At 54.7% G+C, this 57671-nt stretch carries 49 protein-coding genes and 6 tRNA genes (1 of these 55 running past the window's edge); 33 read left to right on the forward strand and 22 right to left on the reverse strand.

Annotation, left to right across the window (positions count from 1 at the left end):
* Window positions 1–124: 124 nt before the first annotated feature.
* A complete protein-coding gene (locus PO881_RS13570) occupies window positions 125–1777 on the reverse strand; it encodes a thiamine pyrophosphate-binding protein (RefSeq protein WP_280171933.1) in 1653 nt (550 codons plus the stop codon).
* A 213-nt stretch (window positions 1778–1990) separates the two neighbouring features.
* Between PO881_RS13570 and mgrA the strand changes: the two genes are divergently transcribed.
* Window positions 1991–2980 (forward strand): L-glyceraldehyde 3-phosphate reductase, encoded by a 990-nt coding sequence (mgrA, locus tag PO881_RS13575; RefSeq protein WP_277973924.1) that lies wholly within the window; start codon window positions 1991–1993, stop codon window positions 2978–2980.
* Between the two features lie 159 nt (window positions 2981–3139).
* Window positions 3140–3496 carry a DUF2502 domain-containing protein gene (locus PO881_RS13580; protein WP_101763592.1) on the forward strand — a complete coding sequence of 119 codons (357 nt, stop codon included), beginning with the start codon at window positions 3140–3142 and terminating at the stop codon, window positions 3494–3496.
* Window positions 3497–3541: 45 nt separating this feature from the next.
* Here PO881_RS13580 and PO881_RS13585 read toward each other — a convergent pair whose 3' ends face one another.
* Complete coding sequence (locus tag PO881_RS13585; protein ID WP_192411431.1) at window positions 3542–4783, reverse strand: Nramp family divalent metal transporter; 1242 nt, start codon at window positions 4781–4783, stop codon at window positions 3542–3544.
* A 369-nt stretch (window positions 4784–5152) separates the two neighbouring features.
* On the opposite strand from PO881_RS13585, the gene PO881_RS13590 reads away from it, so the two are divergent.
* The 4 genes from PO881_RS13590 (at window position 5153) to PO881_RS13605 (ending at window position 9814) form a co-directional block, all read left to right on the forward strand.
* On the forward strand, window positions 5153–6343 hold the full coding sequence (locus PO881_RS13590) for a NupC/NupG family nucleoside CNT transporter (protein ID WP_101763591.1): 1191 nt from the start codon (window positions 5153–5155) through the stop codon (window positions 6341–6343).
* A 192-nt stretch (window positions 6344–6535) separates the two neighbouring features.
* Complete coding sequence (locus tag PO881_RS13595) at window positions 6536–7624, forward strand: LLM class flavin-dependent oxidoreductase (protein WP_192411430.1); 1089 nt, start codon at window positions 6536–6538, stop codon at window positions 7622–7624.
* Between the two features lie 5 nt (window positions 7625–7629).
* On the forward strand, window positions 7630–8220 hold the full coding sequence (locus tag PO881_RS13600; protein WP_192411429.1) for a cysteine dioxygenase: 591 nt from the start codon (window positions 7630–7632) through the stop codon (window positions 8218–8220).
* The gene (locus tag PO881_RS13605; RefSeq protein ID WP_280171934.1) at window positions 8213–9814 is read left to right on the forward strand and encodes a rhodanese homology domain-containing protein; all 1602 of its coding nucleotides are present in this window, start codon (window positions 8213–8215) and stop codon (window positions 9812–9814) included. The genes PO881_RS13600 and PO881_RS13605 overlap by 8 nt, the downstream gene beginning before the upstream one ends.
* 140 nt (window positions 9815–9954) lie before the next feature.
* Here the strand turns inward: PO881_RS13605 and PO881_RS13610 are convergent.
* Window positions 9955–10030: transfer RNA gene (locus tag PO881_RS13610), tRNA-Ala, on the reverse strand.
* A 42-nt stretch (window positions 10031–10072) separates the two neighbouring features.
* Window positions 10073–10148, reverse strand: a tRNA-Ala gene (locus tag PO881_RS13615).
* 362 nt (window positions 10149–10510) lie between these two features.
* Here PO881_RS13615 and PO881_RS13620 point away from each other — a divergent pair.
* Together PO881_RS13620 and PO881_RS13625 are read left to right on the forward strand one after the other, a co-directional pair.
* The gene (locus PO881_RS13620; RefSeq protein WP_222184561.1) at window positions 10511–11299 is read left to right on the forward strand and encodes a formate/nitrite transporter family protein; all 789 of its coding nucleotides are present in this window, start codon (window positions 10511–10513) and stop codon (window positions 11297–11299) included.
* Between the two features lie 111 nt (window positions 11300–11410).
* Window positions 11411–11764: a YfeC-like transcriptional regulator gene (locus tag PO881_RS13625; protein ID WP_192411427.1), complete on the forward strand. Its 354-nt coding sequence runs from the start codon at window positions 11411–11413 to the stop codon at window positions 11762–11764.
* Window positions 11765–11799: 35 nt separating this feature from the next.
* Here PO881_RS13625 and gltX read toward each other — a convergent pair whose 3' ends face one another.
* Window positions 11800–13221, reverse strand: coding sequence for a glutamate--tRNA ligase (gene gltX, locus PO881_RS13630; RefSeq protein WP_101763585.1), 1422 nt, complete (start codon window positions 13219–13221; stop codon window positions 11800–11802).
* Between the two features lie 273 nt (window positions 13222–13494).
* On the opposite strand from gltX, the gene PO881_RS13635 reads away from it, so the two are divergent.
* From PO881_RS13635 to PO881_RS13655, 5 genes are all read left to right on the forward strand, one after another.
* A tRNA-Val gene (locus PO881_RS13635) sits at window positions 13495–13570 on the forward strand.
* Window positions 13571–13619: 49 nt separating this feature from the next.
* Window positions 13620–13695, forward strand: a tRNA-Val gene (locus PO881_RS13640).
* 41 nt (window positions 13696–13736) lie between these two features.
* Window positions 13737–13812, forward strand: a tRNA-Val gene (locus tag PO881_RS13645).
* A 4-nt stretch (window positions 13813–13816) separates the two neighbouring features.
* A tRNA-Lys gene (locus PO881_RS13650) sits at window positions 13817–13892 on the forward strand.
* 161 nt (window positions 13893–14053) lie between these two features.
* The gene (locus PO881_RS13655; protein WP_101763584.1) at window positions 14054–14383 is read left to right on the forward strand and encodes a FlxA-like family protein; all 330 of its coding nucleotides are present in this window, start codon (window positions 14054–14056) and stop codon (window positions 14381–14383) included.
* Here PO881_RS13655 and PO881_RS13660 read toward each other — a convergent pair.
* Window positions 14380–15300: a LysR family transcriptional regulator gene (locus tag PO881_RS13660; RefSeq protein ID WP_101763583.1), complete on the reverse strand. Its 921-nt coding sequence runs from the start codon at window positions 15298–15300 to the stop codon at window positions 14380–14382. The genes PO881_RS13655 and PO881_RS13660 overlap by 4 nt on opposite strands.
* A gap of 102 nt (window positions 15301–15402) precedes the next feature.
* Between PO881_RS13660 and PO881_RS13665 the strand changes: the two genes are divergently transcribed.
* Window positions 15403–16404, forward strand: a complete 1002-nt coding sequence (locus tag PO881_RS13665; protein WP_101763582.1) for a bile acid:sodium symporter family protein — start codon at window positions 15403–15405, stop codon at window positions 16402–16404.
* Window positions 16405–16435: 31 nt separating this feature from the next.
* Here the strand turns inward: PO881_RS13665 and PO881_RS13670 are convergent, their stop codons facing one another.
* The 3 genes from PO881_RS13670 to zipA all read right to left on the reverse strand — a co-directional run bounded on the left by PO881_RS13670 (window position 16436) and on the right by zipA (window position 19720).
* The gene (locus tag PO881_RS13670) at window positions 16436–16654 is read right to left on the reverse strand and encodes a DUF3820 family protein (protein WP_101763581.1); all 219 of its coding nucleotides are present in this window, start codon (window positions 16652–16654) and stop codon (window positions 16436–16438) included.
* A gap of 1 nt (window position 16655) precedes the next feature.
* Window positions 16656–18674, reverse strand: a complete 2019-nt coding sequence (gene ligA, locus PO881_RS13675; RefSeq protein WP_192411424.1) for an NAD-dependent DNA ligase LigA — start codon at window positions 18672–18674, stop codon at window positions 16656–16658.
* A 68-nt stretch (window positions 18675–18742) separates the two neighbouring features.
* The gene (zipA, locus tag PO881_RS13680) at window positions 18743–19720 is read right to left on the reverse strand and encodes a cell division protein ZipA (protein ID WP_137386242.1); all 978 of its coding nucleotides are present in this window, start codon (window positions 19718–19720) and stop codon (window positions 18743–18745) included.
* 217 nt (window positions 19721–19937) lie between these two features.
* Here zipA and cysZ point away from each other — a divergent pair, with 217 nt between their 5' ends.
* The 5 genes from cysZ to crr all read left to right on the forward strand — a co-directional run bounded on the left by cysZ (window position 19938) and on the right by crr (window position 24884).
* Window positions 19938–20696, forward strand: coding sequence for a sulfate transporter CysZ (gene cysZ / locus PO881_RS13685; protein WP_101763578.1), 759 nt, complete (start codon window positions 19938–19940; stop codon window positions 20694–20696).
* A gap of 140 nt (window positions 20697–20836) precedes the next feature.
* On the forward strand, window positions 20837–21808 hold the full coding sequence (gene cysK, locus PO881_RS13690) for a cysteine synthase A (protein ID WP_101763577.1): 972 nt from the start codon (window positions 20837–20839) through the stop codon (window positions 21806–21808).
* Window positions 21809–22196: 388 nt separating this feature from the next.
* Complete coding sequence (ptsH, locus tag PO881_RS13695; protein WP_137386243.1) at window positions 22197–22454, forward strand: phosphocarrier protein Hpr; 258 nt, start codon at window positions 22197–22199, stop codon at window positions 22452–22454.
* 157 nt (window positions 22455–22611) lie between these two features.
* Entirely contained in the window at window positions 22612–24339 is a 1728-nt protein-coding gene (ptsI, locus tag PO881_RS13700; protein ID WP_110866519.1) for a phosphoenolpyruvate-protein phosphotransferase PtsI, read from the forward strand.
* 41 nt (window positions 24340–24380) lie between these two features.
* Window positions 24381–24884 carry a PTS glucose transporter subunit IIA gene (gene crr, locus PO881_RS13705; RefSeq protein ID WP_008107804.1) on the forward strand — a complete coding sequence of 168 codons (504 nt, stop codon included), beginning with the start codon at window positions 24381–24383 and terminating at the stop codon, window positions 24882–24884.
* A gap of 224 nt (window positions 24885–25108) precedes the next feature.
* On the opposite strand, the gene PO881_RS13710 is transcribed toward crr, so the two are convergent.
* The 11 genes from PO881_RS13710 to PO881_RS13760 all read right to left on the reverse strand — a co-directional run bounded on the left by PO881_RS13710 (window position 25109) and on the right by PO881_RS13760 (window position 34915).
* A complete protein-coding gene (locus PO881_RS13710) occupies window positions 25109–26470 on the reverse strand; it encodes an ATP-binding protein (protein WP_280171935.1) in 1362 nt (453 codons plus the stop codon).
* Window positions 26467–27147, reverse strand: a complete 681-nt coding sequence (locus PO881_RS13715; RefSeq protein WP_008107810.1) for a response regulator transcription factor — start codon at window positions 27145–27147, stop codon at window positions 26467–26469. The genes PO881_RS13710 and PO881_RS13715 overlap by 4 nt, the downstream gene beginning before the upstream one ends.
* Before the next feature lie 176 nt (window positions 27148–27323).
* Complete coding sequence (cysM, locus tag PO881_RS13720) at window positions 27324–28205, reverse strand: cysteine synthase CysM (protein WP_110866517.1); 882 nt, start codon at window positions 28203–28205, stop codon at window positions 27324–27326.
* A 72-nt stretch (window positions 28206–28277) separates the two neighbouring features.
* Window positions 28278–29366 (reverse strand): sulfate/thiosulfate ABC transporter ATP-binding protein CysA, encoded by a 1089-nt coding sequence (gene cysA, locus PO881_RS13725; RefSeq protein WP_280171936.1) that lies wholly within the window; start codon window positions 29364–29366, stop codon window positions 28278–28280.
* Complete coding sequence (gene cysW / locus PO881_RS13730) at window positions 29356–30228, reverse strand: sulfate/thiosulfate ABC transporter permease CysW (protein WP_101763571.1); 873 nt, start codon at window positions 30226–30228, stop codon at window positions 29356–29358. Before cysW ends, cysA begins: the two co-directional genes overlap by 11 nt.
* Window positions 30228–31061 carry a sulfate/thiosulfate ABC transporter permease CysT gene (gene cysT, locus PO881_RS13735; protein WP_064739484.1) on the reverse strand — a complete coding sequence of 278 codons (834 nt, stop codon included), beginning with the start codon at window positions 31059–31061 and terminating at the stop codon, window positions 30228–30230. The genes cysW and cysT overlap by 1 nt, the downstream gene beginning before the upstream one ends.
* On the reverse strand, window positions 31061–32077 hold the full coding sequence (locus PO881_RS13740) for a sulfate ABC transporter substrate-binding protein (RefSeq protein WP_137386246.1): 1017 nt from the start codon (window positions 32075–32077) through the stop codon (window positions 31061–31063). The genes cysT and PO881_RS13740 overlap by 1 nt, the downstream gene beginning before the upstream one ends.
* Window positions 32078–32346: 269 nt before the next feature.
* Window positions 32347–33243 carry a Dyp-type peroxidase gene (locus tag PO881_RS13745; protein ID WP_280171937.1) on the reverse strand — a complete coding sequence of 299 codons (897 nt, stop codon included), beginning with the start codon at window positions 33241–33243 and terminating at the stop codon, window positions 32347–32349.
* A gap of 101 nt (window positions 33244–33344) precedes the next feature.
* Window positions 33345–33965 carry an RpoE-regulated lipoprotein gene (locus PO881_RS13750; protein WP_101763568.1) on the reverse strand — a complete coding sequence of 207 codons (621 nt, stop codon included), beginning with the start codon at window positions 33963–33965 and terminating at the stop codon, window positions 33345–33347.
* Between the two features lie 63 nt (window positions 33966–34028).
* Window positions 34029–34481 carry a DUF2919 domain-containing protein gene (locus PO881_RS13755; RefSeq protein ID WP_280171938.1) on the reverse strand — a complete coding sequence of 151 codons (453 nt, stop codon included), beginning with the start codon at window positions 34479–34481 and terminating at the stop codon, window positions 34029–34031.
* Between the two features lie 8 nt (window positions 34482–34489).
* Window positions 34490–34915 carry a GNAT family acetyltransferase gene (locus PO881_RS13760; protein WP_061717913.1) on the reverse strand — a complete coding sequence of 142 codons (426 nt, stop codon included), beginning with the start codon at window positions 34913–34915 and terminating at the stop codon, window positions 34490–34492.
* Window positions 34916–35126: 211 nt separating this feature from the next.
* Here PO881_RS13760 and amiA point away from each other — a divergent pair, with 211 nt between their 5' ends.
* The 6 genes from amiA to PO881_RS13790 all read left to right on the forward strand — a co-directional run bounded on the left by amiA (window position 35127) and on the right by PO881_RS13790 (window position 44547).
* Window positions 35127–35984 (forward strand): N-acetylmuramoyl-L-alanine amidase AmiA, encoded by an 858-nt coding sequence (gene amiA, locus PO881_RS13765; RefSeq protein ID WP_280171939.1) that lies wholly within the window; start codon window positions 35127–35129, stop codon window positions 35982–35984.
* Window positions 35985–36032: 48 nt separating this feature from the next.
* Window positions 36033–36956, forward strand: coding sequence for an oxygen-dependent coproporphyrinogen oxidase (hemF, locus tag PO881_RS13770; protein ID WP_280171940.1), 924 nt, complete (start codon window positions 36033–36035; stop codon window positions 36954–36956).
* Between the two features lie 205 nt (window positions 36957–37161).
* Complete coding sequence (vgrG, locus tag PO881_RS13775) at window positions 37162–39867, forward strand: type VI secretion system tip protein VgrG (RefSeq protein ID WP_280171941.1); 2706 nt, start codon at window positions 37162–37164, stop codon at window positions 39865–39867.
* 1 nt (window position 39868) lies between these two features.
* The gene (locus PO881_RS13780; protein WP_280171942.1) at window positions 39869–42274 is read left to right on the forward strand and encodes a phospholipase D-like domain-containing protein; all 2406 of its coding nucleotides are present in this window, start codon (window positions 39869–39871) and stop codon (window positions 42272–42274) included.
* Window positions 42271–43452 carry a T6SS immunity protein Tli4 family protein gene (locus tag PO881_RS13785; protein ID WP_101763563.1) on the forward strand — a complete coding sequence of 394 codons (1182 nt, stop codon included), beginning with the start codon at window positions 42271–42273 and terminating at the stop codon, window positions 43450–43452. Before PO881_RS13780 ends, PO881_RS13785 begins: the two co-directional genes overlap by 4 nt.
* Before the next feature lie 24 nt (window positions 43453–43476).
* Window positions 43477–44547, forward strand: coding sequence for a hypothetical protein (locus PO881_RS13790; protein ID WP_280171943.1), 1071 nt, complete (start codon window positions 43477–43479; stop codon window positions 44545–44547).
* A 31-nt stretch (window positions 44548–44578) separates the two neighbouring features.
* On the opposite strand, the gene maeB is transcribed toward PO881_RS13790, so the two are convergent.
* Window positions 44579–46858: an NADP-dependent oxaloacetate-decarboxylating malate dehydrogenase gene (gene maeB, locus PO881_RS13795; RefSeq protein ID WP_280171944.1), complete on the reverse strand. Its 2280-nt coding sequence runs from the start codon at window positions 46856–46858 to the stop codon at window positions 44579–44581.
* A 341-nt stretch (window positions 46859–47199) separates the two neighbouring features.
* Here maeB and tal point away from each other — a divergent pair, with 341 nt between their 5' ends.
* From tal to ampH, 3 genes are all read left to right on the forward strand, one after another.
* Complete coding sequence (tal, locus tag PO881_RS13800; protein WP_101763551.1) at window positions 47200–48150, forward strand: transaldolase; 951 nt, start codon at window positions 47200–47202, stop codon at window positions 48148–48150.
* A 69-nt stretch (window positions 48151–48219) separates the two neighbouring features.
* On the forward strand, window positions 48220–50229 hold the full coding sequence (tkt, locus tag PO881_RS13805; RefSeq protein WP_192411416.1) for a transketolase: 2010 nt from the start codon (window positions 48220–48222) through the stop codon (window positions 50227–50229).
* A gap of 146 nt (window positions 50230–50375) precedes the next feature.
* Window positions 50376–51545: a D-alanyl-D-alanine-carboxypeptidase/endopeptidase AmpH gene (gene ampH / locus PO881_RS13810; protein WP_192411415.1), complete on the forward strand. Its 1170-nt coding sequence runs from the start codon at window positions 50376–50378 to the stop codon at window positions 51543–51545.
* A 92-nt stretch (window positions 51546–51637) separates the two neighbouring features.
* On the opposite strand, the gene PO881_RS13815 is transcribed toward ampH, so the two are convergent.
* A complete protein-coding gene (locus PO881_RS13815) occupies window positions 51638–52711 on the reverse strand; it encodes a DUF1176 domain-containing protein (RefSeq protein ID WP_277973940.1) in 1074 nt (357 codons plus the stop codon).
* A 488-nt stretch (window positions 52712–53199) separates the two neighbouring features.
* Here PO881_RS13815 and PO881_RS13820 point away from each other — a divergent pair, with 488 nt between their 5' ends.
* The 5 genes in view from PO881_RS13820 to PO881_RS13840 are tightly spaced (at most 16 nt apart) and all read left to right on the forward strand, a layout consistent with a single transcriptional unit that may run on beyond the window.
* Window positions 53200–54030 (forward strand): DeoR/GlpR family DNA-binding transcription regulator, encoded by an 831-nt coding sequence (locus PO881_RS13820; protein WP_101763547.1) that lies wholly within the window; start codon window positions 53200–53202, stop codon window positions 54028–54030.
* Between the two features lie 12 nt (window positions 54031–54042).
* Window positions 54043–55026, forward strand: coding sequence for a substrate-binding domain-containing protein (locus PO881_RS13825; protein WP_110866506.1), 984 nt, complete (start codon window positions 54043–54045; stop codon window positions 55024–55026).
* Between the two features lie 2 nt (window positions 55027–55028).
* On the forward strand, window positions 55029–56534 hold the full coding sequence (locus PO881_RS13830; RefSeq protein ID WP_110866694.1) for a sugar ABC transporter ATP-binding protein: 1506 nt from the start codon (window positions 55029–55031) through the stop codon (window positions 56532–56534).
* Complete coding sequence (locus PO881_RS13835; RefSeq protein ID WP_277973941.1) at window positions 56527–57516, forward strand: ABC transporter permease; 990 nt, start codon at window positions 56527–56529, stop codon at window positions 57514–57516. Before PO881_RS13830 ends, PO881_RS13835 begins: the two co-directional genes overlap by 8 nt.
* 16 nt (window positions 57517–57532) lie before the next feature.
* Window positions 57533–57671: the 5' portion of an ABC transporter permease gene (locus PO881_RS13840; protein ID WP_110866505.1), read on the forward strand. The gene runs 911 nt beyond the window's last position; the window shows 139 of its 1050 coding nt (coding positions 1–139); its start codon is at window positions 57533–57535; its stop codon lies beyond the right edge, outside the window.

Consider the following 57671-nt stretch of genomic DNA (forward strand, 5'->3'; position numbering starts at 1 on the left):
GGACACTATAAAAGCCTGCCAATAAAACAACAACGCCCACCTGCACGATGGGCGTAATCCATTCAAAGATGCTGCACAGCCTACCGATCACCTGCCCGACTTCCCAGCGGCAACTTTCCGAAATTTAGCCACTATTACGCTGATGCAGTGCGGCGGTGACTTTACGTAGCAGCGGCGGCAAGTCCTGTTTGTCCATCACCACTTCCACCAGCGACAGACGTCGATTCCGCATCAATTGTTCCATCACCGCGTCGAGTTGCACCGTTTCGCTGACGCGCCAGCTTTGCGCCGCACAGTGCTGGCTCAGCGCCTGCGGTAGCGCGGTCCAGTTCCATTGCGCGATATCATTGTAACGTTGCTCAGCACCGTGAATCGCGCGCTCAACGGTATAACCATCGTTATTAATCAAGAAGATAATCGGCTGCTGGCCGTCGCGTAGCATCGAACCTAACTCCTGAATCGTCAGCTGCGCAGAGCCATCGCCAATGATCAGGATGACCCGCCGATCTGGCTGCGCGGTTTGCGCACCAAAAGTGGCGGGTAAAGTATAGCCAATCGATCCCCACAGCGGTTGCACCAACAGTTGTGCATCCTGCGGTAAACGCAGCGCCGCCGCGCCAAAGGCCGCAGTGCCTTGATCGGCAAGGATAATATCACCGGGTTGCAGGAAGCGCTGCATGGCCTGCCAGAATGCCTGCTGACTGATTACCGCCGCAGCAATTTGCTCACCTTCCTCGCACTCAAGCGCATCTGCCAGCCGCCAGTGCGCGCAGTGACGCTGATAAATCGGCGTCAGCGCCGCCAGCGCCTGCTGCATGCTCAACGGCGCAAACACCTCGCCAGCGACCGTGGCCTGAAACGGCTGCAGATCGATCACGCGCTCGGCGGGCAGATTTTGTGTGAAGCCGGTGGTTAAGGTGTCGGTAAACCGCACGCCGACGCACAGCGTAACGTCGGTATCTTCGATGGCCTGACGCACCGCATCGCTGCTGCCTTGCGCGGCGTACGTACCGACGAAGCCCGGCTGCTGCTCGTTCAGCACGCCCTTGCCCATCAACAAGGTGGCGGCAGGAATCGCACGCAGCTGGCGCAACGCCTCAAGCTGCGGCTGCAACTGCCAGCGTGAGGCCAGGAAATCGGCCAACAGCGCCACGCGTTGCGCCGGTGCCAGCAAGCGTTCTGCCGCATCGGCAAAGGCCACGGCAACCTGCTGATGGTTATCTGCGGCTGTATTTTTTTCCTCTGGTAGCGAAATCTCAGCCGCCGCCACATCCACCGCCAGCAATAAATAGCCGGGGCGATGTTGCGTTAGCGCCTCGCTGATAACGCGATCAATCTCAGCCACTGCGTTTTCCGCCGTCAGCACCGCCGATGCCACACTTACTTCCTGCGCCATACGCAGGAAGTGACCAAAATCGCCGTCGCCCAGCGAATGGTGCACACAATCGCCCTGCTGTTGCGCCTGACTGGCGGGCGCGCCAACGATATGAATCACCGGCACATATTCGGCATAGCTGCCGGCGATGCCGTTGATAGCGCTGAGCTCGCCGACGCCAAAGGTGGTCAGCAGTGCCGCCGCACCGTTGCAGCGCCCGTAACCATCCGCCGCATACGCCGCATTCAGTTCATTGGCACAGCCAACCCAGGCAATATCGGGATGCGCAATCACGCTGTCGAGAAATTGCAGGTTGTAATCGCCGGGCACGCCGAACAGATGACGGATGCCAGCTTGCTGTAATCGGTGCAGTAAATAATCGCCAACGTTCGGGTTTTTCATCGACAGCTCCTCGTTAAGGGGATAATCAGGAGTATTAGCGATGTGGCTGAATTGGCGAGATATTCATCATCGTGGCGTGGTGATTTGTGGCAAGCATTCGTTACGACGACAGATAATTCTGTAAGTTGCGATCTTCGGCGCGTTTCGCCTTAGTGTAAACGCATACACTGATATGCTGATGTCACTTTCTCCCCTATGAGACAGGAACGCTGCATGAGTGCTTTTCCCCATCCCGAACGTTATCAACAGATGCAATACCGCCGCAGTGGCCGTAGCGGCCTGAAGTTACCAGCGATTTCACTGGGTTTGTGGCATAACTTTGGCGACAGTACCCGCGTCGATAACAGCCGTGAACTGCTGCGCCATGCCTTTGATCGCGGCATTACCCATTTCGATCTCGCCAATAATTACGGCCCGCCGCCGGGATCGGCGGAATCCAACTTTGGTCGCATTCTGCGCGAGGATTTTCAGGGGCTGCGTGACGAGCTGGTGATTTCAACTAAAGCCGGTTACACCATGTGGGACGGCCCATACGGCGATTGGGGTTCGCGCAAGTATCTGATTTCCAGTCTCGATCAAAGCCTGAAGCGCATGGGATTGGAGTACGTTGATATCTTCTATCATCACCGCCCCGATCCCGAAACGCCGCTGGAAGAGACCATGCGTGCGCTGGATCAGGTGGTGCGTCAGGGCAAAGCGCTGTATGCCGCCATCTCCAACTATCCGGCAGACAAAGCCGCCGAAGCGATTGCGATTCTGCGCGATCTCGGCACGCCTTGCCTGATCCACCAGCCGCGTTATTCGATGTTTGAACGTACGCCTGAGCAGGGTTTACTGGATGTGCTGGGCGACAACGGCGTTGGTTGCATCGCCTTCTCGCCGCTGGCGGGAGGCGTGTTAACCGACCGCTATTTGCAGGGTATTCCACAAGACTCGCGCATCGCCAGCGGCAGTAAGTTCCTGAATGAAAACCAGCTGACGCAAGAGAAGATGGAAAAAGTGCGTCAGCTGCAGGCGATTGCCCAACAGCGCGGCCAGAAGCTGGCGCAGATGGCGCTGAGCTGGGTGCTGCGCGATGCGCGTGTTACCTCGGTGCTGATTGGCGCCAGTAAAACCACGCAAATTGATGATGCGGTTGAGATGTTGAGCCAGCCGGAACTAAGCCAGGATGAGATCGACGCTATCCACAATATCTTAGTGTAAACGTTTACCCGCCCGGCATTGGTCGGGCGTTTTCCGCAGCAGAAAATTCTCATTTCAGATTTCCCTCAGCGTTTTCAGACGGATTCTCAAGGCTTCCCTGGTCCGATGTGGCAAACTAGCGCAACGGTGGCAGTTATAAGCTACTGAAAAGGAGAAGTTATGAAACGTGCCATTTTGTTTGCCGCCTTGCTGGCAACCTTATCCCCATTGGCTATCAGCACAGCACAAGCCGACAGCGCCACCATCAATTTGGGTCCGGGCGTTACGCTGCATCTCGGCGATCGCGATCGTCACGGTAATTACTGGGACGGGGGGCGCTGGCGCGAGCCGCGCTGGTGGAACGATCGTTATCAGTACAACGATCATCGCTGGTGGCGTCACGAAGAGTGGAAACGTCATCGCGCCTATGAACGTGAGCGCGAACGCCGCTGGCATGAGCGTGAACGTCGTGAACATCACCGCCACGATCATCGCCATGATGATCGTCGAGGTCACCACGATCACCATCATCACTAAACATAAAATCCCGCACAATGGCGGGATTTTTCTTTTCTCTGGCAGTTACCAACCGAGCGCTTCGCCGACCAGCAAATAGAGATTGAGGGCGATCACCAGCATCACAATCAGCCGCCCGGCATTTTGCATCAGGCGTGAGTTCACCATCTCATCGCCCATCAATTCGCGGTTGCCGGTAAAGGAGAGCAGCGGAATCAGCGCCAGCGCGATACCGAAACTCAACAGCACCTGACTCATTACCAGAATGCGCGTGGGATCCCAGCCCGCCCAAATTACTATAAAAGAGGGCAACATGGTGATAGTGCGGCGGAACCACAGCGGAATGTGGAAACGGATAAAGCCCTGCATCACCACTTGTCCCGCCAGCGTGCCAACCACGGTTGAGGAGAGACCAGCAGCCACCAGACTCAAACCGAACACAATCGCTGCCGCTTCACCCAACAGCGGTTGCAGCGTTAAGTATGCCTGATCGAGATCGACGATGCTGGAGTGACCGCTAAAGTGAAATGCCGCAGCGGCGGTGGCCATCATCGCCAGATTCACAAAGCCAGCGATGGTCATGGCGATAGCCACATCCAGCTTGGTTGAACTGTAACGTTGCGCCTTGCTGCCTTTATTGCCGTGCTGCGTCAGCGCCGAGTGCAGATAAATCACGTGCGGCATAATGGTGGCGCCTAACACACCAGCAGCGAGGAATACCGCATCCGATGTTGGCAGCGATGGCAGCGCCATGCCAACCACCAGCTCACTCACTTTAGGCTGGGAGAAAAACAGCTCCACAATATAAGCCGCCGCTACAAACAGCAGCAGACCGCCAATCACCAGTTCCAGCGGCTTCTGCCCGCGACTTTGCAGCATCAGAATCAGGTAGGTCGCGATACCGGTTAACACCGCACCCTGCAGCAGGGAAATGCCAAGTAATAGCTTGAAGCCGAGCGCCGCGCCGATAAATTCAGCGAGATCGGTGGCCATGGCGATGATTTCCGCCTGCACCCAATAGAACCACACCGCAGGGCGCGGGAAGCGATCGCGGATGTGTTCTGCAAGATTTTTGCCGGTAGCAATGCCCAGCTTGGCGGACATCAGCTGGATCAGCATCGCCATGACGTTGGCCCACACCACCACCCATAACAGCTTGTAGCCGTAGGCGGCGCCGGCCTGAATGTTGGTCGCGAAGTTGCCGGGATCGATGTAGCCAATCGCCGCAATAAAGGCGGGGCCCAGCAGCGCGAGTTTGATCTTTCTGGCTCCGCGAGCGGCGCGCTCGGCGGTGCGGCTTTCTAGCATAGTTTTACCCTGTCCTAATGCTTGTTGACCTGTCCAGATTAAGGGTCATTCAAGGCAGATGAAATTTGGTTATAGTTATTGTAGTAATAGATGGTGCTATAAAGTATAGCCATTGCTATATATTGCGGTAAAGTCAGTTCTTGCTAAAAACAAGTGCAACGCAAAAGACTCTACTCTTGGGTTATTTTATAGACAATGTTTTTGTGGATATTTCTTGTGATGAATTTGTAATAGGGTTGTGAGCGGTCAGACTTATCTGAGAAAAAACGCGATAGCGAATACTTATAATGTGGTTTTGATCTCGTTTTTAAGTAACGCGTTACATAGAATACGCAACAAAATACAACCCTCCTCAAATTTGGAGCCGACATGTCCCATGTTTTGCATTTTCTTTTAGCACTAGTGGTGGTAGCGGTGCTGGCCTTGCTGGTCAGCCACGATCGTAAAAGCATCCGTCTTCGTTATATCGTTCAACTTCTGGTAATCGAAATTCTGCTGGCCTGGTTCTTCCTGAACTCCTCCATCGGTCTCGGCTTTGTGCAGGGCTTCGCAGGATTCTTTGATCATCTGCTCAAATATGCCGCCGAAGGCACCAACTTCGTGTTTGGCAATATGAGCGAAAAAGGTCTCGCTTTCTTCTTCCTCAACGTGCTTTGCCCCATCATTTTCATCTCTGCGTTAATCGGTATTTTGCAGCATTTCCGCATCTTGCCGTGGGTGATTCGCGGCATTGGTACCGTGCTGTCCAAAGTAAACGGTATGGGCAAACTGGAATCCTTTAACGCCGTGAGCTCTCTGATTTTGGGACAGTCAGAAAACTTCATCGCTTACAAAGATATCCTTGGCAAAATGTCACAGCGCCGTATGTACACCATGGCAGCGACTGCCATGTCGACGGTTTCGATGTCAATTGTCGGCGCCTACATGACCATGCTGCAGCCAAAATATGTGGTGGCCGCGCTGGTATTGAACATGTTCAGCACCTTTATTGTGCTGTCGCTGATTAACCCGTACCGCGTGGATAGCGAAGAAGATCTGCAATTGCAGGACCTGCATAAAGGCCAGAGCTTCTTCGAAATGCTGGGCGAATACATCCTCGCCGGTTTTAAAGTTGCGATGATTGTTGCCGCAATGCTGATTGGTTTTATCGCCTTGATCACCGGTCTGAACGCGCTGTTCGACCTGATTTTCGGCATCAGCTTCCAGGGCGTGCTGGGCTATGTGTTCTATCCATTTGCGTGGGTGATGGGTGTTCCTTCACACGAAGCGCTGCAAGTAGGCAGCATCATGGCAACCAAACTGGTTTCCAACGAATTCGTGGCAATGATGGATCTGCAGAAAATCGCCGGTCAGCTGTCGCCACACTCGGAAGGTATTCTTTCTGTGTTCCTGGTCTCCTTTGCTAACTTCTCCTCTATCGGGATTGTGGCGGGCGCGATTAAAGGTCTGCACGAAGAGCAAGGTAACGTGGTTTCACGCTTCGGCCTGAAACTGCTGTACGGTTCAACGCTGGTGAGCGTGCTGTCAGCCGCTATCGCTGGTCTGGTGTTGGCCTTCTGATATACGGGGCGAGCTGCGGCTCGCCCTTCTGTTCTTAATTATTTCCATCAGTTCTAATCCGCGTCGCTTCCGCTTTTCCCCCGCTATCACCCGCTTCACTGTTAAACGCAAAACCTTTGCAAAATATTGAATTTCCGTTCACACCGCCTGCGCCCGTAGTTTTTCTCCATGACGTCACTTCAGGAGAACCGCATGAGCATTCAATTCCTAGGCATGATAGGCCACCGCCTCGCTTCCGAAATCATTCCGGCTAGCGGCCCGCTGTTCGATAAAGAGTACATTGCGCGTTTTGCGCGGGCGCATGAAGACGCCGGTTTTGATCGCATTCTGGTGGGCTATTGGTCGGATCAGCCGGATGGTTTTCTGGTCACCGCGCACGCGGCGGCGCACACCTCGACGCTGAAATTTTTGCTGGCGCATCGTCCCGGCTTTGTCTCGCCGACGCTAGCGGCGCGCAAACTGGCTTCGCTTGATCACCTCACCGACGGTCGCTTAGCGGTGCACATCATCAGCGGCGGCAGCGATGCCGAGCAGCGCCGCGACGGTGACTTCCTCAATAAAGCCGAGCGCTATGCGCGTAGCGATGAGTTCCTCACCGTATTGAAGCAGAGTCTCGAATCCGCGCAGCCGTACGATCATCAAGGCCGGTTTTATCAGGCCGAGCAGGCGTTCTCAGCCATCAAACCGCTGCAGAATAAACTGCCCATCTATTTTGGCGGATCGTCGCAGGAGGCGATTGATGTTGCAGCACGCCATGCCGATGTGTTTGCGCTGTGGGGCGAGCCGCTGAAAGGCGCGGAAGAGACGGTACGCAACTTGCGTGCCGCTGCCGCCAGACAGGGCCGGGAAATTAACTTCAACATTTCGTTCCGGCCGATTCTTGGCACAACTGAAAAAGAAGCCTGGGAACGTGCGGAGCACATCCGCGCCACGGCCGAAAAACAGCTTAACGAAAGTGGCTTTGCCTTTGGTAAGGCGAAGCCGCAGAGCGTTGGCGCGCAGCGTTTACTCGCCGCCGCCAATGAAGGCGATCGTCTGGATAAAGTGCTGTGGACCGGCGTCGCAAAACTGGTTCAGGGCGGCTACAACTCCACTGCGCTGGTGGGAACGCCGGAGCAAGTTTCCGATGCACTGCTGGAATATTATCGCCTTGGCATTCATAGCGTGCTGATTCGCGGCTTCGATCCGCTTAACGATGCGGTGGAATATGGTCGCGAGCTGATTCCGCTGACGCGCGAGAAAGTCGATGCGCTCTCAGCCGCCGATAAAAGGAGCGCCTGAAGCTTATGAGCCAGTATCAGCACCAGCGCCTGCGTGATTTTGTCACCAATCTTGCCAACTTGCTGGATGCACAGCCGGAGGAGGCCACGGTGTTGCAGCGTGGCAGCACGTGGCTTGGCGAGTTGATTCGCCACGACGACTGGCTGGACGACGCCTTTACCCAACCTCATCCCGAACACTATCAACAATATTTGTTGTATGCCGATGCGCAGCAACGCTTTTCGGTGGTGAGTTTCGTCTGGGGGCCAGGCCAGCAAACGCCGATTCACGACCATCGCGTATGGGGATTGATTGGCATGCTGCGCGGCGCAGAAATTTCTCAATCCTGGCAGCCGGGGCCAAACGGATTGCAGCCGGAAGGCGCGCCAGTCCGACTCGATCCCGGCCGCGTTGAAGCGGTGTCGCCGACGGTAGGCGATATTCATCGCGTCAGCAACGCCTATGACGACCGCGTCTCCATCAGCATTCACGTTTATGGCGCCAATATTGGCGCGGTCAAACGCGCGGTCTACCGCGAAGACGGCAGTGAAAAAACGTTTATCTCCGGTTACAGCAACCGTTACTTACCGAACATTTGGGACCTTTCACATGACTAAACCGGTTTTCCCTTTACGCCAGGCGGCGGAAATTATTGAGGCCCTGCGTCAGCAGCAGGAAGTGGCGATTGTCGATGTGCGCGATGAAGCGCTGTTTGCCACCGCGCATCCGTTGTTTGCGGTGAATATTCCACTGTCAAAACTGGAGCTTGAGCTGCTGGACCGCATTCCGCAGCGCACCACCGCGATCACGCTGTATGACGGTAACGAAGGCCTGGCGCAAACCGCTGCCGAACGGATTGCCGCGCTGGGTTACAGCAATGTCGCGCTGCTGGCAGATGATTTGGCCGGCTGGCAAGCGGCAGGCGGCGAACTGTTTATCGACGTGAATTCACCCAGCAAAGCGTTTGGCGAGCTGGTTGAGCATCACAATCACACACCTTCTTTATCTGCGGACGAGGTGCATCAGTTGATTAACAGCGATGCTAACGTGGTGGTGCTCGATGCGCGTCGTTTCGATGAATATCAAACCATGAGTATTCCAGGCGCCACCAGCGTGCCGGGCGGTGAACTGGTGCTGCGCGTACGTGACATCGCGCCATCGCCGGAGACCACGGTGATAGTGAACTGCGCCGGCCGCACGCGCAGTATCATTGGTACGCAATCGCTGGTGAACGCCGGGATTCGCAATCCGGTGTTCGCACTGCGTAATGGTACCATCGGCTGGACGCTGGCCGGGCATGCGCTGGATAAAGGCCAGTCGCGCCGCTACGGCGAGGCCAGCGAAACCGCACAGCATCAGGCGGCGAACAATGCGCGCATCATCGCCGATCGCGCCGGTGTGGAACGTATCCCACTCGCCACGCTGAAACGCTGGCAGCAGGAGACGCGCACCACTTATCTGTTTGATGTGCGTGATGCCGACGAATACGCCGCCGGGCATCTGCCTGGTAGCCGCCATGTGCCGGGAGGTCAACTGGTGCAGGAGACCGATCATTACGCCAGCGTGCGCGGTGCGCGCATTGTGCTAATTGATGATGACGGCGTGCGCGCCAATATGACCGCATCCTGGCTGGCGCAGCTTGGCTGGCAGGTTTCGGTGCTGGAGGGGCTGCAGGCCAGTGATTTCAGTGAACGCGGTAACTGGAAAGCGCAGGTGCCGCCCGTCGCTCAACCCGAATTCATCTCACCGCAGCAGTTAGCGGAATGGCTGCAGGAAGGACAAACGCAGATACTGGATTTCACCACGCGCGCGAACCATCTCAACAGCCATATTCCGGGCGCGGCCTGGTTGCTGCGCTCTACCCTGCAGCAGCAAGGCAAAGCGTTGTTGCCGGAGGCACGTCGCTATGTTCTGACCTGCGGCAGCAGCCTGCTAGCGGGTTATGCGGTGCAACAAGTGGCTGAGCTGACCGGCAAACCGGTGTTTGTGCTGGAGGGCGGTAACGCTGCCTGGCGCGAAGCGGGTTTGCCGACGGAGCAAGGAGAGCAGCAACTGTTGTCCCCGGCCATTGATCGCTATCGCCGCCCATATGAAGGCACCGATATTGAAGCGGGCGTGATGCAGGCGTATCTGGACTGGGAATACGGTTTAGTGGCGCAGCTGGATCGCGATGGCACGCACGGTTTCCGGGTGCTGCAATGGCAGCCGTAGGCTGTTACGGCCTGAGGATAATTTGCATGGTGAGTGATGAGGTCGCCAAAATGGCGGCCCTTCAAACGACAAAATCGCAGTTTACTGCGTCGCGTTTAAGAAGGTGATTTTTTTGAATGTGTTCAGAAAGAACAGAGATTTGGTGGAGATAAGCGGGATCGAACCGCTGACCTCTTGCATGCCATGCAAGCGCTCTCCCAGCTGAGCTATACCCCCACATCTGGAAATCATTTTTCGGTCAAACCGTTGGGAGCGGTTTGGTGGAGATAAGCGGGATCGAACCGCTGACCTCTTGCATGCCATGCAAGCGCTCTCCCAGCTGAGCTATACCCCCGAACCGAAAAACTGCCGAGTAAACTCGACGGACGGGATAATATGAAACCGCCCCTTGAGTGTCAACGTCAAATTTTCGTTCTGTGTTTGATCGCTGAAAAAGGCGTCAACCCCGCGTCAGCATGGTTTTTTTTTCAACACGCCATCCCGCTGCGCGACTATTTATATGCACCATCCGGCAATGCTTCCCCACTCCAACCTCAACCCTGCGTTAACTTTAGGTTAAAGATGTTAGAAGCAGTCTTGTTTTCGTTAAAAGTGCGTGTAAAACTTAGCGCGCTAATTAACCGGTCATCCTACCAGGGTGTTCTCTCAATGACCGGCCAGCAACGTCCCCATTAATCCATAAAAGAAAAGTGAACTATGTCGCTGCATACACCTAAAGAGATCGCCCAACTGGCGATTCAAGCTGGCGTGGCTAAAAGCCGCCTGCCTATCTCCACCTTGTTGATTCTTGGCTTTATGGCCGGTGCGTTTATCGCCACTGGCTTCCTGCTCGATCTGCATGTCATTAACCAACTGCCTGCTGAATGGGGTTCATTCGGCGTGCTGCTCGGCGCTGCGGTGTTCCCGGTCGGGTTGATCATGACGGTACTGGCGGGCGGCGAGCTGCTGACCGGCAATATGATGACGATGCCCATCGCCTGGTTCGCTCGTCGCATCAGTGGCTTCAGCGTTCTGCGTAACTGGTTTTGGGTTACCCTCGCCAATTTCATTGGCAGCGTTGCGGTTGCATGGTTCTTTGGTCACATGCTGGGCATGACCGAAGGCGATTACCTGAAAAAAACCGTGGCGATTGCGCACGCAAAAGTGAATGCCGATTTCCTGCACGCCTTTATTTCCGGCGTGGGCTGCAACTGGCTGGTGTGTCTGGCGGTGTGGCTCGCCTTCGCCAGTAAAGATGTGGTAGGTAAAATTTTCGGTATGTGGTTCCCGGTGATGGCGTTCGTGGCGATTGGCTTCCAGCACGTCGTCGCAAACATGTTTATTGTTCCGGCAGCAATTTTTGCCGGGCAGATGAGCTGGGCGGAATTTGCGCCAAACGTGATCGCGGTGTTCCTCGGTAACGGCGTGGGCGGTGCAATTTTTGTTGGCCTCACCTATTTCATCGCTTTCCGTCCGGAACAAGCCGCAGTGAGCCAGGCGCAATAACCTAATTTTGCCTTTTGTTGGAGAGCAGAAGGCATTTTCTGTTCAGGTTACTTTTCCCCGTTACGTTTTGTTGTAATATGTAGAACTAATGTATTTAACAGGGACAGCATCGTGAAAAAGGAATGGCTTACCCCCGAGGAGCTCGCGCAGGAAACGGGCTACAGTCGGCAAACGGTGAATAAATGGATCAAGCGTGAAAACTGGACAACCACGCCAAAGCCCGGTGTTCAGGGCGGTAAAGCGCGATTGATCCATATAGATGAGCGCGTAAAGAGCTTTGTTCAATCCACCCGCCACGCGAACGAACCGGCGGCTAATTACGGTGCACAACAAAATACGTTACCTGCGTTATTAATAAATTCTGTCCAGCAAATGACGGCAGCGGAGCAAGAGCAATTTGCGGCGTTGTTGTTGCGGGAGGGAATTCGAGGCGTAATGGAACGTCTGGGGATTCAGGAAGAATAAATAAGCCGGAAGCAGATGCTTCCGGCTTTTTCATATTATGCGTTTGCTTCGCGCTCCGCGATGAAAGCCAGCGCTTTTTCGATTCGCGCAACGCTGCGGCTGCGACCAATTGCTTCCACCGTCACATCCAGCGCCGGTGACTGACCAGAACCGGTCACCGCTACACGCAGTGGCATACCGACTTTACCCATCCCCAGCTCCAGCTCATCTGCCGCAGACTGAATTGCATGATGCACATTCTCTGCGTTCCAGTTGCTGTCGCTGATTGCAGCCAGTTTGTCGCGCACCACTTCCAGCGGCTGACGCGCGACCGGACGCAGATGCTTCTTCGCCGCGTCAGCATCAAAGGCTTCAAACTCTTCATAGAAGTAACGGCAAGATGCCGCGATCTCTACCAGGGTTTTGCAACGCTCGCCCAACAAGGTAACCAGCTTTGCCAGCTCCGGACCGGTGCGGGTATCAATCTTCTGCTGCTCAATATGCCATTGCAGCTGCGTAGCAACGTACTCCGGCGGCAGCGTATTAATGTAGTGATGATTCAGCCACTGCAGTTTTTCAGTATTGAAAGCACTGGCCGACTTACTCACGGCATCCAGAGTGAACAGCTCTGCCATTTCCGGCACGCTGAAAATCTCCTGATCGCCATGTGACCAGCCAAGACGTACCAGATAGTTGAGCAGCGCTTCCGGCAAATAACCGTCATCACGATACTGCATCACGCCAACAGCGCCATGACGCTTGGACAACTTCTTACTGTCATCGCCGAGGATCATTGATACGTGCGCGTAGGTTGGCACTTCTGCACCGATCGCTTTCAGGATATTGATCTGGCGTGGCGTGTTGTTGATATGGTCTTCACCACGAATCACGTGAGTGATGCCCATATCCCAGTCATCCACCACCACACAGAAGTTATAGGTGGGTGAACCGTCGGTACGACGAATGATCAGGTCATCCAGTTCCTGGTTGCTGAATTCAATCGGGCCACGAATCTGATCGTCAAAGATGACAGAACCGTCCTGCGGGTTGCGGAAGCGCACCACGCACGGCTCATCAGCGGCGTGATGTTCATGGCTGTCGCGGCAGCGACCGTCATAACGCGGTTTTTCGCCTTTTTCCATCTGCTCTTCACGCAGCGCATCGAGACGTTCTTTGCTGCAGTAGCATTTATAGGCCGTGCCCGCTTCCAGCATGTCGTCGATCACCGCGTTGTAGCGATCAAAACGCTTGGTCTGATAATACGGACCTTCATCCCAGTTAAGGCTCAGCCAGTTCATACCATCCATAATGGCTTCAATGGCTTCCGGTGTGGAACGCTCCAGATCGGTATCTTCGATACGCAGAACGAATTCGCCTTTGTTATGGCGAGCATAAAGCCAGGAGTAAAGAGCAGTACGAGCACCGCCTACGTGCAGATAGCCCGTTGGGCTGGGTGCGAAGCGAGTTTTGATTTTCATTCAGCATTGCCTTAAATGCGCAGGTTTCATTGTCTGGATGACAAAAAAACGGGTTAACGCGAAAAAACAGTGCGCACATTCTAGCAGGTGAGGCTGATTCCTCAATGATTGTCGCGGTGGCATCCCGGTTTGCTGTGCGCTTTTCTGCTAATAAAACCAGCACATTGGCGAAAAGCGCCCCACGATGATTATTTTTAAAGCGAACGCACATTTAAGTTTTAAAAACCGTTGACTCACTTTGAAGGATCCCTATAATGCGACTCCACACAGCGGGGGTGATTAGCTCAGTTGGTAGAGCATCTCCCTTACAAGGAGGGGGTCGGCGGTTCGAGCCCGTCATCACCCACCACTCTTTAGAAGGTTTAAAGATGGCCCGCAGTGAACAAGAGATAAGATATGGGTGATTAGCTCAGTTGGTAGAGCATCTCCCTTACAAGGAGGGGGTCGGCGGTTCGAGCCCGTCATCACCCACCATATCTTAGTCAGATGACACTCTTGTTAAGCAGTACCGAAGTGGGTGATTAGCTCAGTTGGTAGAGCATCTCCCTTACAAGGAGGGGGTCGGCGGTTCGAGCCCGTCATCACCCACCACTTCGGGTCGTTAGCTCAGTTGGTAGAGCAGTTGACTTTTAATCAATTGGTCGCAGGTTCGAATCCTGCACGACCCACCAATGTAAAAAGGCGCCCTAAAGGCGCCTTTTTGCTATGCGTTAAATCTGTGGTTAATGCGACAAATCCCAACAAAACCTTTTCGCAAGTTTAACACTCCCTGCCCTCAAGCCTCCTTATACTCTGACCGATAACGATAATGGTCTATTGCAAGGAGAAAACCATGTCTATATCCAGCGTAGGTAGTGTCAGTACCGCAAGTAGCGGCGGCGGTTCCACCTCAGAAATCGCCAGCCTCTATAAACAGATTCAATCCATTACTAAGCAGCTGAAAGATCTTTCCAGCGACGATACGCTCACCGATGAGCAAAAGTCTGAACAGGAGCAGATGCTGCAATCACAGATTCAAATGATTGAAGCGCAAATCGCGCAGATTGAGCAGCAGCAAGCTGAGAAAGCGCAACAGAAACAGGAAGCACAGCAACCTGCGGCCACCAAAGCTGATGGTATTAACCGCCCAACTGATACCAATCAAATCAACGTGTACGTTTAAAACGCCGGCTTTAGCATGCGTTGTTGCGTCAGCAGGGCTGCCTGCTGGCGCACTTCCTGCCAGATCGCTTCTGCGGCGGGTGTCAGCGAGCGGTTTTTGCGCTTTATCAGCATCAGGCTGCGATTAATTTCCGGATAAAGACGCCGCACCGTGAGTTTGCGTCCTGACGGCAGCGGCAAGGCCAGCGCAGGCAGAATACTGATGCCAATTCCCGCTTCCACCATCGGATAAAGCGTAGCGGGATGACCGATTTCCTGCACCACATGCACACTCAACGCCAGCTGTTGCAGCGCGGCATCAACTAACACGCGACTGCCAGAAGCATAATCCTGCAGCACCATATTGCGTCCCGCCAGCATCGACCATTGCGCCTGTTCAATTTGCGCCAGCTCGTCATCTTCATGACACAGCAGTAAAAAAGGCTCCTGCAAAATCTCTTCGCTGTCGAAATCAGTGTCGTTGAGCGGGCCAATTACAATGCCAAAATCAACCTCCGCATTGCGTACGCTTTGCAGCACCCATTGCTGTACGCGGTCATGCAGGATGACGCGGATATCCGGATAGCGCTGCTGGCTGCTGGCCAGGCACTGCGGCATCAGATGGGCAGAAGGCGTTTGGCTGGCGGCAACACGCACCGTGCCGCTGCGCTGTTCGCCATAGCTGCGCACATCCAACACGGTGGTATTGAGGTCGTCCAGCAGACGATTAAGCCGTGTGGCCAGCTGCTGCCCCGCCTCGGTCAGCATTACTTCCCGCGTAGTGCGATCGAGTAAGCGCACGCCCATTTCCGCTTCCAGCTCTTTAATGCTATGGCTGACCGCCGATTGACTTAAACCAATCGCTTGGCCGGCCAGACTGAAGCTGCCGTGATGCGCCACCGCGACAAAGGTACGCAACTGACGTAAGGTGTAATTCATCGATATCGCTCATAGATTGATGCAATAAATCAATTTTATTTCTAAACCCAGCAGGCGCACAATCAGCACCATCATTTTTTTAAATTTAACCGGATTTTAACAATGGGATTTTTACGCCTCGATCCGATGATGATTAAACTCATCATTACCGTGCTGCTGGCCAGCTTTATTCCTGCCAAAGGCGTCTTTGTCGATATCTTCGAATATCTGACCACCGCCGCCATCGCCCTGCTGTTCTTTATGCATGGCGCCAAACTGTCGCGCGAGAAGATCATTGCCGGCAGCAGCCACTGGCGTTTGCACTTGTGGATTATGTGCAGCACCTTTGTAATTTTCCCGATTATTGGTTTGCTGATTGTCTGGTGGCATCCGGTTAACGTCAGCCCGGAGATTTACACCGGCTTTATCTATCTGTGTATTCTGCCAGCGACCGTGCAATCCTCAATCGCCTTCACCTCAATGGCGGGCGGCAACGTCGCCGCTGCGGTCTGTGCAGCTTCAGCCTCCAGCCTGCTCGGCGTATTTGTCTCGCCGCTGCTGGTGAATCTGGTGATGAATGTGCATAGCGAAATGCCGGGCAACGGTCTGGAGCAGATTGGCAAAATTATGCTGCAACTGCTGGTGCCGTTTGTTTTAGGACATCTGTCGCGTCGCTGGATTGGCGCGTGGGTCGAGAAGCATCGCAGCCTGATTGGTAAAACCGACCAAACCTCGATTCTGCTGGTGGTTTACTCCGCCTTCAGTGAAGCGGTGGTGAACGGCATTTGGCATCGCGTGGGCGTGGATACCTTGCTATGGATTCTGGTTGGCAGCGTGCTGGTGCTGTTTATCGCACTGGCGATTAACCTGGCGGCATCGCGCCTGTTTGGCTTCAGCCGTGCGGACGAGATTGTGGTGCTGTTCTGTGGCTCGAAAAAGAGTCTGGCGAACGGTGTCCCGATGGCCAACATCCTGTTCCCGGCCAGTTCCGTGGGGATAATCGTGCTGCCGCTGATGATTTTCCATCAGGTGCAGTTAATGGTGTGTTCTTTCATTGCCCAGCGCTACAAAGCCGGCAATGAAAAACGGCTGGCGCAGCAGCAAGTAGAAGCGCAGAAGTCCTAAATATTACGGCCCGCAAAAGCGGGCCGTTTTGTTATTCATTGCGCTTGAGCGGTTTGATTAAACCTTCCAGCCCTTCGATCTTGATGGTCAGCGTCAGCTGCATCAATTCGCCTAACTTACCGGCCGGGAATTCATCTTTGCGAGCGAACCACAGCAAATACTCCTCCGGCACATCAATCAGCGCTCTGCCCTTGTACTTGCCGAACGGCATCACGGTATTGGCGATTTCAACCAGTTGCTGTTTATCCACATTACGCTCCGAGCAGGCGAATCATTTCCGCTTCGTCGATCACCGGAATGCCGAGCTCCTGCGCTTTCGCCAGCTTGGAACCGGCCGCTTCCCCCGCAATCAGCAAATCGGTTTTCTTCGACACGCTACCGCTCACTTTAGCGCCCAACGCTACCAGACGCTCTTTGGCATCATCGCGATTCATCTGCGACAGAGAGCCGGTCAGTACCACGGTTTTACCGGCAAATGGACTATCAATTTCTTCGACATTGACCACTTCAACCTGCGGCCAGTGCACGCCAATCTCTTCAGTAAGATCGCGAATAACGGCGCGGTTGCTCTCTTCATCCATAAAGTTACGCACATGCGTCGCCACCACTTTGCCGACATCTTGTACTTCAATCAGCGCATCGAGATCGGCGTTCATCACCTTTTCCAGCTCGCCAAAGTGATTGGCAAGGTTGGCGGCAGTGGCTTCGCCCACTTCGCGAATACCCAGCGCATAGAGGAAACGTGCCAGCGTGGTGGATTTGGCCTTTTCCAGCGCATCAACCACATTCTGAGCCGATTTAGGGCCCATGCGATCGAGTCCGGTTAGCTTACCGGCAGTAAGGCGGAACAGATCGGCTGGCGTTAAGACGTACTCTTTCTCCACCAACTGATCGATGATCTTATCGCCCATGCCATCGACATCCATCGCACGACGCGAAACGAAGTGTTTAAGCGCTTCTTTACGCTGCGCGCCACAAATCAGGCCGCCGGTGCAGCGCGTCACGACTTCACCTTCCACGCGTTCAACGTCTGAACCGCACACCGGGCAATGACCTGGGAAGACGATTTCACGCGTCTCTGCCGGGCGCTCCGATTCCACCACGTTGACCACTTGCGGAATCACGTCACCAGCGCGGCGAATCACCACCTTGTCGCCAATGCGCAAACCCAGTCGGGCAATTTCATCAGCGTTGTGCAGCGTGGCATTACTTACCACAACGCCCGCAACCTGAACCGGCTCCAGACGCGCGACGGGCGTAATCGCGCCGGTGCGGCCCACCTGGAATTCGACATCGCGCACGAACGTCATCTGTTCCTGCGCCGGGAATTTAAAAGCCACAGCCCAGCGCGGCGCACGCGCCACAAAGCCGAGCTGCTCCTGCAGCGCCTGAGAATCGACCTTGATAACCACGCCATCAATATCGAAGCCGAGCAACGGGCGTTCCTGCTCAATCTGACGATAAAACGCCAGCACCTCATCGGCACTGTGTGCCAAACGAATACGATCGGTGACTGGCAATCCCCACGCCTTAAACTGTTGCAGACGTTGCCAATGGCTGGCGGGCATTTCACCGCCTTCCAGCAGACCAAAACCGTAGCAGAAGAAGGTCAGTGGACGTTTAGCGGTGATGCGCGGATCGAGCTGGCGCAGTGAACCGGCCGCGGCGTTGCGTGGATTAGCAAAGACTTTCGCGCCGGTGCGACGCGCTTCTTCATTCAGCTTTTCAAAACCGCTTTCGGTGATAAACACTTCGCCGCGCACTTCAACACGTGCAGGGATGTTATCGCCATGCAGACGCAGCGGAATGGCGTGAATTGTGCGCACGTTCGCCGTGATGTTCTCGCCAGTGGTACCATCTCCGCGCGTCGCCGCACGCACCAGCAGGCCATCTTCATACAGCAAGCTCACGGCTAGACCATCCAGCTTGAGCTCGCAGCAGTAAGTCAATTCGTCAGTGCTTTTAAGGCGATCCTGCACGCGTTTATTAAAGGCAAGGAAGCCCGCTTCATCAAAGGTGTTGTCCAGCGATAACATCGGCACTTCATGACGCACTTGCTCAAAAGCCGCCAGCGGTGCCGCACCCACGCGTTGGGTGGGTGAATCAGGGGTGATCAAATCAGGATGTGCGCTTTCCAGCTCGCGCAGCTGAACCATCAATCGGTCATACTCTGCATCCGGAATTTCCGGCGTATCCATCACGTGGTAGAGATATTCGTGGTGACGTAACGTGGTGCGCAGCGCGGTGATCTGCTCCTGAACCGATTTCATAGTCTCTTATCCGATAAAAAACCCCCGACAGGCGGGGGTTATATTTGTTTTGACTCAGCTAGCGGCGATTAACCGATAACTTCGCGAATACGCGTTTTGTAGGTTTCCAGCTTCTGCGGCGTCATCATGCGACGCTCATCATCCAGCACCACGCCGCCTACATCATCAGCGATACGCTGCGCGGATTGCAGCATCAGCTTGAAGTTCTGATTCGCATCGCCGTACGACGGCACCATCATGAAGATCGAGACGCCAGGCGTTGAGAAATTCCCCATTTGATCCGGATCGAATGAACCCGGCTTCACCATGTTCGCCAGGCTAAACAGCACCGGACCGCTGCCGGCTGGGCTAAGATGGCGATGGAAAATGTTCATCTCACCAAACTGGAATCCGGCCTGCAGGATGCCCTGCAACAGCGCTTCACCGTTCAGTTCGCCGCCCGCATGTGCAGCGACGTGCAGCACTAATACGGCCTCTTTTTTACTGCCAGGCGCAGCAGCCGCTGGCTGTGGCGCTTCTGGTTGATGTGCAACTGGCGCTTCAGGTTCGAATTCTGGCTCTTCTGCGGCGAGGAATTCAGGTGCAGGTTGAGTCGCGGAAAGCGGTTCGTTATCCAGCAAAGGATCGGCCTGAATTGGTTGTGGTGCAGGCGCTGGCGCTGGCTTCGCCACTGGCGCTTGCGGCGCAGCCGGCTTACGCACGTCTGGCTCGTTATCCAGCAGCGGATCGCCTAATAATGGGTCAGCCTGACGTGATGCCGGTTGACGCACAGGTTCAGGCGCACGCGGCGCGCTCGCTGGACGTGCAGTGAATTCAGGTTCTTCATCCGCATCACGAGGACGACGTACACGGACTTCGCCGACGCCATCATCTTCTTCGCTCAGCAGATCTTCATCGGCTTCTTCGCGCTGTTTCAGACGTTTGTGCGGGCGATCACGAAACACGGAGGAGCGCTCTTTACGGCTGGTCCACAGTCCATGAAGTAGCAGCGCTATTATGGCGATCGCGCCAACAACGATTAATATCAGACGCAAATCCTGCATCATTGTATTCTCTGTTGTTCCAATACCTTGCCACCACGGCAAACTTTATCCTCTAACTGTATTTGCCCAGCTAAACAAGTGCAAGTCTGTGCAGTATTTTCTGACAAATTAGATAGCTGCCCCACGCTTTTTTGCTGTTTTTTCGCGCAAACACTGCCTGAAGCCGATAAAAAGCCAGGTTATGATGGTCGCGCCGCTATATTTAGGAGAAAGGCTCGCTATGCCCGCAGGAAATTCGGTCTCAACATTTAATGGTGTTCACTACTTCGCTGAAGGATGGAAACTGGTGCGCCTGCCCGGCATTCGTCGCTATGTCATCATGCCGCTACTGATCAACATCGTGCTACTTGGCGGTGCCTTTATCTGGTTGTTTCAGCGCTTGGGGCAGTGGATCCCGGCTTTAATGTCACATATCCCTGACTGGCTGCAGTGGCTGAGTTATCTGCTATGGCCGCTCTCAGTGATTTCGATTGTGTTGGTATTCAGTTACTTCTTTTCGACTCTGGCAAATCTGATTGCCGCGCCCTTCTGTGGCTTGCTCGCCGAGCAACTTGAAGGGCGATTGACCGGAACGCCATTACCAGATAGCGGTTGGGTGGGCCTGATAAAAGACATACCGCGCATCATGAAGCGAGAGTTTCAGAAGCTCGGCTACTATTTGCCGCGTGCGCTTGGTTTGCTGTTGCTGCACTTTATCCCCGGCTTTGGACAAACGGTGGCGCCAGTTCTATGGTTTTTATTCAGTGCGTGGATGTTGTCCGTGCAGTATTGCGACTACCCATTTGATAACCACAAAGTGAGTTTCCAGCAGATGCGCCAGGCGTTGCGCCAGCACAAAAGCGCAAATATGCAATTTGGTGCGCTGGTTAGCCTGTTCACCATGATCCCGATTATCAATCTGGCGATTCTGCCGGTTGCGGTATGCGGTGCAACGGCCATGTGGGTGGATCGTTATCATGCACAACATGCACGCCGCTAAAGCTTTAAATCGTCTTATGCATTTTTGCGTAAGGCTTATGGTTGTGCGCTATATAGATATGCGATTTCTTTCCTTCCGCACATCATTAGAAAAGGTATGCTCTGAGGGTTCCCAATATTTCATACAGTTAAGGACGAGCTATGAGTAAGATCTATGAAGACAACTCTCTGACAATTGGTCATACGCCGCTGGTTCGACTGAACCGCATCGGTAACGGCCGCATTCTGGCTAAGGTCGAGTCGCGCAACCCGAGCTTCAGCATCAAATGCCGTATCGGTGCCAATATGATTTGGGACGCGGAAAAACGCGGTATTTTGAAGCCGGGCGTTGAGCTGGTTGAACCAACCAGCGGTAACACCGGTATTGCGCTGGCTTACGTCGCCGCAGCGCGCGGTTACAAGCTGACGCTAACCATGCCAGAAACCATGTCAATTGAGCGCCGCAAGCTGCTGAAAGCGCTGGGAGCTAACCTGGTGCTAACCGAAGGTCCTAAAGGCATGAAAGGTGCCATCGCGAAGGCGGAAGAGATTGTCGCCAGCGATCCGGACAAATATGTGCTGTTGCAGCAGTTCAGCAACCCAGCCAACCCGGAAATCCACGAAAAAACCACCGGTCCAGAAATTTGGGAAGACACCGACGGCGAAGTGGACGTGTTTATTGCGGGAGTGGGCACCGGCGGTACGCTGACAGGCGTGAGCCGCTACATCAAGAATACCAAAGGCAAGACCGAGTTGATTACCGTTGCCGTTGAGCCAACCGATTCACCGGTTATTGCTCAGGCACTGGCGGGCGAAGAGATCAAACCAGGCCCACATAAAATTCAGGGCATCGGTGCCGGCTTCATTCCTGGCAACCTTGATCTGGAATTGATCGACCGCGTAGTGGCGATCACCAATGAAGAAGCCATTAGCACCGCCCGTAAGCTGATGGAAGAAGAAGGTATTTTAGCAGGTATCTCTTCAGGTGCTGCCGTTGCTGCAGCGCTGAAGCTGCAAGAAGATGAAGCCTTCGCCAACAAGAACATCGTGGTGATTCTGCCCTCCTCTGGCGAACGTTATTTAAGTACCGCATTGTTTGCCGATCTCTTCACTGAGAAAGAACTCCAGCAGTGATGCTTAAAGTCTGAAACTGACGAAAAAAGCACCCGAATGGGTGCTTTTTTGTGGTGCAGATCTCACTTTTATCACCAGACAGATTGCTTTCAGTGATGCGGCTCTGGTATTTAAGCTTCCAATTATTTCGGTGCCTGAAATTAATCTGCCTTTGAAGTGGATCAAGCTGAATCGATTTACTGATTTGGCGAAACGGCGAATCACGGCATAATGAGAAGAGTGACGCATTCTTGCAGTTTTTGATCTGTCACTGTTAATGACGTACTCATTCGAGCGCATTTTATGGTGAGCTTAAAGCCATACCAGCGCACCTACACAGGCTAAAGTTACGGCTCCAGGCTAGACTTTAGATCCATAACACCAAACCTGATAAAGTTGGGGAAATAGAATGTTCCAGCAAGAAGTTACCATTACCGCACCTAACGGCCTTCATACTCGTCCTGCAGCCCAGTTCGTTAAAGAAGCAAAGGCTTTTAATTCAGAAATCAATGTGACCTCTAATGGCAAATCTGCCAGCGCGAAAAGCCTGTTCAAACTGCAGACTTTGGGTCTGACTCAAGGTACGGTTGTTACGCTGTCTGCTGAAGGTGAAGACGAGCAGCAAGCGGTTGAGCACCTGGTCAAGCTGATGGCTGAGCTGGAGTAACCGGCTCAGTTCGCAACTAAACCGACCCCTTTGCCCCATTGAGTGCAAATATCTTGATCGCGGACAATCTGTCCGCGTTATTGCATCTTTAGAGTACTGCTCCGCGACAGTGGCGACGCATCGGGTCAATGAGCCATCGTGATTAAAAGGTAGGGTTATGATTTCAGGCATTTTAGCATCACCGGGTATCGCTTTCGGCAACGCACTTTTGCTGAAGGAAGATGAGATCGTCATCAGCCGTAAAAAAATTACTGACGATCAGGTTGAGCAGGAAGTTCAGCGCTTCCTCGATGGACGCAGCAAAGCTGCTTCACAGCTCGAAGCCATTCGCATTAAAGCCGGTGAAACCTTCGGTGAAGAGAAAGCGGCGATCTTTGAAGGTCACATCATGCTGCTCGAAGACGAAGAGCTTGAGCAGGAAATCATCGACCTCATCAAGAAAGACCACGCTACCGCGGACGCCGCTGCTCACACCGTGATTGAAGGCCAGGCCGTTGCACTGGAAGAACTGGATGACGAATACCTGAAAGAGCGTGCGGCTGACGTACGTGATATTGGTAAGCGTCTGCTGCAGAACATTCTCGGTCTGCACATTGTCGACCTGAGCGCGATTGCTGACGAATCTATTCTGGTGGCGAAAGATTTAACGCCGTCAGAAACCGCACAGCTAAACCTGAAGAAGGTGCTGGGCTTTATTACCGATCTGGGAGGGCGTACTTCTCACACCTCGATCATGGCGCGTTCGCTTGAGCTGCCTGCGATTGTCGGCACCGGCAACGTGACTGCCACCGTGAAAAACGGTGATTTCCTGATCATTGATGGCGTGAACAACAAAATTTACGTCAATCCAACTGATGACGTGCAGGAAGAACTGAAGGCAATTCAGACTCAATATCTTTCTGAAAAGCATGAACTGGCGAAACTGAAAGATCTGCCAGCCATTACGCTGGACGGTCATCAGGTTGAAGTCTGCGCTAACATCGGTACCGTGCGCGATGTCGCCGGTGCAGAGCGCAACGGCGCGGAAGGTGTTGGCCTGTATCGTACCGAGTTCCTGTTTATGGACCGTGATTCACTGCCAACCGAAGAAGAACAATTCCAGGCATATAAAGCCGTGGCTGAAGCCGTGGGTTCGCAGGCGGTTATCGTGCGTACCATGGACATCGGCGGCGACAAAGATCTGCCTTACATGAACCTGCCGAAAGAAGACAACCCGTTCCTCGGCTGGCGCGCGATTCGTATCGCCATGGACCGTAAAGAGATTCTGCATGCGCAGCTGCGCGCGATTCTGCGTGCATCCTCATTCGGTAAACTGCGCATCATGTTCCCAATGATCATTTCAGTAGAAGAAGTTCGCATTCTGAAAGGCGAACTGGAGCTGTTGAAAGCGCAACTGCGTGAAGAAGGCAAATCCTTTGATGAGACCATCGAAGTCGGCATCATGGTTGAAACGCCAGCATCCGCAGTGATTGCTCGCCATCTGGCGAAAGAAGTCGACTTCTTTAGTATTGGGACAAATGACCTGACGCAGTATACTCTGGCGGTCGATCGTGGTAATGATTTGATTTCACACCTCTATAACCCAATGACGCCGTCTGTTCTTGGCCTCATTAAGCAAGTGATCGACGCATCACATGCCGAAGGGAAATGGACCGGCATGTGTGGTGAGCTGGCTGGTGATGAACGTGCTACACTACTGTTACTGGGAATGGGGCTGGACGAATTCAGCATGAGCGCCATTTCAATCCCAAGCATCAAGAAAATCATTCGTAATACTAATTTCGAAGATGCGAAGGCATTGGCGGAGCAGGCTCTGGATCAACCAACAGCGGATGATTTGATGAATTTGGTCAACAAGTTCATTAAAGAAAAAACGCTCTGCTGATCCACGGACGCTAGCCTCAAATTACTGCTTAGGAGAAGATCATGGGTTTGTTTTCTAAACTTTTTGGCGAAAAATCAGAGAGCGCGTCAGGCACTATTGATATCGTTGCGCCTCTGTCAGGCGAAATCGTAAATATCGAAGACGTACCTGATGTGGTATTCGCTGAGAAAATCGTGGGTGACGGTATCGCAATCAAACCAACCGGCAACAAAATGGTTGCACCGGTTGATGGTACTATCGGCAAGATTTTCGAAACTAACCACGCATTTTCAATCGAGTCTGATAACGGTATCGAACTGTTTGTTCACTTCGGTATCGACACGGTTGAGCTCAAAGGTGAAGGTTTCAAACGCATCGCTGAAGAAGGCCAGAAGGTTAAGAAAGGCGACGTGGTGATCGAGTTTGATCTGGCACTGCTGGAAGAGAAAGCGAAATCCACGCTGACGCCGGTTGTAATCTCTAACATGGACGAGATTAAAGACCTGATCAAACTCTCCGGTCAGGTAACTGTGGGCGAGACTCCGGTTATCCGCATTAAAAAGTAAACTTCGGCTGATTCGTGAGAATTGCAAAACGGCACCCAATGGGTGCCGTTTTTTGTTTACTTAACTCTGTATGTGCGAGGAGCGGTCAGGACGACGGGTCAGATCGTAAAGACGGCATAAACCGTCCCTGGGCCTCGGCCCGCGCCGTCCATGGCGCGGGACGCTTTACTCCTCTGCCCCGTCGTCCTGCCCGGTGTAGCAAATGTGCGCGTTATCAGGAAAAATCATTCCTGTTTCCAGCGCGGTAACCTTAACGTTAACTCCAGACCACCTTCCGGGCGATTTACCGCCTGAACTTCACCGTGATGCGCCAGAATCACCTTACGCACAATCGATAGCCCCAAACCGTAGCCTTTGCCCATCAGCGGAGAATTAACCCGTACAAAAGGATCGAAGATGCTCGAAAGCTTCTCATCGTCCACGCCCGGCCCTTGATCGCGCACGCTAATTGCCAGCCACTGATTTTCCGCCTGCAGCCGCACGTTGATGTGCTGCCCTTTGTGCGAGAATCGCAGCGCATTGCGCAGCACATTCTCCACACCACGACGAATCAGTTCCGCATTGCCGTGAACGGTGTAATCGGCATTCTCATCCACCTGAAAATCGACAATCACGCCGGGAATCTGCGCTTCGTAGCGCACATCGGTCACCACCGCATGCAGCAGGCCGGTAAGGTCGAAATATTGTTCCCCAGGCATGCTTTCGTGCTCAGCGCGCGAAAGCGTCAGCAGCTCGCCAATCATCTTGTCGAGGCGTCGGGCTTCCTCATCAATGCGATTGAGCGAGGATTCGACGGATTCCGGCGTCTGCCGCGCCAGGCCGGTCGCCAGCTGCAAGCGCGCCAGCGGTGAACGCAACTCGTGAGAGATATCATGCAGCAGCTCCTCACGCGCTTTCACCAGCGTATCGAGGCGCTCCACCATCGCATCAAAATCCTGCGCAACGTTCGAGAGCTCATCATGGCGTTTACGCATCACCGGATAGAGCCGCACCGACAAATCACCGCTGGAGACGCGCGCAAAGCCCTCACGCAGTTGACGCATGGGTCGCGTCAGGTTCCACGCCAGCAGCAGGCTAAACAGCAGCCCCAATGCGCCAGCGAAGGTAAACATCGGTTCGGGGATATTCAGGATGCGACGCGGCCGGCCGCCGCCCATTGAGCTGTCTTCGCGCAAGCCTTTAACGTCGTAACGCAGCTCATACTGTTTGCCATCCTGCCCTTTCACCCAGCGCACAATCACATCAGGAAACGGTCCCTGAAAGGGTTCGTTGATGCTTTCTGGCGGCACATTGTTGGGCGTCGCAGCGGGCTTATCGTGCTGGATCACCGAGAAGAATTGCCGATCGTTCGGTTCCCAGTCGGCCATCATGTCATCAAGCGAACTGGGACCACCGCGCTCCAGTACTGAAACCGCCGACGCCATCTGCAGATTGACGATACGCCGAATTGCCACCAATTCTGGCGGCTCATGTCGATTACCGGAGAGCGTAAAGCCCAGCCACAACAGCTGGCTGATGATGACGAACACAATCCAGAAGCCCAGCAAAATCTTCCAGAACATGCGGCCGCGATAGCTGTGTTTCATCGAATGCGATAACCAATACTGCGCACAGTTTCAATGTTGACGCTGTCGGCGGTTAAGGCAGCCAGCTTTTGACGGATGTTGCTGATATGCACATCAACGCTACGATCGTAAGCTTCGCGCGGACGACCAAGGCCTTTTTCCGACAGCTCATCTTTCGACACCACGCGATCCGGCGCACGCAGCAGCAGATCCAGCAAGTTAAACTCTGAAGCCGTCAGATCGAACGCTTTGCCCTGCCATTCGGTAATACGCGTGGCGGGATTGAGGCTGAGATCGCCCCAGCGCAGCAGCTCTTTCTTATCCGGCAGCGGAGTCTGATCTTCAAAGCGACGCAGCACGGCGCGCAGACGGGCCACCAGTTCACGCGGATAGCACGGTTTCGGCATGTAATCATCCGCACCCATTTCCAGGCCGATCACCCGATCAATATTGTCGCCTTTCGCCGTCAGCATAATTACCGGTAATCGGCTGTTCTGCCGCACCTGGCGCAGCACATCGATGCCGCTCATATCAGGCAGCATGATGTCGAGAATCATTGCGGTATAGTTGCCCGATAACGCGCCTTCCACCCCGGCGCTACCGGTTAAAACCAGTTGTGTTTCAAAACCTTCAGCAATCAGGTATTGGCTCAACATGGTGCCAAGTTCTACATCATCATCAACCAGCAGAATTTTCATCGTTATCTCTCGTGTAAATTGCCGCTATTTTGTCCTGAGTCCACAACGAACGCAGCCGGTTTTACGCGATCCTTACGTTGCTTACGTCAGACGATTATTACGAAGACTATAGACAAAAATGGCCTGGACGTATCATCACAGTACGCGCAGGCCAAATCATCGGTGGGAAAGTGGGATCAGTGGAAAACGCCGGTTGAGAGATAGCGGTCGCCGCGATCGCACACAATCGCCACCACCACGCTGCCAGGCTGGGCCGTGGCGATACGCAATGCGCCGGCCACCGCGCCGCCAGAGCTGACGCCACAGAAAATCCCTTCACGCTGCGCCAGCGCGCGCATGGTCTCTTCCGCCTCGCGCTGCGCCATATCTATTACCTCATCCACTAACTCCGGACGGAAAATGCCGGGCAGATAGGCTTCAGGCCAGCGACGTATACCGGGAATGCTACTGCCCTCTTGTGGCTGCAGGCCAATTATCTGCACCGCTGGCGCGAACTCTTTCAGGTAACGCCCAACGCCGGTAATGGTGCCGGTGGTGCCCATGCTGGAGACAAAATGCGTCATGCGGCCAGCGCTTTGCTGCCAGATTTCCGGGCCCGTGGTGAGATAGTGGCCCAGCGGATTATCGGGATTGTTGAACTGATCCAGCACGCGTCCTTCGCCGCGATCGGCCATCGCCTGCGCCAAATCGCGTGCCCCTTCCATGCCCTGCTCGCGCGATACCAGCAGCAATTCAGCGCCGTAGGCGCGCATCGCATCCTGGCGCTCCTGGCTCATGTTGTCGGGCATCAGCAGGCGCAGCTTGTAGCCCTTCATCGCCGCGATCATCGCCAGCGCAATGCCGGTGTTGCCGCTGGTGGCTTCAATTAAGGTATCGCCCGGTTTAATGTCACCGCGCAACTCCGCCTGATGAATCATCGACCAGGCCGCACGATCTTTGACGGAACCGGCTGGATTGTTGCCTTCCAGCTTTAGCCAGATCTCGCTGCCGTTATCAGGCGTCAGGCGCTGCAACTTTATCAACGGCGTATTGCCGATGGTATTTTCCAGTGTGGTCACGGTTTAATTCCAGACGAAAGAGGGGCAAATAAAACGGGCGGGAAAGTCCCGCCCGAAGGAGTGTCAAAAATATCAGGCGCTCTCGGCAAAGGCAACCGGGCGCAGCGGCGTAGTGCCATGGTAAATTCGCGCCTGTTGCAGGCCAACGAACAGGAGTTCACCACGCATCGGCGCATGGTGATCGCCGTCGAACACCACGGAGAACACCTCGCCCTGCCAGCCGCTCGGCTGAACGACCAACTGCCAGAAGTGGCCGCGCGGGCTGATCTCCAGCACCTGCACCGGCAAAGGCGTTTCCAGGCTACTCTGGCGTGAAATATCGATTTCCCACGGACGCAGGAACAGTTCAACTTCGCCCTGATGCGCAGGCGTGTAGCCCAGCGGCCAGCGATGCGCGGCCACATGGAACTGCGAGCCGTGTACTTCGCCTGTAAAGCGATTCACTTCGCCAAGGAATTCCAGCACAAAGCGCGTCGATGGATCGCGCCATACGTCATCTGGCGTGCCAACCTGTTCGATGTTGCCCTGGCTCATCACCACCACGGTGTCCGCCACTTCCATCGCTTCTTCCTGGTCGTGGGTCACGAACACGCTGGTGAATTTCAACTCTTCATGCAACTGACGCAGCCAGCGACGCAACTCTTTACGCACCTGCGCATCCAACGCGCCAAACGGCTCATCCAGCAGCAGGATTTGCGGTTCTACCGCCAGTGCACGCGCCAGCGCTACACGCTGCTTCTGTCCACCCGACAACTGCGCCGGGAAGCGGTTGCCCAGATGGGAAAGTTGTACCATCTCAAGCAGACGCGTAACGCGCTGTTTGATCTCAGCAGCACCTGGACGTTCGCGACGTGGCAGAACAGTAAGGCCAAAGGCGATATTGTCGAACACCGTCATGTGGCGGAACAGCGCGTAGTGCTGGAACACAAAGCCCACCTGACGATCGCGCGCATGAATGCGGCTGACGTCTTTGCCATTGAAATGGATCTGTCCGCTGTTCTGATGTTCCAGCCCAGCGATGATACGCAGCAGCGTGGTTTTACCAGAACCGGATGGCCCCAGCAGCCCCACCATCTTGCCGGAAGGAATATCCAGAGAGATGTCGTTAAGAACCGATGTGCGGTCAAACGATTTGTTGATTTGTTTAATCTCAATGCTCATGATTTTCCTCCTGTAGGCGCTTCTGCTGATGCTCTAATCGCCACTGCACCACGCTTTTCAGAAACAGCGTTACGATTGCCATCAGGGTCAGCAGCGCGGCGGCAGTAAAGGCGCCCACGGTGTTGTAATCCTGATGCAGTAATTCAACCTGAAGCGGCAAGGTATAGGTTTCGCCGCGAATCGATCCCGAAACCACCGAGACCGCACCAAATTCACCAATCGCACGTGCGTTGGTCAGCACCACGCCGTACATCAGCGCCCAACGGATATTCGGCAACGTCACGCGGCGGAACATCTGCCAGCCGGATGCGCCGAGCAGCACCGCCGCTTCATCTTCGTGACTGCCCTGGCTCAGCATCACCGGCACCAATTCACGCACCACAAACGGACAGGTAACGAAGATGGTGGCCAGCACCATGCCCGGCCAGGAGAACATAATCTGAATATTATGCGCATCCAGCCAGCCACCGGCAGGACCGTTGACGCCCCAGAACAGCAGATACATCAAACCGGCAACCACCGGCGACACCGCAAACGGGATATCAAACAGCGTCAACAGCAGCTGGCGGCCGGGAAAGGTGAAGCGCGTCACCAGCCACGCCAGCAGCGTACCGAACACCATGTTGACCGGTACGGTAATCAGCGCCACCAAAAGGGTCAGCCAGATGGCGTGCAGCATGTCGCCATCTTTCAGGTTACTCAGCGAGGCAACCAAACCCTGGTTGAGCGCCTCCCAGAAGATGGAAACCATCGGCACCACCAGCAGCAGGATGGAAACCAGCGCACCGATGCCAATCAGCAGCCACTTGCCCCAGTTGATTGGCTGGCGGTCGGCGTGGTTGATGTGTGAAATCTCCGCCATCAGTGGCCTCCTAAGCGACGGCCGAAGCGGCTCTGCAAGGTGTTAATCGCGAACAGCAGCAGCAAAGAAGCCGCCATGATCACCGAGGCGATGGCGCTCGCCGCCGGATAATCAAACTCCTGCAGACGCACGAAAATCATCAGCGAGGTCACTTCCGTTTTCCAGGCGATGTTGCCAGCGATAAAGATTACCGCGCCAAACTCACCGATGCTGCGGGTAAACGACAGCGCAGTGCCGGCAAGCAATGCCGGCGCCACTTCTGGCAGCACCACGCGACGGAAGCTCTGCCAGCGCGTTGCGCCCAGCGTTTCCGCGGCTTCTTCATATTCCGGACCTAACTCTTCCAGCACCGGCTGCACGGTACGCACCACAAACGGAATGCTGGTAAAGGCCATCGCCACAGCGATGCCGAGCCAGGTGTAAGAGACTTTGATATCAAAATGCGCCAGCCACTGACCGTACCAGCCGTTGACCGAAAACAGGCCCGCCAGCGTTAAACCTGCCACCGCAGTCGGCAGCGCAAATGGTAGATCCATCAAACCATCCAGCAGCGTGCGGCCGGGGAAGCGATAACGCGTCAGAATCCACGCCATCAGCATGCCGAAGACGGCGTTGAACAGCGAGGCCACGCCCGCCGCCAGAATCGTCACTTTATACGCGGCGATCAGCTGTGGATGGCTAATCACCGCCCAGTATTGCGCCAGCGTCATCTGCGACAGCTGCATCAGCAGCGCGCTGATCGGCAGCAGCAGAATCAGACAGGTGAAGAGTAAGCTGGTGCCGAGGCTCAATCCAAAGCCCGGCAAAACACGTTTTTGAGCGAGCGCGAACATTAACCGCGCCCCGCTGCCAGTAATTTGTCCAGCTCGCCGTCATTGGCAAAATGGACTTTCATCACGTTATCCCAGCCGCCAAAGGCGTCTTTGACGTTGAACAGTTCAGTCTGTGGGAAGCGATCTTTCTGCTCCGCCATCAGCTGCGGGTTATTCACGCGATAGTAGTAAGTGGTGATGATTTTCTGCGCTTCAGGCGTGTAGAGATAATTAAGATAAGCTTTGGCCGCGTCTGCGGTGCCGTTGTGCTCGACATTTTTGTCGACCCACGCCACCGGGAACTCCGCCAGAATATTGGTTTTTGGCACGATCACTTCGTAGTCGTCTTTGCCGTACTGATTACGGATGTTATTCACTTCCGATTCAAAGCTGATCAGCACATCGCCCAGACCGCGCTCGGCAAAGGTGGTGGTCGCACCGCGACCGCCGGTATCAAACACTTCCACGTTCTTGAGGAACTTCGCCATAAAGGCTCTGGTTTTGGCTTTATCTTTGCCATCCGCCTGATCGGCCGCACCCCACGCGGCGAGATAAGTGTAACGGCCGTTACCCGAGGTTTTTGGGTTAGGGAAAATCAGCTTCACGTTATCGCGCGCCAGATCGGCCCAGCTGTGAATCTGCTTGGGGTTACCTTTACGCACCAGAAACGCCATGGTGGAGTAAAACGGTGAGCTGCTGTTTGGCAGACGTTGTTGCCAGTCAGCGGGAATCAGTTGGCCTTTGTCGTGCAGCACCTGCACATCGGTCACCTGATTGTAGGTCACCACATCGGCGCGCAGCCCTTGCAGAATTGCCAGCGCCTGCTTAGAAGAACCGGCGTGCGACTGCTTGATGGTCAGCTTGTCATTGGGATGGGCAGCGTCCCACTGTTTTTCAAAGGGTGCATTCAGGGCAACGAACAGTTCGCGCGAAACGTCGTAAGAGCTATTCAGCAACTCGGTCGCTTGCGCCGCACCGGCTAAAGCACACGACAGCGCGATACCGCCAAGCCATTTTTTCGAAATCGGAAGTGTCATGCTGCACCCTGAAAGACGGCAGTTAAGCCAATGCCATTAGATGCTGTCAGTGTATTTATAACTCAGGGGAAAGCTGTAACGGTTTTATATATCGTTTAGGGATTTCAAAGTCTAAAAAGGCATAAGACGGCGGGAGAGTTTATGCGGCGAATGGAAATGTAAATCGGCATTAAGCGATTCATTGCGCAATAAATGGCGCCGCGACAAATAAGGGCTGATATCCGTAGCGGCGCGATGAATCGCGCCAGGTTGACCTTAATACATAGAGGTTACAGCGCTTGCAAAGCATCCAGCGACGGCGCAAAAAAGTAGCTGCCGCTAACCGGTTTGGTGAAGCGCAGCATGGCGTCCATTTTGCCGTCGCGCTCGCCGAACATGCTCAGCAATTGCTGCTCAATATTGTAGAGACGATGGCAGTAAGAGATGAAGTACAGCCCATGCGTGCCACTGGCGCTGCCGTATGGCAGGCTCTGGCGCAGAATCTTTAGCCCTTTGCCCTCTTCTTTCAGATCGACGCGGCTGAGATGCGATGTCGCAGGACGCTGATCGCCCGGCAACTCTTCATCCGTCTCTTTAGTACGGCCAATAATCGCTTCCTGTTTCTCCACCGCCATGCGGTTCCACAGCTTAAGGTTGTGCTCCCAGCGCTGGGTAAACACATAGCTGCCGCCCGCATCCGCGCCTGCGCTGATAATCGCTACCTCCTTGCGCGCTTCGCCCTGCGGATTTTCCGTGCCATCGACGAAGCCCGATAGATCGCGATCTTCAATCCAGCGGAAACCGTGCGTCTCATCTTCGATATTGACCGCAGCGGCAAAGGCGCTAAGTGCCGCCTGAGCCAGCGCGAAGTTCACGTCGTGTCGTTGAGATTGAATATGAATCAGCAAATCGCGCTGCGTGGCAGGCGCAATGCCGTTACCAAGCGCGGCGAAAGCTTTGAGTTCAGGTGCAGAAGCGTTGCCTTGCAGATCGCGCCACAGCGCATCACCAAAGGCGATCACCGCGCCCAATCCGGCATCACTGAATTGCGTCTGCAGCGCTTCAAGCTGCTGTAAGAAGAATTTGCTGCCCTGGCGCAGCGCGTCAAGATCGCCCGTGACGCGGGCTTCGAGCCAAATGGCGAAACGGCGGTGCTCCAACAGGATCCCGCTCTGAAACTGAGACATTGCTATGCTCTCCGGCATGAAGGTTAGACGATATTTTTTCGCCCGCATCATACCGGAAAGCCACACTTTTTGAGCGGGTTTTTAAGCAAGTTTTATCTGGTTTAACGCTGCCAAACGATCTTGCTGATTTTCCAGCTTTTCAGGGTATCGTCCGACGGCATCAAGCCTTCCGGACCATGCCATTCACCGCTGTAAATGTAGGAGATGTGCTGGCTGCCCGGCGCACGGCACTCAACATCGCGTGCATCAAGACCGGTGACCATTTTGCAGTTATTAAAGGCTTTGCTGAACTTGTCGCTGAACAGATCGCCGATCTTGCTGCCATCCGCCGCTTTGGCATCGGCATCCTGCACTTCAATGCGCTCCACGCTGCTGCTGCCGTTAATCACCAATTTAACGTTGTCGCCATCCAGCGCCTGCCAGAAATCCATCACCTGACCATTCTGCGTGCGCATGCCCTGACGCAGTTTGTAATCGCCGTTCAGCGCTTTATGGATGGCGTCTTCCGACATTGAGGTGGTGCTCGTCAGGCCCGCAACGCCTTGCTCGGTGACCTCCAGCGATCCACCAAACCAGCCGAGTGGATTGAGCGCCGACCAGTGATAGCTAAGCGGATTGTACCAATGGCTTTCGCTATCGCTCGCGCTGCCAGAGGAACCCGAACTGGCGCAGCCGGCCAGAACCATGCTGCTAACCAGCAGTGCGTGACGAACAACTTTCATGAAAACTCCTTGATCTGCTAAGCCGATTGGCGTGCCTGTTGGAGTCACAAACCGGCAAAAAGTTTATTCGACCTGCTGATGTTCCGGCAGAAAGCAGTCGCGCAGGCGAGGTTGCGTTTGCAGCCAGAACAACGCCAGCAGGTCAAACAGCGTCAATAACAGCGGCAGCGGCGAGTCGGGAAAGGCGCCTTGCGGCAGGCTGGAACCCTGCCACAGCAGGCTGACAAGGAGCGATGCGCTCAACACATGACGCCAGCTTTGCCACAGGCGCGGCCAGCGCTGGCGATAGCCGGTCAGCAATAAGCCGATAGCCGCCGGAATGCCTAACGCCAACCCCAGCCAGAAGCTTTGGCGGTCGGGATAGAACAGCGCCAGCAAATCATTGCCCTGCTGGCGTGATGCGCCCGCCATCACCAGCAGCAGCCAGGTGCGCGCCTGCAGTAACAGGATCAGCCAGAAAAGAAACGGCAGCCGCAGCTGCCCTTTCGCATCGTACTCTTCGGGAAGGTATTTCAAACCGACCCTCAATACTCGCGATCTTCAATCAAACGCTTGCCCAGCAGCAGCGAATCGACCGGCTCGTATTCGAGCTTTTCGTAAAACGCCACCACCTGATCGTTCTCTTCGCGCACCATCAAATTGATTTTTGGGCAACCGCGCGCAATCAGCTTCTTCTCAAGACGATTCATCAACGCATTGGCAAAGCCACGGCCTTGATAATCAGGATGCACCGCCAGATAGTAGACGGAGCCGCGATGGCCGTCGTAGCCGCCCATCACCGTACCGACCACTTCGCCACCGACTTCCGCGACCAGAAACAGTTCCGCGTCGTGGTTCATTTTGCGTTCAATGTCCAGCTCCGGATCGTTCCATGGGCGTAACAAATCGCAACGCTCCCAGAGCGTGATCACTTCTTCAAAATCTTCCTGGCGGAAAGAACGGATTTCCATCGACGTTACCCTGCTGTTAGGCACAATTCGCTGATTATCACGCATTCTTTGCCAGGCGCAACCCTCACGCGTGACAACGGAGCAAAAAAAGCGCGACATCGCTGTTAGTCTGTTGCAATAGAAAGTAAACACTTGAAATAGTTGCGAGGTCGCTGCCTGGCTATTGTTACGCTATAACACTGGGCAGGATTTACCTGCCATGGACCCGTAAATGAAGAAGATTTCACTGCTTAAGCGCCTTACCAATCGTCGCCAACTGATACTTTCCGGTTTAGCGCTGGCGGTGTTATCACCGCGTGCGGTGCAGGCCAAAGAACAGAACAGCGATTTGCGCGTCAGTCCGCGTCATACGCCACCGAAACCCGGCAGCAACGGCAAACGTATCGTGATGATTGATCCCGGCCACGGCGGCATCGATTCCGGCGCCGTCGGCGAAGAGGGTTCGGAAGAGAAACACATTGTGCTGGCGATCGCCAATACCGTGAAGACGCTGCTGCAATCGCATCCACGCATCGAAGTGCGCCTGACGCGCGACAGTGACCACTTTATTCCGCTCTATCAGCGCGTCGAAATCGCCCACCAGCACGGCGCTAACCTGTTTATGTCGATTCACGCCGACGGCTACACCAGCCCGGATGCTAACGGCGCATCGGTGTTTGCCCTTTCCAATCGCGGTGCCAGCAGCGCGATGGCGCGATATCTTTCGCAGCGTGAAAACGATGCGGACAAAGTGGGCGGTGCTGAGGTGCAGGATAAAGATCATTACCTCAACCAGATTCTGTTCGATCTGGTGCAGACCGATACCATTCGCAACAGCCTGACGCTGGGTAAACACGTCCTCGATCAGATTCGCCCGGTGCATCATCTGCACAGCCAGCACACCGAACAGGCCGCGTTTGCGGTGCTGAAATCGCCGTCGATTCCTTCGGTGCTGGTGGAAACCTCCTTTATTACCAATCCGCGTGAAGAGCAGCTGCTTGGCACGCAGGCGTTCCGCCAGAAAATTGCCAGCGCCATTGCCGACGGCATCACCCGCTACTTCGATGAGGTCGATCGTCGCGAAGCATAGTCTTTATCCTGTGGTAGAATCGCGGCAAATTTCCGGAACGAGTGACTGATGAGCAATCCCGATATTTCCCGCGTCAAAGCCTTTTTGCTGGCGCTGCAAGATGATATTTGCGCCCAATTAGCGGCGGAAGATGGCAAGGCGAGCTTTGCCGAAGATGAGTGGCAACGTCCCGGCGGCGGCGGCGGACGCAGTCGCGTATTGCGTGATGGCGCGGTGTTTGAACAAGCCGGCGTTAACTTCTCGCACGTGCATGGCGATCAAATGCCCGCCTCCGCCACCGCGCATCGTCCTGAACTGGCCGGGCGCAGCTTTGAAGCGATGGGCGTATCGCTGGTGGTGCATCCATCCAATCCTTACGTGCCCACCAGCCACGCCAACGTGCGCTTCTTTATTGCGGAAAAACCGGGCGCCGATCCGGTGTGGTGGTTTGGTGGCGGTTTCGATCTTACGCCCTATTACGGCTTCGAAGAGGATGCGCTGCACTGGCATCAAACCGCGCACGATCTATGCCAGCCGTTTGGTGAGGAGGTTTATTCGCGCTACAAAAAGTGGTGCGACGATTACTTCTACCTCAAGCATCGCGACGAGCAGCGCGGTATCGGCGGCCTGTTTTATGACGACCTGAACACGCCCGATTTCGATTACTGCTTCGATTTCATGCAGGCAGTCGGCAACGGTTTTGCCAACGCCTACCTGCCGATTGTGGCCAGGCGCAAAGCGCTGCCGTGGGGCGATCGCGAGCGCCAGTTCCAGCTCTATCGTCGTGGTCGCTACGTCGAGTTCAATCTGGTGTGGGATCGCGGCACGCTGTTTGGCCTGCAAACCGGCGGCCGCACCGAATCCATTTTGATGTCGATGCCACCGCTGGTGCGCTGGGAATACGATTATCAGCCAGAAACCGATTCCCCCGAAGCCGCCTTGTACCGCGATTTTCTGCCGGTGAAGGAGTGGTTGCAGCCATCATCAAAATAATAAAATCGACCTGCCTTTAACAGCGCGATAGCTCGCGCTGTTAAATCCCATACTTCTTATCGAATCAACTTATTACATCTACTCATTGCGCACAAAAGACACAATAAAGTAGTTGCCCATCCTGATTATTTACCACAGAATCACCCTTCTCAATTTGTGGATTAACCGTCATCTGACGGCTAAACGGAACCAGGAAGGTGCCACGTTGAAGGATTTCACTGCTACTGCTTCACTCTCGCTTTACACCCTCACAATCAACAACACGTCAGTGCGCCCCGACGTGCTGCGCTTTCGCGGTCGCGAAGCGCTGAGTGAGCCGTTCCGCTGGGATATTGAGTTCACCACCGATTCGCCGGTTAAAGACGAGCTGCTGAACAAATTCGCCAGCCTGAGGATGCGCAGCGGCAAGGTGGTACACGGCGTCATCACCCGCATGGAGTGCCTGGGCCAGAGCGCCGATCAGACGCACTATCGCATCTTTCTTGAATCGCGCCTTGCGCTGATGAAGCTAACCTGCGAGAGCCGGATATTCCAGAACCTCAGCGCGCCGGAGCTGGCGGAGCAGCTGCTGCGCCAGCACGGTTTTGAAGGGCCGGATTTTGATTTCCGCCTGACGCGTGAATACCCGGCGCGCGAGCTGATTACCCAGTGGCAGGAGAGTGATTTGCAGTTCCTGCAGCGCATTCTGGCGGAGGTCGGCATCTGGTTCCGTTCCGGGATGAACGCGGTTACCGAACAGGAAACGCTGATTTTCGCCGATACGCAGCAGGGCTATCAGTTTGACGTGGCGCTGCCGTACGCCGAGCTTTCGGGCCTGCACGACGGCGCACGTGAGTCGGTGTGGGGCGTGCGCACCTGGCATAACGTGGTCACCGGCAGCGTGCGCGTGCGCGACTACAACTATCGTCAGGCGGGCGAGCCCGGCGACGCTGATGCGGCTGTCAGCAGCGGTGCCACTACCACTGGCGAGCACTATCGCTATATCGGCCCATATCTGAATGCCGGTGAAGAGGACGAAACCGAGTCCGGGCGGTTTTACGCGCGCATTGCCCACGAGCGCGAGCTGAAGCGTGCCGACTACGTGCACCTGTTTAGCAACGCCTCGCACCTGACGCCGGGCGCGGTGCTGGAGCCGCAGGGCAACGTCATCCGCGCGCTGCAAAACGGCGTGGTGATGACGCTGGTGACCTTCATCGCTTCGCGCGATTCGCGCCTGCACGTTTCCGTCTGGGGCATGCCGTACAGCGAACACTTCTGCTTCCGCCCCGCTACGTTGCCACGTCCGGAGATTGTCGGCACGCATCCGGCGCGGATTGAAAGCCGCAACGCTGATGATATCTACGCACATCTCGACGAGCACGGACGCTACCGGGTGAAGCTCGACGTGGACCGCCTGTTCAGCGAATCCGGCTACAGCTACCTGTGGGTGCGGCTGGCAAAACCCTACGCCGGCAGAGATTACGGTTTTCACGCGCCGCTGATTCAGGGCACCGAAGTGGGAATCGCCTTTGACGGCGGCGACCCGGACCGCCCGTACATCGCGCACGCCTTTCACGATTCCGAACATCCCGACGTCGTCAGCCGCGATAACCGCAGCCAGAATATCCTGCGCACGCCTGCGAACAACGAACTGCGCATGGAAGACAAGCGCGGCGAGGAGCATGTCGCGCTCTCCACCGAATACGGCAAAACCCAGCTTAATCAGGGCCACATCACCGACAGGCAGGACAAACCGCGCGGCAGCGGCTTTGAACTGCACACCGATGAGCACGGCGTGATACGCGTGGCGAAAGGTTTATTCGTCACCGCCGACGGCCAGACTAAAGGCGTGGGCGAGGTGCTGGATATGGCGACCACGCTGCGCGAAATCGAGATTGCGATCAAGCAAATCGAGCAGCTTAAGCTGGTGCAGGAGCAGGTTGACGCGCTGATTGTCGATATCAACGTGCAGCGCGAGATGTTCAGCAAACGCCTGCAGCCGCTGAACGAGCTGATTCACTTCTCCGCACCCGAAGGCGTGGCGTTCAGCAGCGGCGAGCATCTGCAGATGGCGGCGGCGGAGAACATCCACCTCAATGCGGGCGGCGACATCAGCGCCGGTGCAATGGGCAACGTCAACCTGATGGCGGGCGAAAAGGTCGGGATGTTTGCGCACAAAGAGAAGCTGAGCCTGATTGCCGGTCAGGGTCCGGTGAAAGTTGAAGCGCAGAACGCGGCGATGAAAATTACCGCCGCGAAGAAGCTCAGCATGAGCGCCGAGCAGGACATTATGTTCGGGGGTAAAAAGCGCATCGTGCTGATCGGTGGCGGCAGCTACCTTAAGCTGGAAGCCGGGCGGATTGAGTACGGCACTGAAGCGAAGTATCTGCGCAAGACTATGCGGACGCATAAGGCGGTGGCGCGGGAAATGCCGGTCGAAATGCCGGTGATGCCGTTGGCAGACCGGTTTGCAGAACAAGCAGGTCGCCGCGCGCTTAACCCGTTAATTTATTTGGGCGATGCACCGGGTTCGGCTGGTCATGCCCATGCTCAGCGTGGTTGGCAAATTGTCATCGCGCAGTCTAAAAGTGAGGCGATGAGCACCGATGAAATTGTTATGCGTGGAGAGTCCGACTCTCAGGGCCGTTTGCTATCCGCGGAGCAACAAACGCATCTGGCTGAATTGGCGAAACAACATGCAGATCGGTTATGGCTAGTGAGTGGACAGCGCGTGCTGCGCGTACGGCTAAGCATCATCCCATCTACGGCAGACGAGGCGGTGAAAGAGGCCTGCGCACTGGATGCACTGGGTTATCACCGCGCGTTTAACCGGGCTAGCGGCAGCGATGTTCCCTTCTCGGCGTTCACGCAATGCATTCGCAAGGAACAGCAAACAGAGGCTTCACAGCCGGACCTCAAGGAGGAGAAATAACATGTCAGGCGACAGTTGTAACGATTATCCGCACAGCTGTGCGGTCTACTTCGATGAAGACAAGGATACCAGCCACATCGCTACGGCAACGATGAATCACTGGGTGCACAATGGTTTTGCACAGTTCACAGCTGGCAATCGTGTGAAAGCGCACCTCGGCGGCAAAGAGTATTTTGCTGCGCTGCTGGAAGCTTTTACACAGGCGCAGAAAACCATTTACATCACTGGCTGGCAAGTCAACTGGGATGCCCAGTTGGCTGACGGTGTGAGGCTGGTCGATTCACTACTGGCGGCGGTGATGGCCGCACCGTCGCTCAAGGTGTACATCATGCCCTGGAAAGATCCCTACCCAATGGAAACTTACTCGGCCGCCACCGAACGCGTTTTTGCTGCTCTTAACAGTCATGTCGGACGTCGGGCATTTCACGTGCTGCGCGCCGGTTCAAAATCCGGCAAGTTTTTCTCTCATCATCAGAAATGCGTCATTGTTGATGAACGACTGGCGTTTGTCGGCGGCATCGACCTTGCCTACGGTCGTTACGATGACAACTATGGCATGCAGGCTGATACAGCAGGCCGTAAGGGGATGAACATGTACAATCCCTGTGTCCCCGTGATGGCTGCAGGCCGGGGCTATAACCCGATGGAAGAGTACGCGACGCCACATGCGGATCCGCGATTAGATCGCGATCCCAATGCACGCGAACAGGCTAAAAAGCGCGAGGCCGTTAGCGTGACGCGCATTATTGACGCGGTACTGACGCGGCGTGAAAGTCAGTCGCCGGGCAAGGCTAAAGAAAGCACCTATCTGGACGCAAAAATCCAGCCGCGCATGCCGTGGCAGGATTATCAGGTGGAGATTGAAGGCCCAGCTGTGTATGACCTGATAGCCAACTTTGTTCTGCGCTGGAACAGCTATCCACCGCACTATCCCAAATCGTTACTGCTGACACAGACTCCAGAACTGCACATCCCGGCGACGCGACCTGAGAGAGTCGGCTCCTGCCACGTTCAGGTATTACGCAGCGCATCGCAGGAGATGTGTCGGAGCGAGCAGAAACGGCCGCTGCGCGGGCAGCCGCCGGAGAGCAAAACGCAGCATGACGTAATGGACGCGATGAAGCTGCTGATCGACAAGGCCGACCACTATATTTATATCGAGAACCAGTTTTTCGTTTCGGCGTTTGGCGTCTCATCAGTAGAAGGCAGTGAAAAGTTAAGTCCGGTGGCAAGCAGTATTAACCCCTCGGCCAGCGCGTTTGTCACGCGCAGATTTCCGGACAAGCCCGCGCCCGAAAATCAGGTGGCTGAGTGGTTAGCCAACAAAATAAAGGGCCACATTATCTCGTTCAATCCGATGCCGTTCCACGTCTACATCATGCTCCCGGTCTATCCGGAAGGTCGGCTGGACGATCCCACCATCGTGGCGCAGATCCACCTGACGCGGCAGTCGCTGGTGTTTGGCTCGCACAGCCTGATAAACCGCATCCGCCGCACCCTGTGGGTGAAGCAGCAACTGGAAGAAATGCAGGTGCCACGAAAAGAGTGGCATCGGCAGATACCTAAACTTGAAGAAGCGTGCGGCGAAGGTTATCTGGATATCGATATTGAGGCTTGCTATGAGTTCGTTACGCTGCTGAATATGCGCGACCACGATGAGCTGAACGGCCAGCCTGTGACCGAGCAGATTTACGTGCACAGCAAGCTAATGATCGTTGACGATCGCTGGGTGCTGGTGGGCAGCGCCAACATCAACGACCGCAGCCTGCTGGGCGATGGCGATTCTGAGCTGGCAGTGACAATAGCCGATATGGATCACAGCGTTCATGACCTTGACGGCAGCGGCACGCCAGAGCCATGCCGCACGTTTGCCAGAGACCTGCGCCAAAAAGCCTGGCGTAAATGGATGGGCAGCGCAGCGGCTGAATGTGAAGAAGCACTGGATAAACCAGCACTGCAAGCGAGCTGGGAGAAGATTCAGAGTATAGCCAAGAAAAATGCTATAGCATACGAAACTGTTTTCAACTTCACACCTCGAGATATATTTAAATTACAAATTTCTAGAGATGATGAATATTATGAAGGCGAAAGGCCGAAACTTAATAGAGATGTATTGGCATCTTCAATCTGGCCTACACTCGCGGTGAATAAAACAAACCAACCATCTGATAGAGAAAAAATGCCCTTTTCAGAGAGGTTTTGGTTTGAGTACAACATGAATAAATTCTCAAAAAAAAATCGACTAAATGAAATCGATGGATATTTCACTCTATTGCCAGCGGAGTGGACCTCGGGAGAGAATAACCTTATTCCATTCAATATGCGACTAATCGCTAGAAACGACCAGAAAACTAGTGATTTGCAGCTATCAATAAATTCGACTGATAACAAAAGAGTTATTACATGAAGAAGATTAATATCTTTTTTTTATTTTCGTCTATATTAATATCTAAATACTCGATGGGACAGAAATGGAACGATGAGTGTGTGGGTTACTATCAGATGAATCTGCCCTCAGAATTGGAGGTTGCAGTGTACCCAATCAATAGCTTAATTTCGCCGGCTAAAGAACCACGCAGTGATTATGGCATCTTAATACAAAGAACCAAGAAGCCGGAGATCACATTTGGAACAAAATCCCGAGAAAGCAATCTGAATAGATTTCAGGCTGATTTCTCAGAGTTTTATTATGAAAAATTTAAGGTCGGCATTTCATCAAAAAATCCAAGCGTCATTAACTTATTGGAATATAAAAAAAATACTATAAGTGATTACGAATTCATAGCTGCATCAGGGCGGCAATTAGAAAAGCGCGACTCTGAATTATTTGATGAACCCCTTCCTTCAGAAATGGAGTCTAACAGAGTTTATGGTTTTTTAATAAAAGATTATAACAATGCATTTTCAACATATGAACTTAGAGGATACACACTTAATATTAGCAGCGGACATCGTCTATATAAGTTCTGGTCAAAAAAAGATGATTATCTTGATGATAAATCACAAACCGCAGAAAACCAGTGGCATAAAAAAGAGCCAGAAGTCAAATCTCTGCTAAGCCGTTTTAGCCCACGTGAGTTGTATGAAGTTCCAAATAAACAAGGCTTTTGCATTCCTTACGGATTCATAGCTAATGATTCCGGTCATGAATCACACAACATGGCTGTTACCTACCGGTTAAAAGATCATCCTGATGTGACGATCCTCTTTCAAACTCTGACATCAGATCCTGGCCCAGGTAATAATCGGCCAAAATTTGATATGAATGAGAAAGAATATGTTACTGAGTTCTGGAACCGTATTTATGGGGCAAAATTCCGGAATATAAAGCTTTATGGGAAAGGCTTTAGCTATCCAAAAATTGATGGTCGCAAAGCCGTAGCCGCTTTTGCAAAATTCACCCGTTACGATAAATCTGTCGATTATGGCTACGTTGCTTACGTCAAAGGCAAAACCCCGGATGAACCAACCATTATGTTTTTCATAATGCGTAAGGGTACTCAGGCTACAGTCAATCCTCCATTCGATCACCAAGAACTGGAGAAAATGGCAGAACATATCGTTGCGTCAATTAAAAAGCGCTAATAGATTATTTTCCGCCAACAGCAAGTGCGGCGCGCCGGCTCAAAATCCGGCAAGTTTTTCTCTCATCATCAGAAATGCGTCATTGTTGATGAACGACTGGCGTTTGTCGGCGGCATCGACCTTGCCTACGGTCGATACGATGACAACTATGGCATGCAGGCTGATGCGGCAGGCCGTAAGGGGATGAACATGTACAATCCCTGTGTCCCCGTGATGGCTGCGGGCCGGGGCTATAACCCGATGGAAGAGTACGCGACGCCACATGCAGATCCGCGATTAGATCGCGATCCCAGTGCACGCGAACAGGCGAAAAAGCGCGAGGCCGTTAGCGTGACGCGCATTATTGACGCAGTACTGACGCGGCGTGAAAGCCAGTCGCCGGGCAAGGCTAAAGAAAGCACCTATCTGGACGCAAAAATCCAGCCGCGCATGCCGTGGCAGGATTATCAGGAGGCGATTGAAGGCCCAGCTGTGTATGACCTGATAGCCAACTTTGTTCTGCGCTGGAACAGCTATCCACCGCACTATCCCAAATCGTCACTGCTGACACAGACGCCAGAACTGCACATCCCGGCGACGCGTCCTGAGAGAGTCGGCTCCTGCCACGTTCAGGTATTACGCAGCGCATCGCAGGAGATGTGTCGGAGCGAGCAAAAACGGCCGCTGCGCGGGAAGCCGCCGGCGAGCAAAACGCAGCATGACGTGATGGACGCGATGAAGCTGCTGATCGACAAGGCCGACCACTATATTTATATCGAGAACCCGTTTTTCGTTTCGGCGTTTGGCGAGTCTTCGATAAAGGGACCGAAGGCGCTAAGTCCGGTGGCAAAAAGCATAACACCCTCTGCCGGAGCTTTTATAACGCGCAGATTTCCGGACAAGCCCGCACCCGAAAATCAGGTGGCTGAGTGGTTAGCCAACAAAATAAAGGGCCACATTATCTCGTTCAATCCGATGCCGTTTCACGTCTACATTATGCTACCGGTCTATCCGGAAGGCCGGCTGAACGATCCCTCCATCGTGGCGCAGATTCACCTGACGCGGCAGTTACAAAAGGGCGTTAAAAGTTTTCATGCCCGGAGCACAATTGATTAGCGCTCCGGGCTACTTAGACAAACCTCGTTTGCTACAACGGTTCGGTCTGCGCCTCCACCACCGCTAACGCCACCATATTCACGATGCGCCGCACCGAGGCGATACGCGTCAACACATGCACCGGCTTGCTGATCCCCATCAACACCGGTCCCACCGTGACACCTTCGGAGCAGGAGACGCGCAGCAGGTTATAGCTGATACGCGCCGCTTCGACGTTCGGCATAATCAGCAAATTCGCGGTGCCTTTCAGCGGGCTGTCCGGCATCAGTTCACGGCGAATGCTCTCGACCAGCGCCGCATCACCGTGCATTTCGCCGTCAATCTCCAGATCCGGGGCGCGTTGCTGAATCAACGCGAGTACGTCGCGCATTTTGCGCGCGCCCGGCGCATTTGAGGTGCCAAAGCTGGAGTGCGACAGCAGCGCCACGCGCGGTTCAATGCCGAAGCGTCGCACCGTTTCCGCCGCCAGCAGCGTGATATCCGCCAGCTGTTCTGCGCTGGGATCTTCATTAACGTAGGTGTCAGCTATAAAGGTATTGCCGCTCGGCAATAGCAGCGCATTCATCGCGCCCGCCACCTTCACGTCCTCTCGCAGCCCAAACACTTTCTCCACCACATCATAATGTTCCTGATAATCGCCGATGGTGCCGCAGATCAGCGCATCGGCTTCACCGCGATGCACCATGATCGCGCCAATCAGCGTGGGATTGCCGATCACCGCGCGCTGGGCAGTTTCCGGCGTCACGCCGCGCCGTTTCATGATCTGGTAATACTCATTCCAGTACTCTTTGAAACGTGGATCGGACTCGTTATTGACGATCTCAAAATCTTTGCCCGCCTCGATCTTCAAACCCTGCTTTTGCAGACGCATAGCGATGACATTCGGCCGGCCAATCAGGATCGGCTTCGCCAGCCCTAACGTCACCAGCTCCTGCGTGGCATGCAGCACGCGCACCTCTTCGCCTTCTGCCAGCACCACGCGTTTGGGATCTCTACGCGCCTGCGAAAAGATCGGCCTCATAAACAGGTTGGTTTTATAGACGAACTCGGTGAGCTGCTCACGATAAGCATCAAAATCCTCAATCGGTCGCGTGGCGACACCCGATTCCATCGCCGCTTTCGCCACCGCGGGCGCAATCTGCACGATTAAACGCGGATCAAACGGTTTGGGGATCAAGTATTCCGGGCCGAAACTCAGATCCTGATCGTCATACGCCGACGCCACCACATCGCTCTGTTCCGCCTGTGCCAGCGCCGCAATCGCGTGCACCGCCGCCAGCTTCATCTCCTCATTAATCGCCGTGGCACCCACATCCAGCGCGCCACGGAAGATAAACGGGAAGCACAACACGTTGTTCACCTGATTGGGGAAATCAGAGCGCCCGGTGCAGATAATCGCGTCGGGCCGCACCTGTTTGGCCAGCGGCGGCATGATTTCCGGCTCGGGATTGGCCAGCGCCAGAATCAGCGGATCCTGCGCCATCTTCTGCACCATCTCCGGCGTCAGCGCTTTGGGGCCGGAACAGCCAAGGAAAATATCCGCGCCGCCAATCACCTCGTCCAGCGTGCGTGCGCCGCTGTCGGCCACCGCATAGGCCGCTTTGGTCGGCGTCATATTCGGCTCGCGATCGCGATAGATCACCCCTTTGGAATCGCACACCACAATGTTGTGCTGCTGCATGCCGAGCGCCACCAGCAGATTCAGGCAGGCAATCGCCGAGGCACCTGCGCCGGAAACCACCAGCCGCACCTCGCTGATGGCTTTTTTAACGATGGTTAAGCCGTTGAGCACCGCCGCCGTACAGATGATCGCCGTGCCGTGCTGATCGTCGTGGAATACTGGGATCTGCATGCGCTCACGCAGCTGTTGCTCAATATAGAAACACTCGGGCGCTTTGATATCTTCCAGATTGATGCCACCAAAAGTGGGTTCCAGCGCGGCAATCACCTCAATCAACTTATCGGGATCGCGCTCATCGATTTCGATATCAAACACGTCAATGCCGGCGAACTTTTTGAACAGCACGCCCTTGCCTTCCATCACCGGCTTACTCGCCAGTGCGCCAATGTTACCCAGCCCCAGCACCGCGGTGCCGTTGGAGATCACCGCCACCAGATTGCCACGCGCGGTGTATTTGCGCGCCGCCAGCGGATCGGCGGCAATTTCCAGACAAGGCGCAGCGACGCCGGGCGAATAGGCCAGCGCCAGATCGCGCTGCGTGGCTAACGGTTTGGTGGGTGAAACCTGAATTTTTCCGGGCGTGGGAAATTGATGAAAATCGAGCGCGCTTTGCTTGAGTTGATCGTCCATTGGGCATCCTTTGGCATCGCTAAATAGGCATTCAGTATAGGAATGTGCGGCACAAAAGAGGGTGAAGGCGCTCAAAGAACGCACAGACTGAAAGGCACGGATTGCCACCGCTTCGCCTGCGGGATCGGCACAGCCTGCTATCCTTATTGATGGCAAAAAGCGTAGCTGAACCGTTTAGGCCAGTCCTCCTTTCACTATCGCACCTCTTAAGCGCCACGACGCCACAATCAGAGAAAACGCATTTTCTTCGTGTAACGTCTGTAGCACTGTGTTGGACCAATACTTAACAGGAATGGGTGCAACACCTTTGCCCACATTATTGCTAATCAAGGAGTTAAGTGATGAACCAGCTAGATGCATTGAAACAATACACCACCGTGGTGGCGGACAGCGGCGATATCGAATCCATTCGCCATTACAATCCAGAAGACGCGACCACCAACCCCTCATTGATTCTGAAAGCCGCCGGTCTTGAGGGTTATAAACATCTGATTGATGACGCCATCGACTACGCGAAAAAACAGGGCGGCAGCAAAGAGACGCAAATCATCAACGCCAGCGACAAAGTGGCGATCAACCTCGGTATGGAAATTCTGAAAAGCATACCGGGCCGTGTTTCGACCGAAGTGGATGCGCGCCTCTCCTTCGATCGTGGCATGTGTGTCACCAAAGCTGAGAAGCTGGTGCGTCTGTACGAAGAGCACGGCATCGACCGCTCACGCATTCTGATCAAACTGGCGTCAACCTGGGAAGGCATCAAAGCCGCTGAAGAGCTGGAGAAAAACGGCATTCAGTGCAACCTGACGCTGCTGTTCTCCTTCGCTCAGGCGCGAGCCTGTGCCGAAGCTGGTGTGTTCCTGATTTCGCCATTTGTTGGCCGTATTTACGACTGGTACAACACCCGCAAACCGATGGATCCGTATGTAGTCGATGAGGATCCGGGCGTGAAATCTGTGCGCCGTATCTACGATTACTACAAGAAGCACCGTTACAGCACCGTCATCATGGGCGCCAGCTTCCGTAAAGTGGAACAGATTCAGGCGCTGGCCGGCTGTGACCGTTTGACCATTTCCCCTAACCTGCTGGAAGAGCTGGCCAACAGCGACGCGCCGCTGGAGCGTAAGCTGGAGCCATCAACCGAAGGTTTCCATCAGCCGGCTTCACTTTCAGAAGCGGAATTCCGCTGGGAACACAATCAGGATCCGATGGCGGTAGAAAAACTGTCAGACGGCATCCGTCAGTTCGCCGTTGACCAGCAGAAGCTGGAAGACGTGCTCTCTTCTCGTCTGTAATCCGCACTCACTCTTATGGCGGATGGGCATTGGCTCATCCGCTATCGCCAAATCACAAGGGAGAACCTTATGTCTTCACGCAGAGAGTTGGCTAACGCAATTCGTGCACTCAGCATGGATGCGGTACAAAAAGCAAATTCCGGGCACCCAGGTATGCCGATGGGCATGGCAGATATCGCCGAAGTGTTATGGCGCGATGTGTTGAAACACAATCCCAACAATCCGGCGTGGGCCGATCGTGACCGCTTTATTCTTTCCAACGGTCACGGCTCGATGCTGCTCTACAGCCTGCTGCATCTCACCGGCTACGACCTGCCGATGGAAGAGTTGAAAAACTTCCGTCAGCTGCACTCAAAAACGCCGGGACACCCTGAACTCGGCTACACGCCTGGCGTGGAAACCACCACCGGTCCGCTCGGCCAGGGCCTGGCCAACGCGGTAGGTTTAGCGATTGCCGAACGCACGCTGGCGGCGCAGTTTAACCGTCCCGGCCACGACATCGTCGATCACCACACCTACGTGTTTATGGGCGATGGTTGTTTGATGGAAGGCATCTCGCACGAAGTGAGCTCGCTGGCCGGTACGCTCGGCCTCGGCAAACTGATTGGCTTCTACGATCACAACGGCATCTCCATCGATGGTGAAACCGAAGGCTGGTTCACCGACGACACGCACAAACGTTTCGAAGCCTACAACTGGCACGTCGTGGGTAGCGCAGAAGGTATCGACGGCCACGATTCGGCAGCGATCGCTGCGGCGATTAAAGAGGCGCAAAGCGTCACCGATAAGCCGTCACTGATTATCTGTCGCACCACTATCGGTTTCGGCTCGCCGAACAAAGCCGGTAAAGAGGAGTCGCACGGCGCGGCGCTGGGCGAAGAAGAAGTGGCGTTGACGCGGCAGAAACTGGGCTGGCACTATCCGCCGTTTGAAATCCCGAAAGAGATTTATCAGCAGTGGGATGCCAAAGAAGCGGGCGCGCAGCGCGAGAAATCCTGGGATGATAAGTTTGCCGCTTATAAAGAGGCACACCCCGAGTTGGCGCAGGAGTTTACCCGTCGTCTGAGCGGTGAAATGCCGGCTAACTGGAGTAGCGAAGTGCAGAAGTTTGTTGAAGAGCTGCAGGCTAATCCACAGAAAATCGCCAGCCGTAAAGCCTCACAAAATACGCTGGAAGTGTTTGGCAAGCTGCTGCCAGAATTCCTCGGCGGCTCAGCGGATCTGGCACCCAGTAACCTCACCATCTGGTCGGGCTCAAAATCGATCAAAGAGGATAGTGCCGGTAACTACATTCACTACGGCGTACGTGAATTTGGTATGACGGCGATCGGCAACGGCATCGCGCATCACGGCGGCTTCGTGCCATACACCGCTACCTTCCTGATGTTCGTCGAGTACGCGCGTAATGCGGTGCGCATGGCGGCGCTGATGAAGGCGCGTCAGGTGCTGGTCTATACGCATGACTCCATCGGCCTCGGCGAAGATGGTCCGACACACCAGCCAGTTGAGCAGATTGCCAGCCTGCGCGTTACGCCAAACATGAGTGTGTGGCGTCCGTGCGATCAGGTGGAAACTGCCGTGGCGTGGCAAGCCGCCGTTGAGCGCCATCATGGGCCAACCGCGCTGATCCTGTCGCGTCAGAACCTGCTGCAGCCAGAGCGTAGCAAAGAGCAGGTGGCGAATATTGCACGCGGTGGCTATGTGCTGCAGGACAGCAACGGCACGCCGGATGCGATCATCATCGCCACCGGTTCGGAGATTGAAATCGCGCTGGGCGCGGCGGATAAACTCACCGCTGCTGGCCACAAGATTCGCGTGGTTTCGCTGCCGAGCACCGACGTGTTTGATAAGCAGGACGTCGCGTATCGCGAATCGGTGCTGCCATCCGGCGTGAAAGCGCGTGTGGCAGTCGAAGCCGGCATTGCTGATTACTGGTACAAGTATGTTGGTCTGGATGGCGCGATTGTCGGTATGACCACCTTTGGTGAGTCAGCCCCCGCCGGCAAACTGTTCCCGGAATTCGGTTTCACCGTCGAGAACATCGTCAGCCATACTGAAGCTTTACTCAAGCCGCACTAATCGATCTGGCCCTGCGTCTTTTTGGCGTAAGGGCCATTTTTTGATCACAGCCTGAAACAGAAAAAAATCCGCCCTGCCCCCTTCACGCCTCGCGCAAACTGATTACTATAAGCTTTCCTCCGATTCTTATAGCGGACGCTTTCCCGTTGAAAAAACGTACTCCTTTTTTACTGGCCTTAATGGTTACAGTGCTTCCATTAAAAAGCATGGCGCAGTCGTCGCCCGATCCGCTGTTGGCATCGCAAATTGTTGATCGCTACGCCGAGCACATTTTCTATGGCAGCGGCGCAACCGGCATGGCGCTGGTGGCGATTGATGGCAATCAGCGGGTTTTCGCCAGCTTTGGTGATACGCGCCCCGGCAACAACGTGCGTCCGCAGCCCGATTCGGTGATTCGTATTGCCTCGCTCAGCAAGCTGATGACCAGCGAAGTGATGGTGAAGATGGCCGAACGCGGTCAACTGCGTCTTGACGATCCGCTGAGCAAATACGCGCCGCCTGGCGCGCGCGTGCCAAGCTATAACGGCCAGCCGATTCGCCTGATTGACCTCTCCACCCACACCAGCGGCCTGCCGCGCGAACAGCCTGGCGGTAAACCGCATCGTCCGGTGTTTGTCTGGCCGACCAAGTCCGATCGCTGGCAGTGGCTGAGCGGAGCGGCATTAAAGGCCGCGCCAGGCACCAATGCCGCCTATTCCAACCTGGGCTTTGATCTGCTGAGCGATGCGCTCGCCAAAGCGGCGGGCATGCCCTATCCAGCACTGTTCCAGCAGTTGATAACGCGTCCGCTGGGCATGAAAGACACCACCTTTACGCCGTCACCGGATCAGTGTCAGCGTCTGATGATTGCTGAGAAAGGTGCCAGTCCGTGTAACAACACGCTGGCGGCCATCGGTAGCGGCGGCGTTTACTCAACGCCAGACGATATGGGCCGCTGGATGCAGCAGTTCCTTAACTCGGCGGTGAATCACCGCACGCCGCAAATTGATCGCCTGCAAACGCTGATTTATCGTCGTGACCAGCTAACCAAAGTGGAAGGCATGGATGTGCCGGGCCGCGCCGATGCGCTGGGCATGGGTTGGGTCTATATGGGGCCGAAGGAAGGTCGTCCGGGGATTATTCAGAAAACCGGTGGCGGCGGCGGCTTCATTACCTATATGGCGATGGTGCCGCAGCACAACGTCGGCGTGTTTGTGGTGGTGACTCGCTCGCCGTTAACGCGTTTCACCCCGATGAGTGATGGCGTGAATAATATGCTGACCGAGCTGGTGGGTAATCAGTCGGGTTCACCGATGACGGTGCAAGCCATCCGCTAACTGGGTTGTGGTGCAGGCTGTAGCGGCGCAATTCATTGCGCGATAAATCGCGCCGCTACGGAATGTGCAATGATTTAATGCTGCACGTGGTATTAACGCGACTGCACCGGATTTTGCGATTCAGTGACCCAGAGTGTTGGCCAATCCTCACTGCTGTGCCACGCATCGCAGGTCTTCTCTTCCGCATACTCCGCCAGCACAAACTCATTGCCGTCATACTGCCAGCGCGTTGCCACGCCGCAATCCCCCAAACCACGTCCTTTACTGAAGGTGTAGAGCAATCCATGGCTGGCATCAAATTCCGCGTTCACCAACTCCAGCTGATTATCCCCGCGTGACGGCGGCGTAAACGGCAGCGTTAAGCTCAGCCCGCGCGACACATAAGGCTGCGTGCGCGTCACTTCAAAGGCCAGATCGATCACGTTATACGCACCGGTTTCGCAGCTGATCAGCAGTAGCGCTTTGCTGTCGGTCAGCGGCGACACGCTCACTTCACGCCGCAGTGGATCGAGCGAGCAGTTATCGGTATTCACCCGCCAGGTACCAAAATCAATTAAACCGCTGGTCTCTTCCTGCGTCAGCGGCGGCGGCGGCGGTAATGGCGAAGGTAACGCCGGTAACGCTGGCTGCGGCGGCACATCCCACTGCACGCGGTCGCCACGCTTCACCCAGGCGCTGGCACCGTTGACGCGGCCCTGCACGTCATCCATCAACAGTAATGCCGCCTTCATGCCGCTGAGCGGAATGGTGGCGTTGGCTTTATAGGTCAGCTGCAGATTTTGCGCATCCAGCGTCTGCGCCAGAAACTCGTCGATGGCGATAGCATTACTGGTCGCCAGATGATGCGGTTCCACCGTCCAGTGTTTAAGGTCTGGTGTGAGACGGCGTTGATCGAGTAGCAGGTTATCCTTGAGCGGGCCGCCCGGCAGCTCACCGCTGTAGGCGCTGCCGTAATCAATACGCAGCAAGGGACGATCGTTGACGCCAGCATGACGTGAGAGCGTCATCACTAAGCCGTTGTCACCGGGAAAACTGCGTGCCACGCAAAAAGCCGCGTTGTTACAGGTCAGTTGCCAGTCAGAAAATGACTTTTGCAGTGGCTGAGCCTGAACGCACGCGACAAAAAGAAAGGGCAATAAAAGCAGTAACTTCATCCAATACGACATCAAAAAATCGGTCCCCAAATTCCTGGAAAGAAAATAATAGCGCAACGGGAACGCTGTCAGCAGGCCTAAACTGTGAGCCGGCCCTAAAAGCGAGGTTAACCGCTGAAAAAGCCGTCACCTGTGGCGAACGGGTACTGGATGGGGCAAGCGCTCATCATCCGTTTTGACCGATTACTGCTCAATCGGATTCGTCGGACTCTTGTTAACTCATCACAAAACGGTCAAATACACACAAACGGTCATAAGCGGTCATGTTAGGTTAAATCCATGTTTTGGATTTGCAACGCGCGTAGAACGCGGATTTCGCGCCATTAGGCTTATTTATGTGAGACATATCACTTAATTTTGATAACCAGACATCTCATTTACATATAAGACAGATCCAGATCACTTTAATCAGCTAAGGCGTTTTGGTGACTGTGGACTCGTGCGCAGCCCACACTTTCTAAATGCGCTATCCAGTAATTTATAGCCATCGGAGGTTAGTTATGTTGCCGATTGAAAGACAGCAGCGAATTATTGACGAATTAAATTTAAATGGTCGGGTCATTGTCGCTGAATTAGTCACGTTATGTCAGGTTTCACAAGAAACTATTCGGCGTGATTTAACGCAGCTGGAGAAACGTGGTCTGTTACAACGCAGTCACGGTGGTGCGGTACCAGCAAAACGACAGGCCGCCAACATTCAGGGAAATACGCGAGGTGTTAACGAGTATGAATTATCTTTCCGCCAGAGAGTCAATGAACATGTTGATGCAAAAATGGCTATTGCCAAACGCGCACTCGATTTCATTAGCCCCGGCGATTGTATATTACTCGATAGCAGCACCACTTGCTGGTATTTAGCGCGACAGCTGCCGGATATTGAATTAACGGTATTAACCAATTCCATCAGGATTGTGCAAACCCTTGCGGCGCGCGGCAGCATCCGCACCATCTGTCTGGGGGGAGAATATTCTGACCGTTATGAAGATTTCCACGGCGTCGTCGCCGAGCAACCGCTTAGAGAATTTCAGATCAATAAGATCTTTTTCTCCTGTAGCAGTTTAGGCAATGACGGTTATTTACGTGAAGGTAACGAAAACAACGCACATTTAAAACAGCAAATGTTATTAGCAGCGGAAAGAAAACATCTGCTGCTGGACGGAAGTAAATTCCTGCGGCCCTCATTCGCGCGTATTTGTCATTATCGCGATGTGGACTTTCTCATTACTGACCAATTAAAAGACAAAGAGCTGGAACAAGAATTAGCGTGGAACGGCGTCAATATTATTGATTGCTCCCAGCGCAGCCATTCTATGCAGCTAATAAAAAATTAAATCGGAGTCTTTATGAAAAAACATCTTATCGCCTGTTCTCTGCTCGCCCTGTTTGCCGCCTCCGGCGCGCAGGCTGCTGACAAATTACGCATGGGCATCGTGGTGAAAATTGGCGGTATTCCGTGGTTCAACGCCATGGAAGCGGGCATCAAGAGTGAAGCGGCGAAACGCGGCATTGACGCCTGGATGGTGGGACCAACGGCGGCCGATCCGGCTCTGCAGGTGCGCGCTATCGAAGATTTGATTGCCCAGAAGGTCGACATCATTGGCGTGGTGCCGAATGACCCGAAAGTGCTGGAACCGGTGCTGAAGCGCGCCCGTGATGCTGGCATTGAAGTGATCACCCACGAATCGCCGGATCAGAAAGGCGCTAACTGGGACTTCGAACTGGTGGATGCGCCGACGCACGGCATCAACCATATGAAAGCGCTGGCGAAATGCATGCATGAAGAGGGCAAATACGCCATGTACGTCGGCAGCCTGACCGTGCCGTTGCACCAGCAGTGGACCGACGCCGCGCTGAATTATCAGAAAGAACACTATCCGAAGATGCAGATGGTCACCGACAAGTTTGGCGTCGGCGAATCGCTGGATGACTCGATTCGCACCACTAACGAACTGATGTCCAAGTATCCGGATTTGAAAGGAATTATGGCCTTTGGTTCACAAGGTCCGATTGGCGCCGGTCGCGCGGTGATGAACCGTAACAAGATCGATCAGGTCTGCGTAATTGGCGCCTTTAGTCCTGGCCAGGGCGCATCGCTGGTGCAGCGTGGCGCGATCAAAGGCGGCTACATCTGGAATCCACAAACCGCAGGCGAAGTGTTCGTACGTATCGCCGACATGATGCAGAAGAAAGAGCCAATCACCGACGGAATGACCATCGAGGGTTTGGGCAAAGTGAAAGTTGACGAGGCGACCCACACCATCCTCGGCAACAACACCGAAAGCCTGGACAAAGAGAACCTGCCAAAACTGGTGAAAATGGGGCTGTAATGATGAATGAGGTGATCCCACAGACGCTGATTGCGCTCGACAACCTGTCGAAAACATTTGGTGGCAACCGCGCACTGAGCGATATCTCGCTGACCTTACTGGCTGGCGAAGTGCACTGTCTCGCTGGCACCAACGGCTGTGGCAAGAGCACCTTAATCAAAGTCATTTCCGGGGTGCACGCCCCGGATAGCGGCAGCCGCATCACGCTGGGCGACGGCCCGAGCTTTCCGCGTCTGACCACTCGCCAGGCGCGTGACTTTGGCATCCAGGTGATTTATCAGGATCTGTCGCTGTTCCCCAACCTCAGCGTGGCGGAAAACATCGCCTTCGAGCACAACCTGAATAGCCTGCTCGGCTGGCATCGCAAAGCCAAACTGCGTGAAACCGCGCAGCGCATCATTGATGAACTGAAGTTTGAACTCGATCTCGATGAGAAAGTGGCGTCGCTGTCAATTGCGCAGCGTCAGCAAGTGGCGATCTGCCGCGCGCTGGTCGCCGATGCGCGGCTGGTGATCATGGATGAGCCGACGGCGTCGCTGACGCGCACCGAAGTGAATCAGCTGCTGCGCACCGTGCGTTACCTGAAAGACAAAAACATCTGCGTGGTGTTTGTCAGCCATCGACTGGATGAAGTGCTGGAGATCTCAGATCGCGTGACGGTGATCCGCGACGGCCGCAAAATGGGCTGCTGGCCCGCCAAAGCGATGACGCCGCACCATCTGACCGAACTGATGACCGGCCTGAAGCTCGACTATCAGCTGAAAACGCCGACGCGCCATGACGATCGCCTGATCCTCGAAGTCGAAAAACTCACGCGCGCCGGACAATACCATGACGTTAATTTCAAACTCTATCAGGGCGAAGTGCTGGGCCTGTGCGGCCTTTTAGGCTCGGGCCGCACCGAACTGGCGCTGTCGCTGTTTGGCATGACCAAACCGGACAGCGGCAAGATCTGGCTCGACAGCAAACCGGTGCGATTCCGTGGGCACGAAGATGCGATCAAAGCCGGCATCGGCTACGTCTCCGAAGATCGCTTAACCCTGGGTTTGGTGCAGCAACAATCGGTGGCCGACAACATGGTGCTGCCGATCCTCGACAAGCTGCAAAACCGTTTCCACCTGATTGATGAATACCGCAAGAACAAGCTGATCCTGCAGTGGATTCAGCAGCTTGGCGTGCGTGTTGCCGATCCCAATCTGGCGATTTCCACGCTCTCCGGCGGCAACCAGCAGAAAATCGTGCTGGCGAAATGGGTGCTGACCCAGCCGCGCATTCTGATTCTCGATTCGCCCACCGTTGGCGTGGATGTCGGCGCTAAAGCCAGCATCTATCAGCTGATTCATCTGCTGGCGAAAGAGGGTTTGTCGATCATCCTGATTTCCGACGAAGTGCCGGAGGTTTGGTACAACTGCGACCGCATCCTGCACTTCCGTGATGGCACCGTTCATGCCGAATACCAACCCGATACCGTTGAGCAACAGCAGCTGGCGGAGGTGATCAATGCCTGATTTTTCTCGTTTACGTCCGAGCTCCAGCCAGGGCTGGCTGGCCTGGGTTTTGCTGGCGTTCATTGTGTTTTTCTCTGCCGCCAGCGATCAGTTCCTGACGGTGCAAAACCTGCTGGATCTGGCAGAAAGCTACGCCGTGACCGGCATCTTTGCCCTCGGCCTGTTTGTGGTGCTGGTGACCGGCGGCATCGATATCTCCTTTGCTGCGGTGGCGTCGGTGGTGCAATACCTGATCGCCTCGCTGTTTGTGCAGTTCCAGTTTGATAACGCCCTGCTCAGCATCCTGCTGGCGGTGGTGTGCGGCACGCTGTTTGGCGTGATCAACGCCCTGCTGATCACCACGCTGCGCGTCGTCTCGATCATCATCACCATCAGCATGCAGTCGCTGCTGTTTGGCATGTTGATGTGGGTAACCGGCGGCAAAAGCCTCTATTCGCTGCCGGACTGGTGGATCACGCTGCGCAGCGTGCTGCCATTCACCTGGCAAGGTAACAGCTTCCAGATTGGCTTGCCGCTGGTGACCATGCTGGTGATTGCCGGACTCACCGCGCTGCTGCTGAACAAAACCAATCTCGGTCGCCAACTGTATGCGGTGGGCGGCGATGCGGAATCGGCGCGCCGCATCGGTATTCGCGTCGGTCTGATTCATGTCTTCGCCTATGGCTGGCTGGGTGCCATGGCGGCGATTGGCGGCTTGGTGCAGGTCTATCGCATGGGCGAAGTGGTGCCAAATGCGCTGGTCGGCGGCGAGCTGGATGTGCTGGCCGCCACGGTGCTGGGCGGTGCCAGCCTGATGGGCGGCAAAGGCACGGTGAGCGGCACGCTGATGGGTGTCTTTCTTATCGCCATCCTGAAGAACGGCCTCAACCTGATTGGCGTCTCCAACTACTTCATGAACATCGTGGTGGGCGGCGTGATCATGGTGGCTATCGCCGTGACTCACTACAAAAAACGTAAAGAAACTGATGTCAGTTTCGTCTAACGGGAGCCGCATCAACATGAAATCACTCTCTGCTCTGCGTCCGGACGGCACCAATATCGGCCTGATGCTGTTAATCGCGCTGGCGCTGGCGATCTTTACCGTCATGTTGCCGGGCCGCTTTCTCACTGATTCGACCTTTATGAGTATGGCATTTC

It is taken from the genome of Pantoea sp. SS70, from assembly GCF_029866845.1.
Taxonomy (GTDB): domain Bacteria; phylum Pseudomonadota; class Gammaproteobacteria; order Enterobacterales; family Enterobacteriaceae; genus Pantoea; species Pantoea leporis.

Bases quoted from the DNA above. Each gene is read 5' to 3' on its own strand.
- PO881_RS13570 (WP_280171933.1), bottom strand. From the start codon at position 1,777: ATGAAAAACCCGAACGTTGGCGATTATTTACTGCACCGATTACAGCAA.
- mgrA (WP_277973924.1), top strand. From the start codon at position 1,991: ATGAGTGCTTTTCCCCATCCCGAACGTTATCAACAGATGCAATACCGC.
- PO881_RS13580 (WP_101763592.1), top strand. From the start codon at position 3,140: ATGAAACGTGCCATTTTGTTTGCCGCCTTGCTGGCAACCTTATCCCCA.
- PO881_RS13585 (WP_192411431.1), bottom strand. From the start codon at position 4,783: ATGCTAGAAAGCCGCACCGCCGAGCGCGCCGCTCGCGGAGCCAGAAAG.
- PO881_RS13590 (WP_101763591.1), top strand. From the start codon at position 5,153: ATGTCCCATGTTTTGCATTTTCTTTTAGCACTAGTGGTGGTAGCGGTG.
- PO881_RS13595 (WP_192411430.1), top strand. From the start codon at position 6,536: ATGAGCATTCAATTCCTAGGCATGATAGGCCACCGCCTCGCTTCCGAA.
- PO881_RS13600 (WP_192411429.1), top strand. From the start codon at position 7,630: ATGAGCCAGTATCAGCACCAGCGCCTGCGTGATTTTGTCACCAATCTT.
- PO881_RS13605 (WP_280171934.1), top strand. From the start codon at position 8,213: ATGACTAAACCGGTTTTCCCTTTACGCCAGGCGGCGGAAATTATTGAG.
- PO881_RS13620 (WP_222184561.1), top strand. From the start codon at position 10,511: ATGTCGCTGCATACACCTAAAGAGATCGCCCAACTGGCGATTCAAGCT.
- gltX (WP_101763585.1), bottom strand. From the start codon at position 13,221: ATGAAAATCAAAACTCGCTTCGCACCCAGCCCAACGGGCTATCTGCAC.
- PO881_RS13655 (WP_101763584.1), top strand. From the start codon at position 14,054: ATGTCTATATCCAGCGTAGGTAGTGTCAGTACCGCAAGTAGCGGCGGC.
- PO881_RS13660 (WP_101763583.1), bottom strand. From the start codon at position 15,300: ATGAATTACACCTTACGTCAGTTGCGTACCTTTGTCGCGGTGGCGCAT.
- PO881_RS13665 (WP_101763582.1), top strand. From the start codon at position 15,403: ATGGGATTTTTACGCCTCGATCCGATGATGATTAAACTCATCATTACC.
- ligA (WP_192411424.1), bottom strand. From the start codon at position 18,674: ATGAAATCGGTTCAGGAGCAGATCACCGCGCTGCGCACCACGTTACGT.
- zipA (WP_137386242.1), bottom strand. From the start codon at position 19,720: ATGATGCAGGATTTGCGTCTGATATTAATCGTTGTTGGCGCGATCGCC.
- cysZ (WP_101763578.1), top strand. From the start codon at position 19,938: ATGCCCGCAGGAAATTCGGTCTCAACATTTAATGGTGTTCACTACTTC.
- cysK (WP_101763577.1), top strand. From the start codon at position 20,837: ATGAGTAAGATCTATGAAGACAACTCTCTGACAATTGGTCATACGCCG.
- ptsH (WP_137386243.1), top strand. From the start codon at position 22,197: ATGTTCCAGCAAGAAGTTACCATTACCGCACCTAACGGCCTTCATACT.
- ptsI (WP_110866519.1), top strand. From the start codon at position 22,612: ATGATTTCAGGCATTTTAGCATCACCGGGTATCGCTTTCGGCAACGCA.
- crr (WP_008107804.1), top strand. From the start codon at position 24,381: ATGGGTTTGTTTTCTAAACTTTTTGGCGAAAAATCAGAGAGCGCGTCA.
- PO881_RS13710 (WP_280171935.1), bottom strand. From the start codon at position 26,470: ATGAAACACAGCTATCGCGGCCGCATGTTCTGGAAGATTTTGCTGGGC.
- PO881_RS13715 (WP_008107810.1), bottom strand. From the start codon at position 27,147: ATGAAAATTCTGCTGGTTGATGATGATGTAGAACTTGGCACCATGTTG.
- cysA (WP_280171936.1), bottom strand. From the start codon at position 29,366: ATGAGCATTGAGATTAAACAAATCAACAAATCGTTTGACCGCACATCG.
- cysW (WP_101763571.1), bottom strand. From the start codon at position 30,228: ATGGCGGAGATTTCACACATCAACCACGCCGACCGCCAGCCAATCAAC.
- cysT (WP_064739484.1), bottom strand. From the start codon at position 31,061: ATGTTCGCGCTCGCTCAAAAACGTGTTTTGCCGGGCTTTGGATTGAGC.
- PO881_RS13740 (WP_137386246.1), bottom strand. From the start codon at position 32,077: ATGACACTTCCGATTTCGAAAAAATGGCTTGGCGGTATCGCGCTGTCG.
- PO881_RS13745 (WP_280171937.1), bottom strand. From the start codon at position 33,243: ATGTCTCAGTTTCAGAGCGGGATCCTGTTGGAGCACCGCCGTTTCGCC.
- PO881_RS13750 (WP_101763568.1), bottom strand. From the start codon at position 33,965: ATGAAAGTTGTTCGTCACGCACTGCTGGTTAGCAGCATGGTTCTGGCC.
- PO881_RS13760 (WP_061717913.1), bottom strand. From the start codon at position 34,915: ATGGAAATCCGTTCTTTCCGCCAGGAAGATTTTGAAGAAGTGATCACG.
- amiA (WP_280171939.1), top strand. From the start codon at position 35,127: ATGAAGAAGATTTCACTGCTTAAGCGCCTTACCAATCGTCGCCAACTG.
- hemF (WP_280171940.1), top strand. From the start codon at position 36,033: ATGAGCAATCCCGATATTTCCCGCGTCAAAGCCTTTTTGCTGGCGCTG.
- PO881_RS13780 (WP_280171942.1), top strand. From the start codon at position 39,869: ATGTCAGGCGACAGTTGTAACGATTATCCGCACAGCTGTGCGGTCTAC.
- PO881_RS13785 (WP_101763563.1), top strand. From the start codon at position 42,271: ATGAAGAAGATTAATATCTTTTTTTTATTTTCGTCTATATTAATATCT.
- maeB (WP_280171944.1), bottom strand. From the start codon at position 46,858: ATGGACGATCAACTCAAGCAAAGCGCGCTCGATTTTCATCAATTTCCC.
- tal (WP_101763551.1), top strand. From the start codon at position 47,200: ATGAACCAGCTAGATGCATTGAAACAATACACCACCGTGGTGGCGGAC.
- tkt (WP_192411416.1), top strand. From the start codon at position 48,220: ATGTCTTCACGCAGAGAGTTGGCTAACGCAATTCGTGCACTCAGCATG.
- PO881_RS13815 (WP_277973940.1), bottom strand. From the start codon at position 52,711: ATGTCGTATTGGATGAAGTTACTGCTTTTATTGCCCTTTCTTTTTGTC.
- PO881_RS13820 (WP_101763547.1), top strand. From the start codon at position 53,200: ATGTTGCCGATTGAAAGACAGCAGCGAATTATTGACGAATTAAATTTA.
- PO881_RS13825 (WP_110866506.1), top strand. From the start codon at position 54,043: ATGAAAAAACATCTTATCGCCTGTTCTCTGCTCGCCCTGTTTGCCGCC.
- PO881_RS13830 (WP_110866694.1), top strand. From the start codon at position 55,029: ATGAATGAGGTGATCCCACAGACGCTGATTGCGCTCGACAACCTGTCG.
- PO881_RS13835 (WP_277973941.1), top strand. From the start codon at position 56,527: ATGCCTGATTTTTCTCGTTTACGTCCGAGCTCCAGCCAGGGCTGGCTG.